Origin of the sequence: Burkholderia sp. AcTa6-5 (assembly GCF_017815075.1) — a bacterium.
GTDB classification, from domain to species: Bacteria; Pseudomonadota; Gammaproteobacteria; order Burkholderiales; family Burkholderiaceae; genus Burkholderia; species Burkholderia sola.
Window position 1 is genome coordinate 168140 of the sequence record NZ_JAGIQE010000014.1, and the last position, 47496, is coordinate 215635.

Below are 47496 nucleotides of genomic sequence, written 5' to 3' on the forward strand. Positions count from 1 at the left end.
TGCGCGGTGCCCGCCACCTTCAAGGGCCGCGTGATCGGCGTCGAGGCCGGCACGAACTTCTCGGCGTTCCTCGATGCCCGCTTCAAGCAGGATGCGCAGATCAAGGCGTTCGACAAGTTCGACAATGCGCTCGCGGATCTGGTGTCCGGTCGCGTCGACTACGTGCAGGAAGGCAAGGGGCTGTTCACGGCGTTCCTCGCGTCGCGCGACGGCAAGGACTTCGAGGTCAAGGCCACGTGCGCGGACAATCCGGTGTTGGGGCTCGGCATCGGCGCGGGTGTGCGGCATGGCGATGCGCTGCGCGGCAAGCTGTCGACCGCGATCGCGCAACTGCAGCAGGACGGCACGTGGGATGCGATCACCGCCCGCTATCCGAACCTGAAAGGCACGATCGAGAAGGGTCGCTGAGCGCATGGCCGGCGACGATTCGCTGCTCGCGTTGCTCGCATTCGGCGACGGCGGTTATGGCCGCGTGTTCGCGGGCGCGTTCGCGCTGACATTCGGCGTCGCGGCGGCATCGTTCTGCACCGGCGTGCTGCTCGGCATCGCCGGCGCGCTCGGCAAGCTGTCGCGATACGCGGCGCTCGTGTGGCTGGCGCGCCTCTACACGACGCTCGTGCGCGCGCTGCCCGAGCTGTTGTGCCTGCTGCTCGCGTTCTACGCGGTCGCACCGGCCATCGAGAACGCGCTGCGCGGCAGCGGCATCGTGTCCGGCGACTTCGCGTTCGATCCGTTCGTCGTCGCCGCGCTGTCGCTCGGTTTCATCCAGGGTGCGTATCTCGCCGACATCTTCCGCGCGGCGCTCGTCAACGTGCCGGTCGGTGAGATCGAAGCAGCGCACGCGTACGGGATGACGCCCTGGCAGACGTTCGCGCGCATCCGGCTCCCCGCCGCCGCGCGGCTCGCGCTGCCGGGCGTCGGCAACGTGTGGCTGAACGCGACCAAGGACGCGTCGTTCATCAGCGTGCTCGGTTCGTTCACGGATCTGCTGAAGGCGAGCCAGCTCGCGGCCGGTGCGACGCGGCACTACGTCTTCTTCTATCTGGTCACGGCCGCACTGTTCCTGCTGCTGAGCATCACGTCGACCGGCATTTTCGCGGCGCTCGAACGGTATGCGAATCGCGGCACGAGGCGCGCGACGACATGATCTTCTCGCTGCCTTTTCTGCTCGACACGGTGATGCCGAAGCTGCTCGCCGCGGTGCCGACCACGCTCGCGCTGACGTTTTTGTCGGGCGCGGCCAGCGTGCTGCTGGGCGTGCCGCTCGCGCTCGCCGCCGGTGCACGCCATCCGCCGCTGCGCTGGTCCGCGCGCGGCTGGCTCATGCTGATCCGCGGCACGCCGCTGCTCGTTCAGCTCTATCTGCTGTACTACGGATTCGGGCAGATCGTTCCGCGCGAATGGATGCGCGACAGCTGGGCGTCGCCGCTGCTGCGCGACGCGTTCTGGTACGCGATCGTCGCGTTGAGCGTGAACGAGAGCGCGTACGTCGCGACGATCCTGCGCGGCGCGATCGCCGGCGTGCCGGCCGGCGAGATCGAGGCCGGCCATGCCTACGGGATGACGCGCATGCAGGTGCTGCGCCGCATCGTCGGGCCGCGTGCATGGCGGCTTGCGCTGCCTGCGCTCACCGGCGAGGCAATCCTGCTGCTGAAATCGACCGTCCTCGCGTCGACCGTGACCGTGTTCGACGTAATGGGCACGGCCAATACGCTGCGCTTCGAGACGTTGCGCGTGTACGAACCGCTGGCCGGCGCGGCGATCGTCTATGTCGTGCTGGTCGCGCTGCTGACCATTCCCGCCGCCCGTCTCGAGAAGCGCATCAATCGCTACCTGACGCGCACGCCCGACGACCGCGTGTCCGCACCGCGCGGCCGCGCGTCGTCGGCCGCGTGGGCGGCACCCAACTGATTTCTTGCCTGGTACCGATTTCGACGATGTCCGATCCTCGCCCCTTGCTGTTTTCCCTGTACGAACAAGCCAGTGTCGGCTGCGGCGGCGCGCCGAGCCTGTGGACCCATCCCGCCGACGAGCGGCTGCGCGCGAATACGCTCCCGTTCTGGTCGAACCTCGCGCGCACGGCCGAGCAGGCCGATCTCGACATGCTGTTCTTCGCGGACGTGCTCGGCCTGTACGACGTCTATGGCGGGTCGGCCGACGCCGCGGTGCAGTGGGCGGTCGAGGCGCCCGCGAACGATCCGATGATGCTGATTCCGGCGCTCGTCGCGCAGACCGAGCGGCTCGCGTTCGGCGTGACGGCGAGCACGACGTACGAGCATCCGTTCGCGCTCGCGCGCCGCTTCAGCACGCTCGATCATCTGAGCAACGGCCGGATCGGCTGGAACATCGTGACGTCCTACCTGACGAGCGCGGCGCGCAACTTCGGGCTCGACCGGATGATCGGCCATGACGAACGCTATGCGCGCGCGGAGGAATTTCTCGACGTCGTCTACAAACTGTGGGAAGGAAGCTGGGCGGACGACGCGGTCGTCGCCGACAAGCACGCGCCGCGCTATGCGCGTGGCGACCGCGTGCGGCCAATCGCGCATGAAGGCAGGCATTACCGCGTGCAGGGGCCGCACGTCTGTGCGCCGTCGCCGCAGCGCTCGCCCGTACTGATCCAGGCCGGCTGGTCGGGGCGCGGGCGCGAGTTCGCGGCGAAGCACGCGGAAGTGGTGTTCGTCGCGAAGTCGAATCCGCACGAGATTCGCGCGGGCCTCGACGAGATTCGCCGGCGCGCGGCCGAGCGCGGCCGCGCGGCGGACGACGTGAAGTCGCTGACGGTGCTGCGGATCGTGACCGCGCGCTCGTCGGGCGACGCGAAGGAGAAATATCACACGCTGCAGCAGCACTATCACCAGCACGCGCAGCTCGTCAGCTATGCAGGCGACACCGGCATCGACATCGACCGCTATGCGGACGACGAACCGCTGACGACGCAGACGGAAGGGCTGACGTCCTACGTGGTGCGGCCGGATGGCAGCGGCAAGCCGCTCACCGCCGGCGACGTGCGGCGCAAGTTCGCGAGCGTCACGCGCGGCACCGACCTGATCCTCGTCGGCTCCCCCGACGAAGTCGCGGACCAGCTCGCCGAGCATGCGCGGCAGTCGACGACGAGCGGCTACATGCTCAATCCGCTGATCAGCCCGGGCACGCTCGACGATTTCGCCGAACTGATCGTGCCGGAACTGAAAAAGCGCGGCCTGTACCGGACGTCGCCGGCGGGCGGCACCTTCCGTTCCCGGCTGAGCGGGCGCGACCGCCTGCCGGACACGGCCCATGGCGCGTCGTTCCGGTTTCCCGTGCCTGAAGCGGGCTGACCAGCCGATCGATACCGGGCGATCCTCAGCGGAGTTGCATGACATGACCGATGACGTACTGTTCCTGCTGCAACCGCATCGTGCCGACCGGAACCGTCCGGCATGAATCGCGCGACGAACGAAACCGTGGACGCGACGCGGCGCGAAGATCGCCCCCGTCGATCGGCGTTGCCGCCCGTCCTGAGCGCCACGGGCATCGCGAAGCGTTTCGACGCGACCGTCGCACTGTCGGCGCTCGACCTGTCGATCGGCGCCGGCGAAGTCGTCGCGTTGATGGGCGCGAACGGCGCGGGCAAGTCGACCTTCGTCAAGATCCTGAGCGGTGCGCTGCACGCGGACGGCGGCACGCTGACGCTGCGCGGCGAACCGTATCGGCCGGCGTCGCCGCACGCGGCCAAGCGGCTCGGTGTCGCGACCGTGCACCAGTCGGTGGCCGATGCAGTCGTGCCGACGCTGTCGATCGCGGACAACCTGCTGCTCGACCGGCTGTGCGATCCGGCGTCGCCGTGGCGCGTGCCGCCGGCAGCTCGCCGCGACGCGGCACGATCGCTCGCCGCGCGGGTCGGGCTCGACGTCGACCTGGCGGCGCCGCTCGCCGCGCTGTCGCTGGCCGACCAGCAACGTGTGACGCTGGCGCGTGCGCTGGCCGGGCAACCGTCGTTGCTGATTCTCGACGAGCCGACCGCGAGCCTGTCCGCGGCGGAGGCCGAGCGGCTGTTCGTGCTGGCGGACGCGTTGCGCCGCGATGGCGTCGCCATCCTGCTGGTATCGCATCGGCTCGGCGATTTGCGCCGCATCGCCGATCGCGCGGCGATCGTCCGCGACGGCCGGATCGTCGCCGATCTGGCCGCGCCGATCGATTTCGACGCCGCGGTGGAAACGATGATCGGGCGGCCCTTGCCGCGTGCGCGTGCAGCAGCGCCGGAGCGTGCCGGGCGGGTCGAATCCGCAGGCGTGGTCGGCTCAGGCTTCAGCGCGCGGCAGGTCCGGCTGACGCCGACCGGCACGCCGTTCGACCTCGACGTGCGGCGCGGCGAGATCGTCGCGATCGCGGGCCCCGTCGGCGGCGGCAAATCGCGCTTCGCGCGGACGATCTTCGGCGCGGTGCGGGCGGCGGCCGGCGAGATGACGCTCGACGGCCGGCCGTGGCGGCCACGTTCGCCGGCGGACGCGATTCGCGCCGGCGTATTCCTGGCCGGCGAGGACCGCTGGCGCACGTCGCTGTTCCCCGACAGCGTCCCGTTCGCATCGATCGCGGGCACGATCGGCTTTCCGTTCCTGTCGCGCTGGTTCGCGAGCGGCGCGGTGCGCCGAGCGCGCGAACGCACGGCCGCCGCGGCGGCGATCGCGCGGTTCGGCATTCGCTGCGAGGGGCCCGACGATCGCGTCGCGCACCTGTCCGGCGGCAACCAGCAGAAGGTCGTGCTCGCGCGCTGGCACGCCGAACCGGCGCGGCTGTTGCTGCTCGACGAGCCGTTCCAGGGCATCGATGCGGGCGCGCGCGCCGATATCGTCGATACGCTGCGGCGTCATGCGCATGAGCGCGCGACGATCGTGTTCGTCAGCGATCTCGAGGAAGCCGCCGAGATCGCCGATCGTATCGTGCGGTTCGATCGCGCGACGCTCGATTGCCAGCCTCCGACTTCTTCCATCGTGCGTGCCTGCTCATGAAACCCGTGACTTCTTCCGCTGACCGTCATGCGGCATCCGTCCAACGTTCGTCGCGCCCCTGGCCGGTCCGTCTCCGCGATGCGCTCGAACGGACCGGCATCCTGCTCGTGCTGGCGATCCTCGCGGTCGTGTTCGCGCGCAAGGAGCCCGCGTTCCTGAACCTCGACAATCTGTTCAGCATCCTGCAGGCGGTGTCGATCGTCGCGTTGCTCGGCATCGGCGTGACGGTCACGCTCGCGGCCGGCGGTTTCGACCTGTCGGTCGGCAGCATGGCCGCGACCGCGCAGATGGCCGCGAGCTACGTGCTGGTCGTCTGGCACGGCAGCGCGTGGGCTGCCGTGATCGCCTGCGTCGCGCTTGGCGTGGCCGCCGGCTTGTTCAACGGCTTGCTGATCACGCGGCTGCGCGTGCCCGACCAGCTCGCGACGCTCGGCACGCTGTTCCTGCTGGCCGGCCTGCAGTTGATTCCGACCGGCGGCCGTTCGCTCGCGACCGGCTCCGTGCTGCCGGACGGCACCGACGCCACCGGCGTGTTCCCCAACGCGTTCCTCGCGCTCGGCCGCCTGCGCGTGTTCGACGTCGTACCGTTGCCGGTGCTGCTGCTGGCGGCCGTGACGGTGCTGGCCTGCATCACGATGGAAGCGACGCGCTGGGGCCGCGTGATCTACGCGATCGGCGGCAACGAAACGGCCGCGCGGCTGGCCGGTGCGCCGGCCGCGCGCTACCGTGTCGCCGCGTACGTCGTGTCGGGCGCGATCGCGTCGCTGGGCGGCGTGCTGATCGCCGCGCGAGTTGGCCGCGGCGACGTGAGTGCGGGCCACTCGCTGCTGCTCGACGCGGTGGCGGCCGCGCTGATCGGTTACGCGGTGTGGGGCGCGAAGCGGCCCAACGTGTTCGGCACGGTCGTCGGCGCGGTGTTCGTCGGCGTGTTGCTCAACGGGCTGACGATGCTGAACGCTCCCTACTATATGCAGGACTTCATCAAGGGCGTGCTCCTCGTGCTCGCCCTCGCGTTTACGTTCGGCATCGGTCGCCGTACGGATGCCCGGGCGTGACGGTGAGGGCGTCAAGACTCGGTTCCTGCGTCCAAGGGGTCGAAGAATCTTCAAGCTGGACCGTTTGTTATCCAAAGTAATATCGATTGCCGAATCGGTCGGTTTGAGTTCGCGTGCCGTGCTGATAGATTGAGCCGATATCGTCCTGTACGGAGACAGACACGCCATGCGCTCGTTGCTTCGCCGAAAGTCGCGCCTCGAACCGAAACTCGGAGCACTCGTATTGGGCGCCGCACTCGCGCTCGGTATGCCCGCGGCACACGCCGGCCCGCTCAAGGGCGCGCCCGCACCGTTCGACAAGGGCGGCGTGAAGATCGCGCTCGTCAACTACCTGTCGACCGGCGATTTCTTCCAGGCCTACGAAGCCGGCGCGCAGAAGCAGGCACGCGCGCTCGGCGTCGATCTGCGCATCTACGAAGGGCGGCAGGACGCGGCCGAACAGCGCGAGCAGATTCAGCAGGCAATCAACATCGGCGTGTCCGCGATCATCGTCAATCACGGCTTGCCGGAATCGTTGAAGGACGTCGTTCAGCGTGCGCTCGACAAAGGCATCAAGGTCGTCGCGTTCGACGTCGATCTCGCCAATCCGAAGGTGCCGCAGATCGAGCAGAACGATCGCGACCTCGCGAACCTGCTGCTCGATCAGGCGGTGAAGGACAACGGCGACGCGTTCTCGGCAGGGTATGTGTACGTGGCCGGATTCGCGCCGCTCGACCGGCGCGATGCCGCGTGGCGCGATTTCAAGCGCGCGCACCCGCAGGTTCGGGAAAAGGCGCGCTGGGGCACCGTCGACAATCCGATCGCGCAGTCGGTCGCGAACCAGGCGGCGGCCGTGTATCGCGCGAATCCGGACATTCGCGTCGTGTTCGCGCCGTACGACGAATTCGCGCGCGGCGCGAAGCTCGCGGCCGACGAGGCCCGGCTGTCGTCGAAGCTGCGCATCTACAGCGCGGACGTGTCGACGGCCGACATCGAGGCCATCCGCGCGCCGAACAGCGCATGGGTCGCGACGGCCGCGACCAATCCGGCGGTCGTCGGCGCGGTGTCGGTGCGGGCCGCGGCGCTGCTGGTCGCCGGGCAAAACCCGGGCGCGCGCATCGCGGTCAAGCCGACGCTGATCACGCGCGACGATCTCGTGAAGAACGACATTCATACCGTGGCCGAACTCGGCGCGAAGTTCCCGGCGTTCCGCACGAGCGACGCGGCGACGGCCGCGTGGATTCCGGCGATCGACTGATCGCTTCGGCGCGCAGCGAACCGATCCGTCGCGTGCGTGCCGCCTGCCCATGACTTGACCATGACGACCCTGAACGACTATCTCGCGCAAAAGCGCGATGCGTGGCACGCGAAGCAGCAGGCCGCTCGCAACGATCCCGATTTCAAGGCGACGCCGCTGAAAGCGACCGTGCGCGCGCTCGGCCGCAGCGGCGTGCGCGAGATCCGGATTCGCGATTTCCAGGTGATCAGCGACAGCCCGCCCGATTTCGCGGGCTACAACCTCGGGCCTGCATCGCCGGAGCTGCAGCTTGGCGTGCTCGGCAGTTGCCTCACGCACATCACGTTGATCCAGGCCGCGGAGCGGGGCTTGAAGATCGACGCAATCGAAGTCGAAGTCACCGGCGACCAGCATCCGCTCGCGCAGCAACCGGGGTTCGAACAGGTGCCGGTATTCCCGCACAACATCCGCTATACGCTGGACATCGTGTCGCCGGAGCCGCCGGAAGCCATTCGTGCATTGCATCAGGCGGTCGAGGAGGTGTGCCCGATCTTCAACCTGCTGAGGCTGCCGCAGCACATCGACGGGGAATTGCGGCATACCGGCGCGTGATGCGATGACGCATTGCTGCTCGGCCAAGTTTGGAAATGAAATAGACGTATTGTGATAAGAATACTTATCCTGATAGTCGTAATGCGAATGCATGACGTTGACGAATTCGCGCCGCCACGCGCCCGACGAGGGCGGTCACGACGCTAGTTGCGCGGTTCCTTCGTCACGTCATGACGATAGGCGCGCGGCGAGCAGCCCACGATGCGTTTGAACGCATGGCCGAACGCGCTATCCGAGTCGTAGCCGAGCCGCTGCGCAATCGCCGAGATCGACGCGTTCGATCTGCGCAGTTCGCGCATCGCCAGCTGGATCCGCCAGCGCAGCACGTATTCGAGCGGCCCGAACCCGAGCCGCCGCTTGAAATGCAGCGCGAACGTCGAACGCGACACGTGGCAGCAGGCCGCCAGCGCGTCGACGGTCCAGCGCCGCTCGGGCGCGGCGTGAATCGCGGCCAGCGCCGCGCTGACGCGCGCATCCGCGAACCCGGCCAGCCACCCGACATCGCTGTTCGCGCCGGCGTCCACATAGCGCCGCAGGATCTGCACCAGCATCATGTGGCCGAGATGCCGAACCATCAGCGACCCGCCCGGCGACGCCGCGCCGAATTCCCGTGCGAGCTGCTGCAGCGACCAGCGCAGCACCACCGCCGGTTCGGAATCGCCGCTGACGACGACCACGGGCGGCAGGCTGCCGAGCAGCAGCGGCATGCCTTCCTCGTACGCGAAGCGGCCGCCGATCAGAAAGCAGTCGGCCGGTTCGCCGTAGTGCGCGATACCGCGTTCGAGATGCCGGTACACGTCGGCGGCCGGCACCGGCGCGACCGACGGATCACTCGCCAGCGAAAATGCCCGCGGCGCGGCGAGCAGGAAGCAGTCCCCCGTGCGCAGCCGGACAGGCGGCCCCGCACCGTCCACGGTCAGCCAGCAACTGCCTTCGACCACCGCGTTGAACTTGATCCCGTCGGGCGGCGGAAGGTCGACCGCCCACGGGCCGCCGGCCCGCAGGCCGGTGAAAAACGAGTCGCGCGTTTCCAGCAGCGACAGCACTTCCGATAGCGGGTCCACGCGCAATCCCCGGACGATCTCGACGAAAAACCGGATTCTATTGCATTCACAGTCCGGATGTGCGGCCGGAGAATGATCTCGTGCAGTGACGCGGCCGACGGGCGGCCGCGCGCATCGAGCATCATTCCAGGAGCTTTCGATGACGAGTAGGCAGCATCCCCTTCATTCCGGATTCGACGCGGGATCGACGGCGACCGACGTACTGGCCGGCCTCGACCTGCACGGCAAGACCGCCATCGTCACGGGCGGCCATTCGGGTCTCGGCCTCGAAACCACGCGGGCACTGGTGCAGGCCGGTGCGCACGTTGTCGTCGGCGCACGGAGCGCCGCGGCCGCGCGCGAAGCGACGCGCGGCATCGCCGGCGTGGAGATCGCGACGCTCGAGCTCGCGGACCCCGCGAGCGTGGCCGCATTCGCCGCGCGGTTCGTCGACGCGCGTCGCGACGTGCATGTCGTCATCAACAGCGCGGGCATCATGGCGTGCCCGGAAACTCGCTTGGGCGACGGCCGGGAAGCGCAGATGGCCGTCAATCACCTCGGTCACTACGCGCTCGTCAACCGGCTGTGGCCGGCGCTCGCGCACGGCGACGGTGCGCGCGTGGTTGCGGTGTCGTCGCTCGGGCACCGGCTGTCGCCGATCCGCTGGGACGATATCGATTTCGCGCGCGGTTACGACAAATGGCTCGCGTACGGGCAGTCGAAAACCGCCAACGCGTTGTTCGCGGTGCAGCTCGACGGGCTCGGCGCGCCGTTCGGGGTTCGCGCGTATTCGCTGCATCCGGGCAAGATCGCGACGCCGCTGCAGCGTCATCTGACGCGCGCGGAAATGATGGCGCAGGGCTGGGTCGACGAGCACGGCGTGCCGATCGATCCGACCTTCAAAACGCCTGCGCAGGGCGCGGCAACCCAGGTATGGGCGGCGACGTCGCCGCGCATTGCCGATCTCGGCGGCGTCTATTGCGAGGATTGCGACGTCGCGATGGTGACGCGCGGCAACGAGGAATCGGGCGTGCGGCCGCATGCGATCGATCCGGAGGACGCGGCGCGGCTGTGGGCGTGGTCCGCCGCGGCGACGGGCGTCGATGCCTTTGCCGTGCGCCGTTGACGCCCACGCATTCGCCGGGCCGGGCGCCGCGCGGGTATCGGCGGCGATTCGATACTCGCGCGCGGCAGTCTATCCGCGCGTCTGTCGCAGCGCGCGCCCCATTTCCGCGATCGGCATCGCGACGATCGAATTCAGCAACCGCATTTCCCCGGCGTCCGGATGCGCGATCTTTCGCACTTCATCGAGCGTCTGCTCGACGTGACGATCGAGCGGTTCGAGAAAGCGCTGCAGTTCGCTGGCGGCCGCTTTCTCCCTGAGCCCGAGCGCCTGGCCGAACGCGACGAGTGCATCCACGCCGATATCGGCGAATCGCGTCGCATTCCCGAGCGGCATCGTCAGCTCGCAGTGCGGCCAGTGATCGCCGCGATGGTCGGGCCGGTGCGTCGGCGTGTGATAAACGACCGTGCTGACGATGTCGTAGAACGGCGCGAGCCGGTAGCCGCGCGCGTCGACGAAGAACGACAGGTTCTTCAGGTGCGCGTCGGCATTGCCGACCACCACGTTGAACACGGTCCAGCGGAACACCGACAGACGCGTGAGCGCGCGCGTGCTGGTGCGGTCGATCGCGCGGGCCAGTTCCTGTGCATTCGCCCGCTGGTACTTGAAACCGCGGTCGTAGTTGAGCAGTTGCATCGCGTCGATCGTATGCACGCGCCCGGCCGGTTCCGACGCGACGTCGCGGTCGAACCGGTCGATCACGTAGCAGGCGGACGGCGCGCGCAGGAAATGCACGTCGGGCACGTCGAGCCCCATCTTTTTCGCGAGCCGCATGCAGAAGAACTCGTTGATCGCCGAATGCGGATAGCCGGCCGCGCGCATGTCGGGTTTGAGCAGGTGCATCGACGGTTCGCTGCCGACCGGCTCGAACAGCGCGTAGTCGGGCGCGTTGCCGCGCAGCACCAGCAGCAGCTTCTGCTGCGCGCCGGCCGCCGACATGCGCTTGGGCGCTCCTGCTCGCCGTCGGCCAGCAGCGTCAGCGCGCCGGCCGATTCGCGGCCGAAGTACGCGAGCAGGCCCCACGCGTCGGCGGCATCGACCTTCGCCTCGCGCGCGAGCGACGTGCGCATGCCTTCCTCGGGCAGCAGGTTGTCGAAGAACCACTGGACCGGGCGATCGGTCGACGTGTCGGTGAACACGTCTGCGCGCAGCGCAAACGCCGGCGACAGCGGATACGCGGCCGGCGACGCGAGCCACTGCGGGGCGTACGCGAACGACCAGATTCCCTTGTCGTCGGTCAGCGTGCCCATGCGCACGCCGTTCGCGGACGCGATCAGCGTTCTAGCCGCCATAGCTGCTCCTGCGGCGTTGCGCGGCCTTCAGCGCGGTGGCTTCGGAGATCTCGATCGACGACTCCGCGTACAGCCGCACGCCGAGCTCGCTCAGCAGCAGCATGACCTTGCCGATTTGCGCGGTCGGTTTGCCGGCTTCCACCTGGCTGATGAATTTCGGCGACAGCCCGGTCGCGTTCGCGAGTTCGTCCCGCGTGAATCCCTGCTGGATTCGCGCCGCGCGAATGAAGTGGGCGAGCGCGCCGATCGTGTCGACGGATTGGGACTCCGACATGACGTTCTCCGTGCTTCGTATCTGATCGGGAACAGTATTGCATAACTCGCGGGGTTGGGCAGCAGTTCGTATTCGTACGGGAACGAACGGATGATCCCGACGGCTCGGATGCCATTTCGTTCCCAATCGGGAACGAAATATCGGGAAAAGGGGCGTAGGACCAGTATTCGTATCCGATCGGATGCGAAGAGAAGGGACGTGGGCGCCTTCGCATGCGCGTCCGACCGGCCACGCCGGATCGTGCGCGCGGCGGATGGCTGCAGGGGCCGCCGGCTTGCCGCCGTCCCGTGCGCGGAGTGGCGACGCGCGATCGTTCCGCGAAGAACGTCCGGACACCGTAGCCGCGGTGGCAAGGTGTGCGCAGCACGCGCCTTTCTACAATTTCCTCCGACGTACTACACGCGTCGCCCCCTCGGGAAAGCAGGCCCGATCCTTGCGCCGCGCTGGCGTCGTCGGCGGCGTTCGCGCCCCGACGCACGCCGATTTGCATGGGAGGGCGCATGGAACCGATGCCGGTCGTACTGCAGTGGCACGACGTTCTGGTCAGGATCGCGCTGGCGCTCGTCGCGGGTGGGTTGATCGGCGTCGATCGCAGCGAATCCGGCAAGACGGCCGGCCTGCGCACGACGATCCTCGTCTGCCTCGCCGCGTGCCTGTCGATGCTGCAGGTCAATGCGCTGCTGCTGCAGGCGGGCAAACCGGAGGGCGCGTTCTCGGTGCTCGACCTGATGCGGCTGCCGCTCGGCATCCTGACCGGGATGGGCTTCATCGGCGGCGGCGCGATTCTTCATCGCGACGGCCTGGTGTCCGGCGTCACCACGGCCGCGACGTTGTGGTTCGTGACGGTCATCGGGCTGTGCATCGGCGGCGGCCAGTTGTCGCTCGGTGCGGTCGGGCTCGTCCTCGCGCTGCTGGTCGTGTGGCCGCTGCGGTTCGTCGAGCAGCGCTTGCGGCGCGTCAGGACCGCGCTCATCACGGTCGAGTATCCGGTGGGCTCGGCTGCGCGCGAACAACTGGCCGCGAAGCTGCGCGACGCGGGATTCACGTGCCGGACAAAAAGCTTTTGCGAAACGGCCGCACGCGCGGTGCGAGAGGAGGAATTATTCGTGCAGTGGCGCGAAGCGACCGGCGCCGACGTGATGCTGAAGCAACTGATGCGGATCGTCGAGTCGGCCGGCCTGACGTCGGTCCGTTGCTCGACGGAGAACTGACGCGCGCGGCCGCCGGAACGCGCGATGCTCGTGCAGCAGGCCGCCGTGGGCGGTTTATCAAGGAGCGAAACATGACACGTGTATCGGAAGTGATGACACGCGACGCCGCGACCGTCGGTCCGACGCAGAGCCTGCGCGAGGCGGCCAAACTGATGAGCGACCTCGACGTCGGTGCGCTGCCCGTCTGCGACGGCACGCGGCTGATCGGCATGCTGACGGACCGGGACATCGTCGTGCGCGCGGTGTCGATGGGCGTGCCGCCGAACGAGTCGATCGAGGGCGTCGTCAGCGGGCCCGCGAACTGGTGTTACGAGGACGACGACATTTCGGCGGTGCAAAAGAAGATGGAAGACGCGCAGATTCGCCGCGTGCCGGTGGTCGACCGGCAGAAGCGGCTGGTCGGCATCGTCGCGCTGGGCGATCTGGCGACCGCCGCGGACGGCGCGATGTCGTCGACGCTCGGCGCGGTATCGGCGCCGTCGCGCCCGGATCGGTGATCGCCATTGCAGACAAGGAGAACGACATGAACGAAGACAGGGAAACGCAGATCCGCGAGCGTGCGTACCGGCTGTGGCAGGCGGACGGCGCGCCCGACGGCCGGGCCGACGAATACTGGCAGCGGGCCGAGCAGCAACTCGATGCCGAGGGCGGCAGCGCGGACGGAAGCGGCGAGCAGGCGGTGGACTCGCCGGTCGATCAGTCCGCGAAGCGCCGCATTCCGGGCGAGCCGCTGCAGGACGTCGATGCGGTGCCGACCGGCGAGGTCGAGCACGAAAGGCGACGCACGCGGTGAAGCGCGGGTAATCGCAAGCCGGAAGGAGAACGAAGATGACGGCGCACGCAGGAGAGAAAGCGGAAAAAACCGGTGACTTTCGATGCGAGAAATGCCACCGGTCGACGCACGTGCAGGCGGGACACCCGATCCCGAAGTGCCCGCACTGCGGTAACGGCACGTACGGCGAGCGTACGCGCGAGCCGGGCAACAAGTAGGCAGGGCGCACGTCGCATCGCGCGTGCCGCGTTGCGTTTTCGCATCGACGCTGCCACGCGCGTTGGGGAGGCTGCGCCGGATGACGCGCCACGTGTAATTTCTTTGGCGGATTCATTCGCTTGGGGTGCGACCGGGCAGTCCGACGACGGCATGTCGCTTGCTGGAAGCGTTGTGGGCCGCCGTGCCACCCATCGCGGCGCGGTGCGGCGCAACGTATTCAGCATCCGCACGGGGAGAAATTCATGACCCGTGACAGTGAACGACAGGACAGCGCGTCGCCCGACGCGGCACGCGAGGCCGCCGACGTACCGAACCGGCGCAACCCGACACCCGGCGGCGAATCGACCGCGCGCCCCGGCATGGGGCGTCGGTCGGTGCGGGGCAGCCATAGTTGGCTGCGCGGCGCGGGGTGCCGCGGCAGGATGCGGGCGGAACCTCCATTGCCACCAGTCGGACGATTCCACGCCCGATCGTCGACGTATGCGCGAGCAGCGATCTTTATCGCCGCAGCAGATAAACGTATCCGAATCGCTTCGTTGACGCACGCCGGCACGGCCTCGTAGATTCGCGTTTTGACCGAATCAGGGCCGTGCCGTGACGACTCCCACCCTCCGCGACGCCGCAACGCTTTCCGCCGGGCATCCCGCCCTGCGGCCGGACGGCGCGGCGCAGCATTTCGACATCGTGCCGTTCGACGCGCCGCTCGGCGCCGAGGTGATCGGCGTCGACCTGTCGCAACCGCTCGACGCCGACGATTTCGCGCGCATCCATCGCGCGCACCTCGATCACCACGTATTGGTGTTTCGCGACCAGCGCATCACGCCGGACGAGCACATCGCGTTCAGCCGCCGCTTCGGCCCGCTGCAGATCCACGTGCTGCACCAGTTCGCGCTGGCCGGCCATCCGGAAGTGCTGATCGTGTCGAACATCGTCGAGAACGGCAAGCCGGTCGGGCTCGGCGATGCCGGCCATTTCTGGCATTCCGACCTGTCGTACAAGGAAAAGCCGAGCCTCGGCTCGCTGCTGCACGCGCAGGAACTGCCGGCCGAAGGCGGCGACACGCTGTTCGCGAACATGCATCTCGCGTGGGACACGCTGCCGGCCCATCTGCGCCGCGCGGTCGAGGGGCGGCGCGCCGAGCATACGTATCTTGCGCGCTACGCGGAATTGCAGGCGCGCAGCCCGTGGCGGCCGAACCTGTCGCCCGAACAGATCGCGCAGGTCGCGGCGGTCGTGCATCCGGTCGTGCGCACGCATCCGGAAACCGGCCGCAAGGCGCTGTTCGTCAGCGAGCATTTCACGACGCGCATCGTCGGGCTGCCCGACGACGAAAGCCGCGCGCTGCTCGACGAACTGTTCGCGCACAGCGTGCGCGCCGAGCACCTGTATCGGCACGCGTGGCGCGACCACGATCTGGTGTTCTGGGACAACCGTTCGCTGATGCATCTCGCCGCCGGTACGCCCGACCACCTGCGCCGCAAGCTGTACCGCACGACGATCGAAGGCGACGCGCCTTTCTGAGCCGCGCGCCGCGTCATTCATTTCCGCCTCATCCCGACCGGAGTTCCGATGTCGTTTTCGTTATTGCCGGCGCGTCGCGCGCTGGCGGCCACGCTCACCGCCGCGCTCGCCTTCGCGGGCGCACTCATCCCGCAAGCCGCGCATGCGGAGGGCCGCATCCGCATCGCCGAGCAGTTCGGCGTCGTCTACCTGATGCTGAACGTCGCGCGCGACCAGCAACTGATCGAGAAGGAAGGGCGCAAGGCCGGCCTCGACATCAAGGTCGACTGGGTGCGGCTGTCGGGCGGCGCGGCCGTGAACGACGCGCTGCTGTCCGGCGCGGTCGACGTCGCAGGCGCGGGCGTCGGCCCGCTGTTGACCGTGTGGGACCGCACGCGCGGCCGGCAGAACGTGAAGGGCGTCGCGTCGCTCGGCAATTTTCCGTACTACCTCGTGAGCAGCAACCCGAACGTGAAGACGATCGCCGACCTGAGCGCGAAGGACCGCATCGCGGTGCCGGCGGTCGGCGTGTCGGTGCAGTCGCGCGTGCTGCAGTACGCGGCCGCGAAGCAGTGGGGCGACAAGCAATTCGACAAGCTCGACGCGCTCACGCAGGCGATTCCGCATCCGGACGCGACGGCCGCGATTCTCGCGAACAGCAACGTGATCACCGGCCACTTCGGCAATCCGCCGTTCCAGGAGCAGGAACTGGCTGGCAACCCGAACGCGCACATCGTGCTGAATTCGTATGACGTGCTCGGCGGCCCGAGCTCCGCGACGGTGCTGTATGCGACCGAGAAATTCCGCGACGACAACCCGAAGACCTATCGCGCGTTCGTTGCCGCGCTCGCCGACGCCGCCCGGCAGATCGCGGCCGATCCCGAGCGCGCGGCCGATACCTATATCCGCGTGAACGGGTCGAAGATCGATCGTGCGCTGCTGCTGAAGATCCTGCGCAATCCGCAGGTGCAGTTCAAGACCGCGCCGCAGAACACGCTGCCGCTCGCGCAGTTCATGCATCGCACCGGCGCGATTCGCAACGAACCGAAGTCGTGGCGCGACTACTTCTTCGACGATCCGGCGACGGCGGGCGGCAGCTGAGCAGCGCCGATGTTCGGGCGCCGCGATCGACGCTTATGCGTCGGTGCGGTTTCGATATGCGCAATCGATGGTTGGTCCGCACGGCGCCTGGCCGTATGTTGATGGTTTTCCCGCAAGAGATTCGATCGTGAACGCCACTTCTCCCCGAACCTGGTTGCCGCCGTATGCGGCACGTGGCGGCGCGTCGCCGGCCGCGCCGGCCGTGGCCGATACGCGTGCCGACGATCGCCCGGCCGCGAACGCCGCGCAGGCCGGCACGCACAGCGAACGTCTGCTGGCGATCGACCAGGTCAGCCTCGAATACCGCAGCGGCGCGCGGATCGTTCGTGCGACGCATCAGGTGAGCTTCGACGTGTACGGCAGCGACCGCTTCGTGCTGCTCGGCCCATCGGGCTGCGGGAAGTCGACGCTGCTGAAGGCGATCGCCGGCTTCATCGAGCCCGTCGCGGGTTCGATCGCGCTCGACGGCCGGCCGGTGCGCGGGCCGGGGCCCGACCGCATCGTCGTGTTCCAGGAATTCGATCAGTTGCCGCCGTGGAAGACGGTCGTCGAGAACGTCGCGTTTCCGTTGCGCGCCGCCGCGAAGCTGTCGCGCGCCGAAGCACGCGAGCGCGCGCTGCACTATCTCGACAAGGTCGGCCTCGGCACGTTTGCCGACGCCTATCCGCATACGTTGTCGGGCGGCATGAAACAGCGCGTCGCGATTGCGCGGGCGCTGGCGATGCAGCCACGCGTGCTGCTGATGGACGAGCCGTTCGCCGCGCTCGATGCGCTCACGCGCCGCAAGATGCAGGCGGAACTGCTGCGGCTGTGGGATGAATTCCGCTTCACGCTGCTGTTCGTCACGCACTCGATCGAGGAGGCGCTCGTGGTCGGCAACCGGATTCTGCTGCTGTCGCCGCACCCGGGCCGCGTGCGCGCGGAACTCAACAGTCACGAGCATTCGCTCGACAACGTCGATACCGGCGACTTCCGCGACAACGTCGCACGGATCCATCGCCTGCTGTTCGACACCGACGCACCGCACGTACCGACGACGGAGGACGCCGCATCATGAGTACGATCGATCCGGCCGTGCCGCCGCTGCCGCCCGTGCGTGCCGAATATACGCGCACGCTCGACACGCTGCCCGACGCCGCGCGCGCGGCACCGGCGCCGGCGCCGCTGCCGCGCCGCATCGCCGGTGCCGCATGGTTTCGCCGCAGCGTCATCGCGCTCGCGCTGATCGCCGCATGGGAGATCGTCGCGCGCATCGTCGCGAACGATCTGCTCGTGCCGACCTTCGGCGCGACGCTGGCCGCGTTCGTGCAGGGCATCGAGTCGGGCGAACTGCTCGTGAAGACCGGCATCTCGATGTCGGTGCTGCTGCGCGGCTATGCGCTGGGCGTGCTGCTGGCGTTCGCGCTGACGTCGCTCGCGGTATCGACGCGCATCGGCCGCGATCTGCTGACGATGCTCACGTCGATGTTCAATCCGCTGCCGTCGATCGCGTTGCTGCCGATCGCGCTGCTGTGGTTCGGGCTCGGCACCGGCAGCCTGCTGTTCGTGCTCGTGCACGCGGTGCTGTGGCCGCTCGCGCTGAGCATCTATACCGGCTTCGTCGGCGTGCCCGCCACGCTCAAAATGGCCGGGCGCAACTACGGGCTCACGGGCCTGCGCCAGATCGCGCTGATCCTCGTGCCGGCCGCGCTGCCGTCGATCCTGTCGGGGCTGCGCGTCGGCTGGGCCTTCGCGTGGCGCACGCTGATCGCCGCCGAGCTCGTGTTCGGCGCGAGCGCGGGGCAGGGCGGCCTCGGCTGGTACATCTTCCAGAACCGCAACGAGCTGTATACGGACCGCGTGTTCGCCGGTCTCGCGGCCGTCATCGTGATCGGGCTGCTGGTCGAGAACCTCGTGTTCGATACGCTCGAGCGCGTGACCGTGCGGCGCTGGGGCATTCAGCACTGACGGCGTCCGTACGCGATCAATCCCGGCGCGGGCATAACGTAAGCTGAAATCGGCTTTTTACGCGCGGCGGGGGCGTCCCTATACTTGCGGACACCGTGTCGCGCGCTGCCGCGACACGCCCCGATCTCCCCGAACAAGGACCTGCCGAATGACTGCCCGTGATGCCGTCGATCCGCGCGACGCATTGCGCGACGCGCTTGCCGCGCTGCCCGATCTCGCGACCGCGATCGGCCAGGACGCCGCGCAACGCGAGGCGCGTCGCGAACTGCCGTTCGAAGGCTTCGCGATCTTCCGGCGCTCGACGCTGGGTGCGCTGCGGATTCCGGTCGCACGCGGCGGCCTCGGCGGCACGCTGGTCGACCTGTTCGAGTCGATCGCGACGCTTGCGGCCGCCGATTCGAATCTCGCGCACGCGCTGCGCATCCACTACGACCAGACCGAGACGCTGCGGCTGTCGCCGCGCACGGCGTTCAACGACGTGCAACTCGAGCGCGTGCTCAGCGGCGCGATCTTCGGCGGCGCGTCGACCGAGCGCGGTACGTCGCGCCCGGGCGAGAACACGACCGTGCTGCGCCGCGACGGCGACCACTACCGCGTGACGGGCCGCAAATACTATTCGACGGGCACCGCGTTTGCCGATTTTGCGCGCATCAACGTGGAGAACGAGCAGGGCGACGCGCTCGCGGTGATCATTCCCGTCGCGCGCGATGGCCTGCAGGTGCTCGACGACTGGGACGGGATGGGCCAGCGCATGACCGCGAGCGGCAGCCTGTTGCTGAACGACGTGCAGGTGTTCGCGGACGAAGTGGCCCCGCGGGACGGGTCGACGCTCGTCGGCCGTCATTGCGGCGCGCTGCGGCAGCTTCATCTCGTCGCGACGGGCGCCGGCATCGTGCGCAACGTGGTGGCCGATGCACGCCGCTACGTGCTCGAGCACGGCCGGCCCGCGCTGCACAGCCCCGCGCCGACCGCGCGCGACGATCATTTTGTTCAGCAGATCGTCGGCGAGCTGTCCGCGCATAGTCACGCGATCGACGCGCTCGTACGAGAAAACGCACGCGCGCTCGACCGCTCCGCCGACGCGATCGAAGCAGGCGCGGCCGATGCGGATGCGCTCGTGCTCGACAGTGCGCTCGCGACCGCGCGCACGCAGCTGATCGTCAGCAAGCTCGCGCTGCATGCGGCCGAGCGGCTGTTCGAAGTGGGCGGCGCATCGGCGACGGCGCGCGAGCACAACTTCGATCGCCACTGGCGCAACCTGCGCACGATCTTCAGCCACAACCCGTTGTTGCACAAGGCGCGCGTGATCGGCGACTACGTATTGAACGGCGTGACGACGCACCTGACCGAAGGGCGCGTGTTCTGACGACGGCAGGCGACTGCTGCTGCGCCGTCGTCAACGCCGCAAGCCGGCTTCGCGCAGCAGCGGCAGCACGCGCTCGCCGAAGAAGTCGAGATCGGGCTTGAAGTCGTAGAAACTCAACTGGATACCGTCGATACCCGCGCGGTGCAGCCGTACGATGGTATCGGCGACTTCTTCCGGCGAGCCGGTGATCGAGATGTTGCCGCCGATCGCGCGCGCGGCGGCTTGCGCCCGCTGCTCGAACCCACCGCGCCACGCATGTGCGTCGCTGTCGAAGCGGTGGAAGCTGCCTTCGTCCGCATGCGCGACGATCGCGTCGCGGTACGCGCGCGCTTCGGCCGCGGTTTCGCGGCAGATCACGAGCGGATTGAGCAGCGTGCGGATCGTGCGGCCGCGCGCGGCGGCGGCCGCCTTCACGCGTGCGGTATGCGCGGGCAGCGCGTCGATCGCGCGTTCGGCGTCGGGGCCGGCCGGGCTCGTGACGAACACGATGTCCGAATAGCGTGCGGCGAACGCGATGCCCGCATCGGAACCCGTCGCGTTGATCAGCAGCGGGCGACCGTAGCGCGGCTTCGGCGTCACGAATGCGCCGCCCAGTCGCCAGCTCGACAGTTCGGGCGTGTAGCTGAAATTATCCGGTTGCGCCCACAACTGCTGGACCGCGTCGAGGAATTCCGCGGCCATCTCGTAGCGCCGGTCGTGTTCGATCCGGTTCCAGCCGAACATCTCGTGTTCGATCGCGCGGTGGCCGGTCACCACGTTGATGCCCCAGCGCCCGCGCGAGATGTGGTCGAGCGTCGCGGTGAACTTCGCGAAATGCAGCGGATGCCACGGCCCGTAGAGTACGTGGCTCGTCGCGACGAGGATGATCCGCTCGGTGCGTGCGGTCAGCGCGGCCAGCGTCATGAACGAGTCGAGCGCGTGGCCGTCGAACACGCCGCCGTAGCCGCCTTTCGGCAGCCACTGCGACAGCGCGAACACGAGATCGAAGCCGAGCGCTTCGGCGCGGGCCACGAGTTCGGCGTTGTAGTCGAACGTCCAGTCGGTCGAGCGCGGCAGCGTCGACGCGCTCCAGCCGCCGGCCTGGATCGGCAGGAACAGCCCGAGCATCAGCGGCTGCGCGAGCGTGCGCGACACGGGGCTGTCGGGGAAATCCGCCGGCGAACGAACGTCGACGAACGGCGACGGCGCGAGCGGGGCGGTGACGGAGCGATCGCTCATCACGGGGTCCTTGCTGAAAGGGGCGACGCACTGCGCGCGGGTGGGCTGCTCGATGCGGCTGATGCGGCGGCAAGCGAAGCGACGCGCGTCATAGCTGGCCCGGCCGCGGGTCCGGCACGAAGCCGTCGCGGTTCGGCATCTGCACGCGCGGCAGCGTACGTGCGTCGAGCCGGGCGTCGCCGGGCACGATGCCGTTCAGGTGGAGGACGTACGCGGTGACCGCATAGACGTCGTCCGTGCTCAGCGATTGCGGCGCGTTGTACGGCATCGCCCGGCGAATGTAGTCGAACAGCGTCGTCGCGTACGGCCAGTAGCTGCCGACCGTCTTCTTGGGTTTCGCGCTCGCGAGCGAGCCGCTGCCGCCGACGAGCGGATCGCCGACGCCACCTTCGCCGCCGGCGCCGTGACACATCGCGCATTTGTAGGCGAACACGTGGCCGCCGCGTGCGACCGTGCCCGCGCCGGGCGGCAAGCCGCTGCCGTCCGGCGCGACGTCGATGTCCCACGCGGCGAGCGCCGCGCGATCGATCGGCTGGCCCAGGCCGAAGCCCCCGCCGAACGCGCTCGTCGTCATTGCGCAGGTTGCCAGCAGGCAAGCGAGCGGCTTACGCATTGCGCACCTCGCCGTCCGTGCCGACGCGCCAGTTCTGGATGCCGTTGTAGTGGTACTGCGAGTTCCGGCCGCGCGCGGCGACGAGCGCGTCACGGGTCGGTTGCACGTAGCCGGTCTCGTCGGTCGCGCGGCTTTGCAGGTCGGCCGGCTCGCCGCGCCACACCCAGTCGGCCTCGAAGCGCGTCAATGCGCGGTCGCGTACGTCGCCGGCGAGCCGGGCGGGCCGCCACGTGCGGCCGCCGTCGGTCGATACGTCGACGGCGCGAATCCGGCCGCGGCCCGACCACGCGTAGCCGCTGATCGGGTAATAGCCTTGCGCGGCGAGCCGATGGCCGGCCGACGGCCGCGTGATGACCGACTTCGCGTCCATCTCGAACACGAACTGGCGCGCGCAGCCGTTGGGCAGCAGATTCGTGTATTTCGACGTTTCCTCGCGCGTCATCTCCGGCGCCCGCACCAGCTTCAGCCGTCGCAGCCACTTGATGTTCGTGTTGCCTTCGAAACCCGGCACGATCAGCCGCACCGGGTAGCCGTTCTCCGGGCGCAGCCGTTCGCCGTTCTGCGCATAGACGACCAGCGCGCGCTCGAGAATCCGGTCGAGCGGCAGGCTGCGCGTCATCGCCGCGCCGTCCGCGCCTTCGGCAAGCAGCCAGCGTGCATCGGCGTCGACGCCCGTTTCATCGAGCAGCGTCGACAGCCGGACGCCGGTCCATTCGCAGCACGACAGCAACCCGTGCGTGAACTGAACCGGCAGCCCGCTCGGGCCGTTCCATTCGCTGCCCGTGTTGCCCGAGCATTCGAGGAAGTGGATCCGCGATTCGGACGGAAAACGCAGCAGGTCGTCGATCGTGAAGACGCGCGGCGCGCGCACGAGGCCGTGCACGACGACGCGATGGCGCTGCGCATCGATGTCCGGCACGCCCGCGTGATGACGCTCGTAGACGAGCCCGTTCGGCGTGATGTCGCCGAACAGGTCGGCGAGCGGCGTCATCGACGAGCCGGAACCGGGCAGCGCAGGCGCGCGGGCGCTGCGGCGAATCACGTCGCGTTCATGCTCCCCTGGCAGGCCGTACGGCGGCGACAGCAGCGGCGCACCGGGCGTGCGCGTCCACGGCGGCACGTCGAGCGGCTGGCTTGCGAGCGCGCCGCCGGCGGGCAGCATCGCGGCAGCCCAGCCGCCGGCGAGCTGGCGCAGCGCCGCGCGCCGGCCGCTGCGCGGCGCACGGGGAGAAAAACGGGAATCGGTCATGGTCGAACGCGTGTTGCGCGCGGGAATCGCGCGCAGGGAAACGATCATTCTCGGCAACCGGGCGCGGCGCGGCAAACAACGATTCCCGCTTTGCTTATCGCGCCTGTCGTGCTTGTTGCGCCACGCCCGATGCGCGTGCCGTCAGAACTTCACGCGCAGCCCGCTGACGAACGCGAGCTGACGATTCGTCGACGACGCGCTGCCGATGTTCGAGATCGCCGCGATCTTGCGGTAGCCGCCCGACGTCGAGGTGCTCGCATCGCCGGCCGCGAGCTGGTAGATGCCCGACACGTAGATATCGGTGCGCTTCGACAACGCATAGTCGAACCCGAGCGTGAACTGGTGCCAGCGCGGCTTCAGCGTCTGGCCGCTCGTGCCCGGCAGGCCGCTCGCGCGCCCGTCGGTGAACGTATAGACCCCGATCAGCGTGGCCGCAGGCGTGAGCTGGTAGCGTGCGTTCACGTCGTAGTTGTTGAACTTGCGCGACGAACCGTCGAGATAATTGAGCTGCGTGTGGCTCCACGCGAAGCCGAGCGTCGCGCGGCCGAGCACGTAGTTCGCGCCTGCCGCGCCGATCTGCTGCTTCAGTACGCCGCCGTTCAGCCCGTAGAAGAACGCGCCGCTGTAGTCGTTGCCGGTGGTCGAGGTCGCGCCGCCCACCGCGCCGCTCGTATTCGATGCTGCATTCGGGTGATTGAACCGCACATAGCCGCCGCCGATCGACAGCGGGCCGTTCACGTAGTTCGCCGATGCGCCCCACGCGCTGTTGTTCGAGAATCCGGTGCCTGCGCCGCCATTGGCCTGGTTGCTGAACGCATAGAGCAGGTCGGCCGTGAAGCCGGCGATTGCGTCGCTGCGGAACTTCACCGCGTTGTTCAGCCGGAAGCTCTGGTTCAGGTTGTCGTTGTCGCCCACGTGCGTGGCCGGCGACCAGAAACCGGCCCCCGAGTACGGCGCGACGAGATCGGTGATCGGCTCGTACTGACGACCGAACGTCAACGTGCCGAGCCCTTTCTTGCCGAGGCCCACGTACGCGGACCGGCCGAACAGCCGGCCGCCCTGGCCGAGCCCGCCGTCGCTCGGCCGGAACCCGCTTTCCAGCGTGAAGACCGCCTGCAGGCCGCCGCCGAGATCCTCCGCGCCTTTCAGGCCCCAGCGGCTGCCGCTCAGCTTGCCGCTCGTCTGCTGGACGTTGCTCGCGCCGCCCTGGTTGTTCGTATACGCGATGCCGGCGTCGACGACCCCGTACAACGTCACCGAACTCTGCGCATGCGCGCCGACCGAACCGATCGAAACCAAACCCAGCACTACCGTTTTTTTGATCATGACCAACCTCTGTTTTTTGTCAGTACGTTTGCGAGGATCACGATGCTATTGACGACGGACGCGCCGATGAACGGCCGATCCGTGGTTTGTAAATCGCTGCGCGGCCGATTTGTAATGTGCATTGCCGTCGGCCCGGCAGGTGTGCCGCGATTGCGTCCGGCACGCCTGTTGCGGCGAACGCATCGTGCGGACCGCGAACGTCGTCCGCCGAAAACCCGTGGACGCGGTCATATCGATCGATGAAATCGTTCGATATCCGTAGTGCTCGTCGTTCGCATGACGATGCGTTTATGCAACGGCCCACTGGGCGAAGACGGGCCGATGCGCTATGCGCGTTCGCATATCGATTCCGCAAAACGTTGGTAGGGCCGGGCGAGGCGCGACGGTAGAGTCTGGCATCCGGCCGCTGGCCGGCATGCGTCGGGAACGGCAGCGCGCACGGATACGCGCGCTTACCGATGGGACGCCCAACGAGAAAGGAGCCATTCGACATGAGTCGCGATGTACTGTTTCTGCTGGAACCGGGCTTTGCCGATCCGAAGCATCCGGGCCAGCGATTCGTCTGTCCGCATGGACTGCCGATCGAAGGGCTGCTCGCGAGCGCGCCCGATCGCGCCGCGCGTCTCGACGTGAAGCGCGTCGGCTTCGAGCGGCCGCGGCCCGCGGTGATCGACGCGCTCGACGATGCGCACCAGGGCCTGCCGGTGCTCGTGCTGGGCCGCGACCAGCCCGCGCCGGACGACGCGCAGACGCTCGGCGACGTGCGCTTCGTCACCGATGCGCGCCGCATCCTCGAACTGCTGGCCGAGCGCCACGGCTTTCCGGCGCTGCATTGACGCGGCGGTTTCGCTTTCCATCCGGTTCCATCCGATCGAACAGGAGCATCCGATGTCGTCAATGTCGGCGGTACGTCGCCGCCTGCTGCTCGCCGGCGCCGCAGTCGCGGCGCATCCATTGGCCGCGTTCGCCGCGCCGGCCGCCGATGCCGATCTGGCCGACACGACGTTGCGCGTCGCGACCTACAAGGGCGGCTGGCGCGCGCTGCTGCAGGCGGCCGGGCTCGACAACACGCCGTACCGGATCGACTGGCGCGAACTGAACAACGGCGTGCTGCATATCGAGGCGCTCAACGCGGATGCGCTCGATATCGGTTCGGGTAGCGAAATTCCCGCCGTGTTCGCCGCGCGGCAGAAAGCCAATGTGAAGTTCATCTCGCGCGTGCGCGAAGACCTGAACAACCAGGTCACGCTCGCGCGCAAGGACACGCCGATCCGCAGCATCGCGGATTTGAAGGGCAAGCGTGTCGGCTACGTGCGCGCGACGACGTCGCACTATTTCCTGTATCGACAGCTGGCGGAAGCCGGCCTGAGCTTCGACGACATCCAGCCGATCAACCTGTCGCCGACCGACGGGTTGTCCGCGTACGATCGCGGCGACATCGACGCATGGGCGATCTACGGCTACAACGGCCAGCTTGCGCGCAACCGCTACGGCGCCCGCGTACTGAAGACGGGGAAGGGCTATCTGTCGGGCAATTTTCCGGTGTATGCGAATCCGCGCACGCTCGACGATGTGCGTCGCCGCGCGGCGACCGGCGATTTGCTGCTGCGGTTCCGACGTGCGTATGCGTGGGCGAACGGGCATTTCCGCGACTATGCGCTCGCGCAGAATCACGAGACGCGTGTGCCGGTTGTGGATCTCGTCTCGATGTTCGATCAGCGCAGCGAAGACTACGCGCTGCTGCCGGTGACGCCCGACGTGATCGCGCAGCATCAGCAGGTCGCGGACGTGTTTGCGCGCATCGGCGTGCTGGACGGGCCGGCGCGTGTCGCGCCGTTGTGGGATACGTCGTTCAATCCGGTGGCGGCGGCGGGGGGCTGACCGCAAGAACACACAGTTCACCGACCGCCTGCACATGCAGGCGATCGGTCGGCACTTCCCGTCATTCACCCCGGCGCCGCGTGATCACGACCGAATCGCTTTCCTCCGAAGCGAAGTCCCGTCACGCGACCTCTGGCGTTCGACGTATCCACACAAGCGCCGTCAATTCACCCCGACAGCACTCCACGCGCGCGCGACCGTCGCGCTTTCCGCCGAGTTCGCGCCGTACAGGTCGTTGGCCGCCTGGATCGACGCACGCCGCGCGTTCGGGTAGCTCGAATTGGCGTTCAGGTACACGGTGAGCGTCCGGTACCAGATCTTGCCGGCCTTGTCGCGACCCAGCCCGCTGAACGTCGTGTCGCCGTTGCAGACCAGTTGCGCTCTCGACAGGCCGGTGTCGGTCGACGGCACCGACGGCCCTTCCGACAGCAGGTAGAAGAAGCGGTTGCCGACTCCCGACGTGAAATGCGGATCGTGGCGCGGATTCGACCACGAGAAGCCGCCGGACGGGTAGCAGCTGAACGACCGGCCGTCGAGATCCTGCTTGTACATCTTGCGCAGGCCGCCGCTCACCACGCGCGCGCCGATCACGTAGTTGCCGGGATCGTTCGGGTTGTTCGCGTAGAACTTCACGAGCGTGCCGAAAATGTCGGACGTCGCCTCGTTCAGGCCGCCCGCGTCACCCGAATAGTTCAGGTTGGCGGTGGCCTCGGTCACGCCGTGACTCATCTCGTGCCCGGCGACGTCGACCGACACCACGGGCTTCGGCAGGCGCGTGCCCGGCTCGCCGTCTCCGTACGCCATCACGCGCGACGACAGCCATGCCGCGTTCGCGCCGGTCGTGCCGCTGCCGGTATTGAACACCACGTGCGCGTAGCTTCTCACGCCGCGACCGTCGTTGAAGATGCCGTTGCGATTGTGCGTGGTCTTGTAGTAGTCCCAAGTCAACGCGAGCCCGTAGTCGATGTCTGCCGCGACGGTCTGCCGATCGGTGGTCGTGTTGTTGCCCCACACGTTCGTGCTGCTCGTGAAGATCGGCAGGTCGGTCGCTTGCTCGACCTCGTCCGAGCTCAGGCCGCGACCATCGTAGACCGAGCCGCCGCCGCGGCCCGGATCGAGCATCCGGTATGCGTTCGTGCCGGTCTGGTCCGTCGTGAGCGTCAGGTTGCCGTAGTACAGCGAGCGGCCGGTGCCGGTCGCGGCGGCGGTCTTGATCAGGTCCTGTGCGTCGAGCACGGCGCCGGTGCGGGCGTCGACGTAGTACAGCACGGCGTCGCCGTGCGTGTCGGTCGACTTGCCGTAGACGCGTACCGCATAGGCCAGCGTCGGCGTGACGTCGCGGGCGAACACGACGAGTTCCGGCTCGTCGACGCGGCGCACGTCCGAGTTGAAGCGCGCGGCCGCGATGTGTCTGGCCCGCGTCGCACCGACGTCGGGTGCGTTGCGTACCACGGCGCGGTTCCCGACCTTGCCGATCGTGCCGGCGAGGTTGATCGGTGCGAGCTGCGTTACGCTGGCTTGCTTCAACTGCCCGTTGCTCGAGTGGACGACCACGTCGCCGCCTATCACGGGCAGGCCCGCGTGGAAGCGATCGAAGCGCACGTGCTCGGTGCCGTCGGGATCGACGATCACGTCACGCACCTGGAACTGGTCGCCGTCGGTTGGGGCGCCTGCTTGTGGCCCCGCGAACTTCAACGTGCGTGCCGTGCCGCTGGCCGCCACGCTGAAGGCGGTCGGGTTCTGCTGGATCAGTTGCAGCGCCTTGTCGACCGCGGCCGGCTGGTCGCCGGCCTGGGCAAAAGCGCTGAGACTCGCGACGGTAATCGCGGTGATGGGCAGCAGTCGAGACAGTTTCTTCATGTAATTCCCCAAGTTATGAGTGGGTTTGTTCGAGGAATGCATCAAGTGATGACTTTTAAACAAGACATGTCGCGAACAGCAGGGGGATGCTAGGAGGTCGTTTTTATAATTACAAGATATTTTCTTTATGATTAATTTCTCATGTCGTTGCCGTTAACCAAGTCGGGATTTGGTGAGGAATATGAAATGATCGTGTCGGGTGAGCTGGACGCAACGGGGCGGCGTATCGGTGGCGGATGGCGGCGACGGATGACGATCCCCGGACTGGGGCAGGGCATGTAAGGCGGACAGAGTGGTGCGAGGTCGAATTGAAGGCGCGATCTGAATTCGTTTATTAAATATTGATTTCGACTGTTGCTGATTCGAATGTGATCTGGCCTCGAAATGACCCGAAGAAGTCAGGCATGTCAAGTTTTTAGAAGGCCAGCAATTGGAATTCGCGGGATTTTTCCATTAGCATGGTCGGAGCGACATTGCGACACCATTTATTGAAAATTTCATGCATGAAATTCAATGTTGTTGCACACTGGGGGGCACCATGCATCAATCGGGCTTGTCATCTGCAAAAGACAAGGTGCACGCACATAGCACCTCGGCCAACAGTCGTACGCTAGCCTCAATTCAAGCGGGTATCGAAGATTTAGTACAAAAACTCGTCGGGCGTCGCCCTACGGGGCTGGCCGACAGCCTCGCCGACCTTGGGTTAGACTCCATCGGACGCCTCAGCCTCGCTTCGCAAATCGAAACTATTTTTGCCGTTTCGCTTCCGTCGACCCTACTGCAAAATGCGACGTCGCTTGCCGACGTGGCAGCGTTGGTCTTGCAACAGACCTCAATTGCAACGGATCGCCCGCTGCCTACTCGATACGTCGCGCTGCGTGAATGGACCGTACCTGCACCGGTTTTCTGTATCGGTGGGGCAGGCGGTAGCGTCGGATATCTTGGCCAGCTCGATGCCGCGCTCGGTTCCGGACGCCCGTTCGTGGCTCTCCAAGCGCCCGGTATTGACCGAGACGACGCTCCGCTTGGCTCCATCGAGGAACTTGCGACCTGGTATTTGCGGACACTACGTGCACTTCAGCCAGTTGGACCTTATCTGTTGGCAGGGCATTCGTTCGGTGGAGTGGTCGCGTACGAAATGGCCCAGCAACTCACTGCCTGCGGTGAAATCGTCGCCGCATTGTTATTGATCGATACCCCTTGGGTCGAATACAACGGCCCCGCAAGCTGCCCGGAATCGGACTTGATACGCTACGAGCTCGAGACGCTCCGAAAGCGTCTTGGAGAGCCGACCATGAATTGGCCGGCAATTGGGGTTGTCCGGCTCGCCGCAGTCTATCAAACCAACATTCGTGCTTTGGAGCGCTACGAACCCAAACACTACGGTGGCCCCGTGACGGTGTTCCGAGCACAAGATGGATTTCCGCCGGACGCAATGCATCCGGCACGTCATCTACATCTCACCTTCAACACATCATTGCCCGGCTGGAATACCGTGTGTCCGGATTTACGTGTCATCGAGGTACCCGGCGATCATTTTACTGTCGTTCTCGAGCCCAATGTGCAGGTTCTCGCCAGGTCGATGCATCATGTCCTCGAAATTCAGGCGACGTTCAAGATTGCGCTCGACCGATTGCGGCCGATACATCGTCCTGCGCCATCTGATCGGGCGTTTGAATCAAAACCCAATCCTGTTCTTCGAGTTTACCATCCGGATTTCATCCGCGACCCGTATCCGTTCTTGCATCAGTTGCGCGCACTGAATCCAGTCCACTATGACCAGAGTTCAGGCTGGTGGCTTACAAGATATGATGATGTGGTTTCGGCGTTAAAGGATCGGCGGCTGTCTGCCGATCCGGCCAAACTGGCTGCGATTAATTCGCATAGCGGAACGCCTACCTGGTGCGCTCATCAACAAATGCAGCCGCTTGCCAAAGTTTATAATAGCTTCATGCTGTTTCAAGATCCGCCTCGCCACGAACTGCTGCGTCGATTATTCATGCCGGCATTGGCAGTCAATCGGTGGGAATCTTACATCGACACCCTCGTCAATGAATTGCTGGATGCGATCCGCAACCGACCCGTCGCCGATCTGGTGCAGGATTTCGCACAGCCATTGACAGTCCGCGTCGCAAGCGCCGTGCTGGGCTTACCCTCCGAGGACGCGGACCAACTGCTAGCATGGGGCAGGGATCTCGCGTTGGGCCTGGACCTGGCTGTCACACCGGAAGAAATGCAGCGCGTCAACCGCAGCGCCGAAGCATGGCTGGACTATCTTCAACAAACAATGACGTCGTGGCACAACGATAGGAGGGCCGCCCCAGAGTGGTTAACCACCGTGCTTGATCCTGACGAACTCGCCGCCGCCTATGCGATGGTGTTCATGGCTGCGTTCGAAACGACACTCAGCATGGTTGGCAACAGTGCCCTCGCACTTTCCGCGCATCCGACGCAACTCGAACACTTGAGGAAGACACCGGCACTGGTCGACAACGCAGTGGAGGAGCTACTCCGATTTGACGGTGCCATCCGGTGTGGGCTTCGTTGTGCGACGGAGGATTTCGAAATCGGTGAGCGCCCAATCGCACAGGGCGACCTCGTGCTGCTCATGTTCTGCGCCGCCAACCGTGATCCGGCGCGCTTTCCGCACCCCGATCGCTTGGACTTCACGCGCCCCAATGCACGTCATCATGTTGCATTTTCGCATGGACTACATTACTGCCTGGGCGCCCAGCTCGCCCGGCTCGAATTACGTTCCGTCGTGCGAGCGCTTTCTCAAAGACCTTACTCCGTCGTGTCAACCTCGGATGGCCCCGCTTGGCGGCATAGTGCCGTGTTTCGGACGCTAACCCAATTGTCGGTTGCGTGGCACAAGTCAAGCGCGAGCGCGGCCGAATGAGATCGCCAGGACTCGCGGCGATTGCGAAGCGGGATGATCGTCAGCCTGGCACGGTTCGCGAGTGACTTGGGGCGTGTAGGGGACGCTTCAGAAAACGGAAAATAATGCACGTTTAGCCCGAGCTACTGATGGGGCGAGCCGGTGAGTCAAGTCGAAGGCGGCGCGGGCAGCGTACGTGCTGGTCCCAGGGGCGCCGCCGACTAGTTGTGGTCGTCGGGTACGAATGGAATGACGCCCTGGCGGAAAGCGGGTGCTCGACGCGGCCGAGGCTGGCCTGATCGTGCTGCCGGAACATGATTACCAGGTGCTGCGTCGCTGGGGCGACGATCAGTACGGGTTTTGACACCATCGAAGCCCAGAGGGCTGTCACGAGGGCCATAGTGGCGACCCGCCCTTCATAAAATCGGCGGTCCTCATGGCTTGCGTATTTCGAGCATTCTGATTTATTCGCCCCCCCGACTCGATAAATTCGAGATAAGCGTGCGCGACGCCCGGTTAGAATCGCCGCGTCTACCTATGAGCACGGTACCGATTGACAGATCGGCGTGACCATCTGAAAAGCGTATGGCCATCGAACCCGAGGATCTTCTACCGCATTTTGAGCGTGAGTTGGGTCTGCTGCGCCGCTCGACGCGCGCATTTGCCGAGCTTTACCCCAAAATCGCAGCTCGCCTTGCAATGTCCGGTGAGCACTCGGATGATCCACATGTCGAACGGCTGCTGCAATCGTTCGCGTTGATGTGCGCTCGGCACGACATCCGACTCGAAGATGAGGTGCCGGAGTTTACTCACGCGTTGATTGACTCAATCCACGGAGCGTTCCTGCGGCCGTTTCCGTCTTGTGCAATGGCCCAATTCCACGTGGATCGAGCCAGCAAGCAAGCCGAGCCGCGGCTTGTTCCACGCGGCACGCAACTGGTGGCGCCGAATAGCCGTCAGGTGTTCCGCACCGCCGCCGACGTCACGTTGGTGCCGTTGACGGTCTCCGGTGTACGTTACGCGACGTCGACCGTCGCGCCGATGCAAACCACACTGCCGCCCGACACGACGGGGATTTTGTCTTTCACCCTTGAGTTTACATCGCCGTCAACCCAGTTCTCGGATGCTCCGGACATGCTGCGGCTGCACTTGGCGGGGGAGAGGGAGGTGGTGGCCGCGCTCGCCGACGGCGTGCTGTTGCACGCCACGCGTGCCTTTGTTGAATTGGACGGCAACGGGCGCTGGCGTCGGGTGGACATGCCGCTGGCGGCCGCAGGTTTCGACGATGCCGACGCGCTGCTTCCGCCGCCTCGCCACAACACGATTGCTCCGTTTCATCTGCTGATGGAGTACGGCGCGTTTCCCGCGCGCTTTGACAACCTCGATCTGAATTTGGCGCGGTTGAAACGGTTGGCGGTTGGCGCGCGCCGGATCACTTTGCATTTGGCCCTTGCCGGCATCCATCCGGACTCACGTCGCGCTCAACGGCTGGGCGCGGCGTCGGCCGACAATCTCCGGCTTTTTTGCACACCAGTAGTCAACTTGTTCTCGAGCAATGCGGAGCCGATCGAAACGAAGGCCGGGCAAGCGTACTATCCGCTGAAACCGTTTTCGCTCAAGACCGCAGCCACGAGCGAGGTGTGGTCAGTTGATCAGGTTCGCATAACGACCGCCCGGGGCACCGCGATTTTGCCGCCTTTCGAATCGCTGCAGCACGCGTTTGACGCAGCGCCAGGCCTGTATTGGGTTGTTTTGCGCGACGAAGCCCGGCGCGCGCCGAGGCAGCCGTCCGAGCCCGCCAAGCCGGGACAGGAAGCGCTGCGCGGACAGGCAACTGGAGCGCGCGCAGACGGGTTGCGTGGCTTGGAACTCGCACTTGTGAATGCTCGCGGTGAGCCCGTTGATCCGGCCGCTCAGCGCCAACTCGACATCGTGCTGTCTTGCACAAATGGCAACCTGGCGGACATACGCGAACACCAGTTGGCCGTGCGTGACGGGGACTCCGGCGACGAAATCGAGCTATTGGCGCAGCCCAGCGCGAGTCCCGCGCCGGTTCTTCGCCGCGGCGAGCTGTGGGAATTGCTGTCGTGGCTGGTTCCGCAGGCAGTGCGGCTGAACGCCGAAGGCCTCAATGAATTCAAGCAGCTGTGCACCCGCTTCGGCAAGTTTGCCCCCGACGCCGGGCGGCGTTTCGACGCGCTCGTATCCCTGTCGACTGAACGGGCGCGGCGCTGGATGCCAGGCAAGCCGGCTTCAGCGTTCGTCCAAGGATTGGAGATCCGGCTCGTGATTGACGAGCCGCGTTTCGTCCAATTCAGTCTCGCCGGATTGGGGCGCGTGATGGATCGACTATTTTCCCCGTACGTTCCTGTCACCAGCTTCGTGCAAATCGTCTTGGTCTCGGCGGAGACCGGTGCGGTATTGCGACGCGGTAAACCCTGCGCCGGCACCCAACCACTTATTTGATTGGCGGGTGGAAAGGGTATCGCCAGGGAAATTGCAAAGGAATTTCAGGTATCTTTCGCTGGCAAACGTTTTGTCCTACAGTAGCGGGGCCTCAAGTTGGTGAGCCAATTGGGGACAGAACCTGAGACGAAAATAAAGGGAATTCAAATGAGTTTCGCCCCGAATGGCGGTATTCCGGCTGGTTCCGGCGGGAATCTGTTCGGCTCGCTGAGCGCGCTCGGCGGCCTTGCCGGGCCGGTTGCGTCCACGGTAGCAGGCCAGATTGGCCCGCTCGCCGGCGTCGCAAGTCATATCGACACCGTGCAACGCGCCGTCCAGCTCGCGCAGACCGGTTTCTCGCTGATGAACAAGACGCCGGCCGCGATTGCGGACGCGCTCAACAATGCGGCCGGCGGCGTTGCTCGACTGACTCAGCTAAATCGATACGTGACCATCGATTCGCCGCTCGGTCCGGACGTGCTGCTGGTCAGCACCGCGGTTATCGACGAACACGTCAATCGGTTGCCGGAGATCCACCTGGATTTGCTGTCACACCAGCATGATCTGGTGCCCGACCAACTGATCGGGCAACCGATCAAGGTCCGATTCGACCAGAGCGCACGGCAGTCCACGCTTGAGCGCATCGTGTCGTCAGGCGCCACCGACAGCATCCGTTACTTCGACGGCTATGTCACGTCGTTCGATCGGGCGGGCAATCCGGGCAAGGTGACGCAATATCAAATGACCGTGGCGCCGTGGTTCTGGTTTCTGACGCGCTCGACCGACTGCCGGATTTTCCAGAACAAGACCGCGCAGGATATCCTCACCGAGATTTTCCAGGATCACGGGTTCACCGATTTCGAATTCGACATCCGGACTGCGCAGAAGCCGCTCGAATATATCGTGATGTATCAGGAGTCGTATTACAACTTCTGCGCGCGGCTGATGGAGCAGGAAGGCCTGATCTGGACGCACCGCTACGAAAAGGAAAAGCACTTCCTTGTCGTTGGCGATACGAATTTCGTTTTCCGTCCGATCGACGGGCTGGCCAATTTGCCGTATGCCGCTACTGCGGCGAGTGAAGACAACGGCATCGACCAGTTGCATGAAGGTCGGCGCTTCGGCGTCGGCAAGATCGCCTTTCGCGACTTCAATCACCAGAACCCATCGTCGCCGCTGATGCTGGTGCAGGCCGAGCCGGAGAATCTCCGGCATGCGGGGCTCGAGACAACGGAGCGTTTCGAACACCAGTCGTTGTTCGATCACGGCGATGACGGCGACCGTTACGCTCGCATTGCGATGCAAGCAGAAGAAGCAAGCGCGCATCGGTATACGGGCAGCGGCTATGCGTGGCGGATGACCACTGCAGGCAGCGTGACGGTGATGAACCATCCGGTCATGGCCAACAATCAGGAATACGCCATCCTGCATGTTCGTCACGAGGCCGTGAACGATTACACGGAACACAACGCAAAGCTGCCGTACCGCAATACATTTTCTCTGCTCCCGAAGAAGTTTCCGTATCGTTCACCCAGAAATACGCCGAAGCCCGTCATTCATGGCACGCAGTCGGCAATCGTGGTCGGCCCAAAGGGCGAAGAAATTCACACGAACGGCAGTGCCGTGAAGGTGCACTTCCTGTGGGATCGCCGCGGCAAGTTGGACGGCTCGGATTCGATGTGGATCCGCGTGTCCCAACCGTGGGCGGGTGACGGGTGGGGGGCGGCCGCCATCCCGCGGATCAATCAGGAGGTCCTGGTCGCGTTTAATCAAGGGGATCCCGACAATCCGGTCATTGTGGGCCGCGTCTACAACGGCCAGCAGGGCAACCCTTATCACGGTGCTGCCGGACAGACGATGGGGATCAAGAGCCAGACCCACAAGGGCGCGGGCTCAAACGAATTGCGATTCTCCGACGTGAACGGCGCACAAGAAGTCTTTCTGCACGCGCAGAAGGATATGAACACGGTCATCAAGGATTCGGAAACGCACACGGTCGAAGCCGGCGGTCGCACGGTGTCGCTGCTCAAGGGCAGCGAGACGAAGCAGATCGCGCAGGGCGGACTGAAGGAAACCATCGCGTTGACGCGCGACACCACGGCGAACGTGATCAATACGAAGGCCATCGCGAGCAAGGCCGGGCCCGGCATGCAAAGCCATCAGGCGAGCGACGGCATCGAGCATCGTGTCGGCGATGGCGTCGTGACAATGACGCCGGACAGCATCAAGCTGACCTTCGGTCCGTCAACGATCGTCATCAACGCGAACGGGATCTATCTCGACGGGCCGGTCATCCACCTGAATCGCGGCAGTGCGCAATCCGCGGAACAGGCGCTCGCGCTCGAGTGGGCGGCAGAGCAGGCGACGATCGCGAAGGGGCTGGCGAGCCCCGACCCGGCGACGCGCGCGGCGGCGGCCAAGCTGGCGAGCTCGCTGAAGGCGCAGCAACTTGCGAAACTCGCGGATCACGTGTATCACCCGAACGATCCGCCGCCGACCGGGTGGAAGATGGCGACCAACGATCCGGAAGCATTGAAGGCGTTCGGCCTCAAGCCGAGCGATTTCGAGAAAAGCGGTAGCAACTTCGGGTCGCAGATGTATATCCCGGATCCGAATGTCTTCGGCGACAGCATGAAGCCGACGGTAGCGTTCAAGGGCACCCAGCAGCTCTTCGGCGAAGACATGAGCAACAACATGGCGCAAGGGCTCGGCGCCGATGCGCCGTATTACCGCAATGCGGTCACGATCGGCAAGAACATCGAGACCACGGGCGCGTCGGCCGGCGTCGATTTCACCGGGCATTCGCTCGGCGGTGGCCTGGCGTCCGCTGCAGCCGAGGCCAGCGGCGGTTCGGCTGTGACCTTCAATGCTGCAGGCCTCAATCCGGAGACCGTCGCGCAATACGGCGGGACCGCCCAGCCGGCCAACATCACGGCCTACCGCGTCGACGGCGATATCCTGACCGGCCTCCAGGAAGGCCGCCTCGGACCGATCAGCGACGGTACGGCGGCGTTGATGCCCAAGGCGGTTGGCAGCCCCGTCACGCTCGACGGTGAAAGCGTGACCACGGTCGGCCGTCACCTGATGGGTGACGTGACGAACGGGATCAACCAGCAGGTCGCGAAGGATCAGCTCGACCTGGTCTCCCAACTGAATTCATCTCACTGATGCGATACAAGAAAGCGATAACCGCCGGCGCGATTGCCGCACTCGTTGGAGTGTCCTCGCCGCTCTGGTGGCCCACTCAAGCCCAAGGGACGAACATGACTGGCTTCAAGCGTTACGCACCGGAAGATTTCTTTTCGGGGCAGCAACTCACGTTGGCTCAGGCCATTCATGACGGCGATCTCACCCGCGTTCAGCAGCTCGCGCCCAAGACCGATCTGAATGCTCCGGGCGCGAAGAATACGACGCTGCTGTCGTATGCAGTTCAGGAAATCGTTCCGGTCAAGAACGACGCGTCTAATCCGCGCTTCCAGATCATTTCGGTGCTCGTGAAGAACGGCGCGGACCCCAAGGCACCGGTTGGCAGTAGCGGCGGATCGGTCGTCGATGTCGCATTGCGGGCCGATACGCCCAATCTGCTGCGCGTGTTGTTGAACAGCGGGCTCGATCCCAACTGGCTTTACAACGGCGACACGCCGATGATCTTCGCGGTTGCAGAGAACCGGCTGCTGCCCCAGCTGAAGCTGCTGGTCGAGCACAAGGCGAACGTGAATGCTCGCGATTCGCTCGGAAAGACGGCGCTCTTCGAGGCGACGATGATTCAGCAGTGGGATGTCGTCGATTACCTGCTCGCGCACGGCGCGGATCCGAAGATTGCCAGCCAACTCGGCGTGTCGTACGGATGGGTGCTGCAGAACGAGTTGAAGAACCATACGGTTGCGGACTCGCCGGCGCGTACGCGTATCGAAGAGATTCGTCGCAAGATCGTCACGGCCGGCGCGCCGTGGCCGCCGCTCGATCCGAAGGCGCAGCGCGCAGCGATGCGCGCTCGCGGCGAGAAGGTCGTGACGCCGGCCGGCCAGACAGATTGAACGCACGCGCGACCGTTGAAGTGTCGTGCAATGGATTCGGGAAATGACGAACGTTCTTGATTCGACGCCGCGTGTCAGGCGAGAGGCGGTCCTCGGTGTATCGGGGGTACTGTACGTCCTCTCGCTGACGATGCCGGCGATGCATTTCGAGAAAGAAGCGTCGCTCAGCGGGATGTCGGTTCTCGCCCAGGGCTGGTGGGGACTGTTCATGCTCAATCCAGCATGGCTCGCCAATCCGCTCTACATAGTTGCGGCCATCCAGCTCGCTCGGAGCCGATATATGCGCGCGAGCCAGCTTTCGGCCGCTGCGTTCGCGTGTGCGCTCTGTTCACTGTTCACGACAAAGTGGTACTTCAACGAAGCAGACGCGACGCCGATATCCGGCTACGGCGTTGCATTTTATGTGTGGCTCGTCGCGCATATCGTATTGCTTGCGGGCAGCTTGCGCTTGCGCCGGGAAAGCATCGTCGCGTTGCCGGGAAAATGAGTGTCGGCGCGTGTGGGCGCTGATTTAAACCCATTCGAACAACTACACATCACGAGAGAACTAGCATGACGGATTCCGAAAACCGTATCCGGATTCACGAAGGCAGCATCGTTCTGCCGGACGGTTTCGAGGATCGCACGACCAACCTATTCGTGCCGGCCGATACGGCTGCGCAGCCGAACCTCAGTGTCGCACGCGACTGGCTCAAGGACGGAGAGACCCTTGCGCCGTATATCGATCGGCAGATCGCGCTGCTCAAATCGAGGCTGCAGGGACACCGGGTGCTTTCGCGTCAGGCAGAACGGCTTGGGCCAGAAACTGAAGGCATGCCTGGGGAGCGCATTGACGCTGCCTATCGGAACGGTCCCAAGACCGTTTTTCAACGGCAAGGCGCATTCATCGTTGCCCCGGGACGCGTGCTGATCTTTACCGCGTCGAGCGCGAAGAGCTTCGGCGAAACGCTCGACGCATTGTGGCGCAACTGGCTCGACGGCTACCGTCCGGCAGAACAAGAGTCGGCATAACAACAGCAAAGGACCATCATCGTGTACGAAGCCGCACGAGTCACTGATCCGATCGATCACACCAGCGCACTTGCGGGCTTTCTGGTCGGAGCCGTGCTGGGCATCGCCCTGATCGCCGCAGTGGCGTTCGCCACGTTCACATGCGGATTCGGCGTGGCGTTGCTGGCCGGCATGATGGCCGGTATCGGAGCGCAGGCTCTCCTATCAATAGGGGAGTCGATCGGGAAGATGTTCAGCTCGCAATCCGGCAACATCATTACCGGTTCGCCGGACGTCTACGTCAACTCCCTTTCGGCGGCCTATGCGACGCTGAGCGGCGTGGCTTGCAGCAAGCACAATCCCATTCCGCTTGTCGCACAAGGATCGACGAACATCTTCATCAACGGGCGGCCCGCGGCGCGGAAGGACGACAAGATCACCTGCGGCGCGACGATCGGCGACGGTTCTCACGACACGTTCTTTCACGGCGGCACGCAGACATACCTGCCGGTCGACGACGAAGTGCCGCCGTGGCTGCGAACGGCGACGGAATGGGCATTCGTGCTGGCGGGTCTGGTCGGCGGCTTGGGTGGGTTGTTGAAGCAGGCTGGCGGCCTGTCGCGTGCGGTCCTGCCGTGCGCTGCGAAGTTCATCGGCGGGTACGTGCTCGGGGAGGCTTTCGGGCGGTACGTTGCGGGGCCGGCGATCAACAAGGCGCTCGGCGGGATGTTCGGCAACCCGGTCGACGTCACGACCGGAAGAAAGATCTTGTTGGCCGAATCGGAAACGGACTTCGTGATCCCGAGCCCGATGCCGGTCGCGATCAAGCGGTTCTATTCGAGCAGCATCGACTATGCGGGGACGCTTGGCCGTGGCTGGGTAGCGCCGTGGGAGCTTCGTCTGCATGCCCGCGACGGGCGGCTTTGGTACACCGACGCGCAAGGGCGCGAGAGCGGATTTCCGTTGCTGCGTGCCGGGCAAGCCGCCTTCAGCGAAGCGGAGCAACGGTATCTGACCTGTACGCCCGACGGCCGCTACATCCTGCATGACATCGGTGAGACGTATTACGACTTCGGCCGATACGATCCGGACTCCGGCCGCATCGCATGGGTGCGCCGCATCGAGGATCAGGCTGGGCAGTGGTGCCAGTTCGAGCGCGATAGCCGCGGCCGCGTCACCGAGATTCTGACGTGCGGCGGATTGAATGCCGTTCTCGATTACGAGCAGGAACACGGGCGGCTTGGCGCGGTCACGCTCGTTCATGGCGATGAGCGCCGGCTGGCCGTCGCTTATGGATACGATCAGAACGGCCAGTTGGCGTCGGTGACGGATGCAAATGGCGCGGTCGTGCGCCAGTTCGTATATACCAACGGCCTGATGGCGAGTCATGTCAACGCACTGGGTTTCACGTCCAGTTATGTGTGGTCGACGATCGAAGGGCAGCCGCGGGTCGTCGCATCGCGCACCAGCGAGGGCGAGGACTGGTCGTTCGAATACGACGTCGACGGCCGGCAGACGCGCGTCCGGCACGCCGATGGTCGCACCGCGCACTGGCGCTTCGACGCACAGTTTCAGATTGTCGAGTACACCGACTTCGACGAGGGACTCTACCGGATCAAGTACAACGACGCCGGCATGCCGGTGATGCTGATGCTGCCCGGTGAGCGCACGGCCGAGTTCGAGTACGACGACGCGGGCCGGATCGTCGCCGAGACTGATCCGCTTGGCCGCACGACACGCACTCGCTATGACGGCAACAGCATGCGGCCCGTGGAGATTGTCGGGCCTGACGGTGGTGCCTGGCGTGCAGAATACGATCCGCAGGGTCGGCTGCTGGTGAGTCAGGATCCGCTTGGCCGCGAAAACCGCTACGAGTATCCGAAAGGGCTGACCTCGCTCCCGCTCGCGCACATTGATGCACTGGGGGGGCGTAAGACTCTGGAGTGGAATAGGCTCGGCGAGCTCGTCGCGCGCACTGACTGTTCCGGCAAAGCGACGCGAACCACTTTTGATCCGTTCGGTCTGCCGGTTATGCGTGAGAACGCGCTTGGTCAGCGCATCACGTACGATGTGCGTCCGACCGGCGAGCCGCTCCGCATTACCTATCCCGACGGAAGTTCGGAGACCTTCGAATACGATGCAGCCGGGCTTATGGTTCGGCACGTTGGCCTCGGCGGAAGGGTCCGACAGTCGCTGCGCAATGCGCGTGGCCAGGTCGTCGAGATAAGCGATCCAGCAGGGCGCCGAACCCGTTATCGGTACGATGCCGACGGGCGGCTTCGAGAGCTACTGCAGGACCGCGCATGCTATGCGTTCACGTACAGTGCCGGCGGTCGGCTCTTGACCGAGACGCGACCGGATGGCGTGGAACGGCGGTTCGGGTACGGGGACGCTGGCGAATTGCTCACGCTTGACATCGTAGGGGCCTCGGTCAATGGCGCTAATGCGAACCGCCCAATTCGCACTATTCGCTTTGAGCGCGACCGGATGGGCAATCTGAAGGTCCAGCATACGCCGACCGAGGTAACCCGCTTTGAGCGCGACAAGGGCGACCGGACGGTGAAGGTTGAGCGTACGCCAACTCCAGCCGGTATTGCGCTTGGCATCACTCCTGACGTCGTGAGCTTCGAATACGACAAAGCGGGTCGCCTTATGGCCGAGCACGGCGTGAACGGCACAGTCGAATATGTGCTCGATGCGCTCGACAACGTGACAACGCTAGCGCTGCCGCACGACCAGACCTTGCAGATCCTGCGGTATGGTTCAGGCCACGTTCACCAGATCCGTTGTGGCGATCAGGTGGTGAGTGACTTCGAGCGTGACGATTTGCATCGTGAAGTGATGCGCACGCAGGGGCGGTTGACTCAGCGTTCCGCATACGATCCGCTTGGTCGGAAAGTCTGGCAGTCGGCAGGATTCCAACCCGAAGCGCTCGGTCGTGGGCGCGGGCACTTGTGGCGGAATTATGGGTACGACGCCGCTGGCGAGCTCATCGAGATGAGCGACGGCCTCCGTGGCAGTACGCAGTACAACTACGATCCTGCCGGGCAGCTGACCCGGCGGGTGAACACGATGGATCGGCAAGTTGAAGAATTCGCGTGGGACGGCGCCGGCAATCTGCTTGACGATGCGCAGCGCAGTAGCCGGGGGTACGTCGAAGGCAATCGCCTGCTCATGTGGCAAGATCTCCGTTTCGAGTACGATTCGTTTGGCAATCTGACGACGAAGCTGCGCGGAGCGAACCAGACCCAGCGGTTCACCTACGACGGGCAGAACCGACTGATCGCAGTCCGAACGCACGACGCGCGTGGCACAGTCGAATCTCGGTTCGAATACGACCCGATCGGGAGGCGGATTGCGAAGACGGATACCAGTTACGACCTGCGTGGCGTAAAACTGCGCAGCGAGACGAAGCGGTTCGTATGGGAGGGGCTACGGCTCGCCCAAGAGGTGCGCGAGACTGGCGTGAGCAGTTACATATACAGTCCAGATGCGTCGTACTCTCCAGCGGCACGCGTTGATGCGGTTATCGCGAATGCACTGGCGGCGGCAGCGATCGACACGGCGAAACTGGCGTCGCGGATATACCACTTCCATACGGATCTGGTGGGCGCCCCATTGGAAGTTACAGACGAAGCTGGAGAGCTAGCGTGGGCGGGACAATATACGGCGTGGGGCAAGGTCAAGCCGAACAGTCGAGAACTGACTTCGGCACGCACGGACCAGCCGCTCCGCTATGCCGGACAATATGCCGATGAAAGCACAGGCCTTCACTATAATACTTTCAGGTTCTACGACCCTGATGTAGGCCGGTTCATTAACCACGATCCGATCGGGCTGCTGGGTGGCGACAATTTGTATGCGTATGCCCCCAATCCTACAGGATGGATCGATCCGTGGGGCTGGTTTGGTGAGAAGCCGTTGAACTCTCCGGATGTGACGAAATGGCTTGAAAAAGGTGGTACCGTTCACGTCGAGGTGGAGTCGGGGACGTGGGTATATACCAACGCAAAAGGTACGGTTGTCCGTTATCCAAATGGTTATCCTGATTTCAAGCCGTATGAGGTCAGATCTGTAGACGTTGAGGGGCTGAAAGGAAATCACAGTAGGGCGCCAACAGGGGACTTTGGATTGGCGGATGCAAAGGCGGGAAGCCCCGCCGACTACACGAAAAATACTTGGCACCACCACGAGAACATGGTAACGATGCAGGAAATTCCGAAGGATATTCACAGTGAGTTCACCCATAGGGGTGGTGTCTCTAATTTGAAGAATCAATCGTCGTGTTAAGGAGGTAAGGTGCCAGTTCTGTATGGAGCAAAACCTGCACAGCCGCTCCTCGGTAAATTGGAGGCGGAACTCGGATTCGTTCTTCCGGCGGATTACAAGGATTTTTTGAAGAAGTGGAACGGCATATTCATTGGTGGCGCCGACTATCTCGATTTTGATTTTCCCGGTGTCGATAATGGAATAATTTCATTTGCTTCGCTTTTTGGAGTCGGAACAAGTAACGAGAATTTTGATTTAATCGAGCAAAACGAACGTGTCAGAGGTGAGGTCGATTTTCTAAACGATTTCTTTGTTATTGGAGATGATCCAGGGGGTAATTACTACGCGCTGGCGCGATTCGATAACGTTGAAAAGGTCCTATATTGGGATAGAACGCATCTGCATGCGGATGACACAGCGAAGCCGGATATTGCAGAGGTGTCAGAATGTGGCAACCTCTACAATGTAGCCGATGGATTCTCGGCATTTCTGAATATGATCGTCGCCGGAACACGGCAAATGCAGTTCGTCGCGGTCGACGACTGGCCGGGCTAAAATATGGATGTCATCGTCGCTGAGATCTCGCACTAGGGCGGTATTTTCAATGATTAAGGGTTGAAGGCGATGAATGACGATTTTGAACAAGCGCGAACGGCATTGCGATCATTCATATTGGAAATGAATCGGTGGGAAAAGGATTTTTACGAGAAAAAGCATAGTGCTCTGAAAAGTGGTGGCGATGTTTCTGGTATTGATGACCGTGCACGAAAAGATCTTTCTGCTATCTTGGAGAAATGGGCGTTCCAAGAAAAGGCAAACCAAGGTCGTTTGATTGACTTGGGTTGTTCGGATCCGCCGACATACGATCCTGAAACTGATGTTGAAGATAGCGTCGAATCCACAGACGGAGAGGTGGTTTTCACCATTCGCCAGACATCGGGAATGTTGACGATATCCCGATTCACGATGAAAGAAAAAGCGGGTAAATGGATGGTGAAGAAAAAAGAGTTTCTTAATTTTAACGACAAATGGCAGCGCTCAGTTCTCTAACAACGTCGTTCGCCCCGTTTCTCTGATTGGGCGTTGTCAAGCCGGACGGAATGGGGCACCCTTTGGTTCCGCGCAGAAAGGTAAATAGTATCGGTCCGGATGTCGTGGGTGCTGAGAGTAACACGCCGACATTTTTTCTTGAGCCGGGGGGGGCGGGATGCACGAGGAGCTGCACCGCGCCATAATAGCTGATGGATTCTCGGTATTTATGGAATTTGGATGTGGGGCGGTGCGTGAGTAACGTTTACGGTTTGAGGCAGGATGAAGCATTTCAGCCTCTCGTTCAAGTCGATGATGACCGTGAAATCGCATATGACAAGAGCGTAGCTATACGAGCAACCGCTCTATGTGGGCGAGGGTTTGGCCAAGACTATGACCCCGTTAAGCTTACGTGGGGTACTTCGCGCAGAAAAAAGACCAGCGACGTTCATACGATGCTATCTCCGTTTCTTCTGTTTAGTGAGAGGGCGCTTGATGTATTGGCGCCGGTACTTCATGACAGCGGGGAGATATTGCTGGTCGAGGCGCCGATAAAAGACATGTTCGGATTTCATGTAACCCGGGTGATCGAGAGTGCTGTCGATATGGACGCATCAAAATTCAAAGTCTACCCTCGGGCGACGGTTTTTAATAAAATATTTCTTCTGAAGAGTCGCATTGAAGGGGTTGATATATTTCGCCTAAAAGAAAGTCCTGCTACAGTATTTGTATCCGAGCGTTTTAGGGAGCTTGTAGAGCAAAATGAATTAAAAGGGTTCGATTTCGGAGAGGTCATTTCGCAATCTGAGAAGTAGGATTTCGCAACTGCCGGTGATTGGTCAGAGAATGGCCCGGGTGGTCTCGATTTCACGAGAGTAACGTGTGAGAATCATACATCGGGGTGGTCGACTTCTAGGCCTCTATGCGCGGGTACGCCAACGAAAGGAATTTAGCGGAGCTGCAACGTTGTCACTCGATCAGTTGAAGCGAATGCGAGAGGCTCTTCGTCCATACGGACTGAAGTTGCTGGAATCGGAATGGAAAGGCTGGCACGCGCAGTATCGATTTCGATGTCGCAAGGGACACGAATCAAGCCGATGCGGCTCCTATCTGTTCTACACGATGGTCCAGTGTCCGGCATGTCGCGTTGACGAGGTCCTTCGTCAGATCCATCAACTCGCGCGCCACGCCGGCGGCCGCTGTCTTTCGGAGCAGTACGCGGGCCGAGGCACACGACTCCAGTTTGTATGTAAGGCAGGGCACGTTTTCGAGAAGACGGTCGAGAATCTGCGAAAAGGCTCTTGGTGCGTGCTCTGCGCGAGGGCGCAGCATTCGAGGCGCATGGCCGATCCGGATGGGATGACGCGTATGCGAGCCGCGGCGAGAGCGAGAGGCGGCAAGTGTTTGTCGGCCGGCTACACGAAACTGACAGAGCGCTATCGTTTCCGGTGTGCTCTTGGACACGAATGGGAGACTTCCGGTACCGAGATCGTGCGGGGTGCATGGTGTCGCATTTGTTCGGACCGAGAGAAGGTGCACGCATATCGTCACAAGGACGGCCTGCCACGGTTACGTGAACGAGCGAAGAGCCACGGTGGGGTTTGTCTCTCGAAGGTCTACGAGGGCAGCAAGGCCTACTACAGATTCCGGTGTGGTGCTGATCACGAATGGGAAACCCAAGGCGCGAGAATCTTTCGTGGTGCTTGGTGCCCGGAGTGTCAGCGGGAGGCAATGCGCTTTGGTATCGAGCGCATGCGGCAGCGGGCGAGGGAGCTCGGCGGCCGGTGCTTGTCTGAAACATACCGAAACGCGGCGACTCGGCTGGAATGGGAGTGCGAATACGGCCATCGTTGGGAGGCTGCTCCTGCGGCAGTTGTACGGGGGCATTGGTGCCCAGTGTGTAGCCGCGACGCGTCGAGGCTTGGGCTTGATCTGATGAAGAACATTGCGCTTGAGCGTGGTGGGAAGTATATCTCAGCGACTTATGTGAATAGCGCAACCAGACTTGAGTGGGAATGTGCCCGAGGCCATCGATGGCTCGCCACACCGAATACGATTCGACGTGGCCACTGGTGTGCTCGGTGTTATTTCATCAGTATCACGACAACCGAAGAGACTCGCCGCAAGCGGCGACATGAAGCGGTCGGGAGGTGAGCTTTTCAACCGGATGCGCGACGCGCCGGCGCGTTTCAGCTCCGTGAGATTGTCTTTGGCGGACAATGACGCTATAGGATATGAACCGTTGCTCAATCGCTCATGACGTACTGTTTTGTTATGCTCTGGTGTGATCGCATGGAATCAGAGACGAACGATGCTCATTCGAGAACAAGGGCGCCTCATCAAGTTGCTTCGGGTCGAGCCTCCAAAGCGGCCTTCCATCAGGGCGCGGGCGCGCGAATGTGTCATCGGTACGTTTCGTGCCGATGAACCTGTCCCGACTCGTCTGCTTGACGCTTTGTCCCGCGACGAGCGGAAGCTGCTCGAGCGATGGCTCGAAGCCTATCGGGAAAGCAAGGCGCGCGATCAAGTGCGCCCCGTGCTGGCCAGCGCATCCGAACAGCTCGAGAGGCTCGTTGGTGCGCTCGAAGTGGCGGCCGACACTTTGTCGAGCGCCGAAGCAGATCAGATTTGGGCGCAGCTTCATGCGATTGCGCGCACGTTGAAGAGAGCGGGGCATCCGCGGCCGCGAGCAGCACGTCGGCCGCCGGCGCCACTGCCAGGGCAGCAGGACTTCTTTGGTGAATTCGACGAGCTCGAGCGGCTGGCCGAACAATGAACATGCGCCGCTTGATTTTCTCTATGCGAGGCGGACGGGCAGAGGTTGGCGCACCGGTCGTCGTCTACAACAACGACATCTGGCTCGATGTGCTTTCGCCGATCGCTTGGCCGGTTTCCTTGGCGGCCCGGTTCCGCCGAGCTGCGGATTGCGCATGCCCGTTTGGCACTTCAATTTCGGTGATCTGCTGATACTTACGTGCCCAGTCGGCCCCGAGTACATCGGCGGAGAACACGACACCCGGCGCAATCTGAACAAGCTGGCTCATCGGCAGGTCTTCCTAAGCGGACTGAACGTCGAAGTGCGCAGCGGCGTAGCGCGCGCTGCAGTTCCACACTTCGACGCCGTCACGCGTGAACGTAGCCCATCCATCTTTCACGATCATCTCTGCACACGGAAATACGTCGCGATGTCCGTTTGCCGTTGCCGCGACGATCGTACGCTCCCGACACGTTGTCCAGTATTTCCCGTCGGACAGAGGCGGGACATCGGGATCACGTGTCAACTCGGCTCACTGTTCGATCAAAAAGCGACTGCGATTCTTGGCCTGCGCAATCCAATGCGGCGCTTTACCGCGGCCGCTCCACGTCGCGCCGGTCTTCGGATCACGATACTTCGGCGCAATCGGGGCACGAGGGCTCGATGCAACGGCGCGACGTCGACCGAAAAGTTGTTCGGGCGTGATCCCGTATTCGGCAATCTGTTCGCGGATGGAGGAAATGATGGCGTCCAGCTCTGCAAGCCGCGCTTCTTCCGCTTGCCGTGCCAGTGCGTCTGCCTGTGCTTTAAGTTCGAGATAAGTAGACATATTTGGAGCAGGATTCCGTTGTTGGAAAGTGGTGCGGGAAGCAACGCGCACAGCTTCAACGCATTGTTGCGGCTTGTCAAATCGCCGCTACGGCGCAGGTGGAAATACGGTCGGCCGACATCATTGGCCAATGAGCACTGCAAGCGCTTGGAGGCATACCGGAAAGCCAAACAATACAGTGGGGATCGCTATGAACACGGCAATGACTATCGTGAGCGGATCTGATTTTTTGACCCCGATCGCTCCCGTGATCAGGAAAACGATAGTCGCGACGACTGTGACGACAACCTTGATAGTGAGTGATGTCATTTTTCCAATCGTAAGCGTCATTTCGTGGCCGCATGGACAGAGCTGCAGCCGGTGTCCAAAGTGATGTCCGTTACTTCAAGTGATGG

General features: G+C 64.3%; 42 protein-coding genes and 1 pseudogene (1 of these 43 running past the window's edge). 31 read left to right on the top strand and 12 right to left on the bottom strand.

Going from position 1 to position 47496, the window contains the following annotated elements; translation table 11 throughout:
* The 8 genes from J8I33_RS20150 to J8I33_RS20185 form a co-directional block, all read left to right on the top strand.
* Nucleotides 1-408 carry the 3' portion of a transporter substrate-binding domain-containing protein gene (locus tag J8I33_RS20150; protein WP_209938921.1) on the top strand. It extends 396 nt beyond the left edge of the window, so only the last 408 of its 804 coding nucleotides appear in the window; its start codon lies beyond the left edge, outside the window; its stop codon occupies nucleotides 406-408.
* Nucleotides 409-412: 4 nt separating this feature from the next.
* The gene (locus J8I33_RS20155; protein ID WP_209924399.1) at nucleotides 413-1147 is read left to right on the top strand and encodes an ABC transporter permease subunit; all 735 of its coding nucleotides are present in this window, start codon (nucleotides 413-415) and stop codon (nucleotides 1145-1147) included.
* A complete protein-coding gene (locus J8I33_RS20160; RefSeq protein ID WP_209938924.1) occupies nucleotides 1144-1911 on the top strand; it encodes an ABC transporter permease subunit in 768 nt (255 codons plus the stop codon). Before J8I33_RS20155 ends, J8I33_RS20160 begins: the two co-directional genes overlap by 4 nt.
* 26 nt (nucleotides 1912-1937) lie before the next feature.
* Complete coding sequence (locus J8I33_RS20165; protein WP_050017820.1) at nucleotides 1938-3320, top strand: NtaA/DmoA family FMN-dependent monooxygenase; 1383 nt, start codon at nucleotides 1938-1940, stop codon at nucleotides 3318-3320.
* 102 nt (nucleotides 3321-3422) lie between these two features.
* Nucleotides 3423-4991 (top strand): sugar ABC transporter ATP-binding protein, encoded by a 1569-nt coding sequence (locus J8I33_RS20170; protein ID WP_209938926.1) that lies wholly within the window; start codon nucleotides 3423-3425, stop codon nucleotides 4989-4991.
* Nucleotides 4988-6046 carry an ABC transporter permease gene (locus J8I33_RS20175; protein ID WP_209938928.1) on the top strand — a complete coding sequence of 353 codons (1059 nt, stop codon included), beginning with the start codon at nucleotides 4988-4990 and terminating at the stop codon, nucleotides 6044-6046. Before J8I33_RS20170 ends, J8I33_RS20175 begins: the two co-directional genes overlap by 4 nt.
* Nucleotides 6047-6212: 166 nt before the next feature.
* Nucleotides 6213-7283: a substrate-binding domain-containing protein gene (locus tag J8I33_RS20180; RefSeq protein WP_124593653.1), complete on the top strand. Its 1071-nt coding sequence runs from the start codon at nucleotides 6213-6215 to the stop codon at nucleotides 7281-7283.
* Between the two features lie 60 nt (nucleotides 7284-7343).
* Nucleotides 7344-7874 carry an OsmC family protein gene (locus tag J8I33_RS20185; protein ID WP_124630969.1) on the top strand — a complete coding sequence of 177 codons (531 nt, stop codon included), beginning with the start codon at nucleotides 7344-7346 and terminating at the stop codon, nucleotides 7872-7874.
* Nucleotides 7875-8017: 143 nt separating this feature from the next.
* On the opposite strand, the gene J8I33_RS20190 is transcribed toward J8I33_RS20185, so the two are convergent.
* Nucleotides 8018-8938 carry an AraC family transcriptional regulator gene (locus J8I33_RS20190; protein ID WP_209938930.1) on the bottom strand — a complete coding sequence of 307 codons (921 nt, stop codon included), beginning with the start codon at nucleotides 8936-8938 and terminating at the stop codon, nucleotides 8018-8020.
* 139 nt (nucleotides 8939-9077) lie between these two features.
* Between J8I33_RS20190 and J8I33_RS20195 the strand changes: the two genes are divergently transcribed.
* Nucleotides 9078-10043, top strand: coding sequence for an SDR family NAD(P)-dependent oxidoreductase (locus J8I33_RS20195; protein WP_209938978.1), 966 nt, complete (start codon nucleotides 9078-9080; stop codon nucleotides 10041-10043).
* A 69-nt stretch (nucleotides 10044-10112) separates the two neighbouring features.
* Here J8I33_RS20195 and J8I33_RS20200 read toward each other — a convergent pair.
* Together J8I33_RS20200 and J8I33_RS20205 are read right to left on the bottom strand one after the other, a co-directional pair.
* Nucleotides 10113-11332 (bottom strand): annotated as a pseudogene (locus J8I33_RS20200) (HipA domain-containing protein).
* Nucleotides 11322-11606: a helix-turn-helix transcriptional regulator gene (locus tag J8I33_RS20205; RefSeq protein ID WP_050017827.1), complete on the bottom strand. Its 285-nt coding sequence runs from the start codon at nucleotides 11604-11606 to the stop codon at nucleotides 11322-11324. Before J8I33_RS20205 ends, J8I33_RS20200 begins: the two are co-directional and overlap by 11 nt.
* A gap of 500 nt (nucleotides 11607-12106) precedes the next feature.
* Here J8I33_RS20205 and J8I33_RS20210 point away from each other — a divergent pair, with 500 nt between their 5' ends.
* The 9 genes from J8I33_RS20210 (at nucleotide 12107) to J8I33_RS20250 (ending at nucleotide 19722) form a co-directional block, all read left to right on the top strand.
* Nucleotides 12107-12817 (top strand): MgtC/SapB family protein, encoded by a 711-nt coding sequence (locus tag J8I33_RS20210; protein WP_050017828.1) that lies wholly within the window; start codon nucleotides 12107-12109, stop codon nucleotides 12815-12817.
* A 71-nt stretch (nucleotides 12818-12888) separates the two neighbouring features.
* Nucleotides 12889-13314 (top strand): CBS domain-containing protein, encoded by a 426-nt coding sequence (locus J8I33_RS20215; protein ID WP_124679658.1) that lies wholly within the window; start codon nucleotides 12889-12891, stop codon nucleotides 13312-13314.
* A gap of 26 nt (nucleotides 13315-13340) precedes the next feature.
* The gene (locus tag J8I33_RS20220; protein ID WP_209924396.1) at nucleotides 13341-13610 is read left to right on the top strand and encodes a DUF2934 domain-containing protein; all 270 of its coding nucleotides are present in this window, start codon (nucleotides 13341-13343) and stop codon (nucleotides 13608-13610) included.
* A 35-nt stretch (nucleotides 13611-13645) separates the two neighbouring features.
* Entirely contained in the window at nucleotides 13646-13807 is a 162-nt protein-coding gene (locus J8I33_RS20225; protein WP_069616909.1) for an alpha helical protein, read from the top strand.
* A 649-nt stretch (nucleotides 13808-14456) separates the two neighbouring features.
* A complete protein-coding gene (locus tag J8I33_RS20230; RefSeq protein WP_239469038.1) occupies nucleotides 14457-15329 on the top strand; it encodes a TauD/TfdA family dioxygenase in 873 nt (290 codons plus the stop codon).
* A 48-nt stretch (nucleotides 15330-15377) separates the two neighbouring features.
* Nucleotides 15378-16409, top strand: coding sequence for an ABC transporter substrate-binding protein (locus tag J8I33_RS20235; RefSeq protein ID WP_124638156.1), 1032 nt, complete (start codon nucleotides 15378-15380; stop codon nucleotides 16407-16409).
* 67 nt (nucleotides 16410-16476) lie between these two features.
* A complete protein-coding gene (locus tag J8I33_RS20240) occupies nucleotides 16477-17466 on the top strand; it encodes an ABC transporter ATP-binding protein (RefSeq protein ID WP_209938936.1) in 990 nt (329 codons plus the stop codon).
* Nucleotides 17463-18356, top strand: a complete 894-nt coding sequence (locus J8I33_RS20245; protein WP_209938938.1) for an ABC transporter permease — start codon at nucleotides 17463-17465, stop codon at nucleotides 18354-18356. Before J8I33_RS20240 ends, J8I33_RS20245 begins: the two co-directional genes overlap by 4 nt.
* 148 nt (nucleotides 18357-18504) lie before the next feature.
* Nucleotides 18505-19722, top strand: coding sequence for an acyl-CoA dehydrogenase family protein (locus J8I33_RS20250; RefSeq protein WP_089490389.1), 1218 nt, complete (start codon nucleotides 18505-18507; stop codon nucleotides 19720-19722).
* Nucleotides 19723-19752: 30 nt separating this feature from the next.
* On the opposite strand, the gene J8I33_RS20255 is transcribed toward J8I33_RS20250, so the two are convergent.
* The 4 genes from J8I33_RS20255 to J8I33_RS20270 form a co-directional block, all read right to left on the bottom strand.
* Nucleotides 19753-20940: an LLM class flavin-dependent oxidoreductase gene (locus tag J8I33_RS20255; RefSeq protein WP_209938940.1), complete on the bottom strand. Its 1188-nt coding sequence runs from the start codon at nucleotides 20938-20940 to the stop codon at nucleotides 19753-19755.
* Nucleotides 20941-21028: 88 nt separating this feature from the next.
* A complete protein-coding gene (locus J8I33_RS20260; protein ID WP_209938941.1) occupies nucleotides 21029-21553 on the bottom strand; it encodes a cytochrome c in 525 nt (174 codons plus the stop codon).
* Nucleotides 21546-22802 (bottom strand): sulfite dehydrogenase, encoded by a 1257-nt coding sequence (gene soxC / locus J8I33_RS20265; RefSeq protein ID WP_209938943.1) that lies wholly within the window; start codon nucleotides 22800-22802, stop codon nucleotides 21546-21548. Before soxC ends, J8I33_RS20260 begins: the two co-directional genes overlap by 8 nt.
* Before the next feature lie 141 nt (nucleotides 22803-22943).
* Nucleotides 22944-24128 (bottom strand): porin, encoded by a 1185-nt coding sequence (locus tag J8I33_RS20270; protein WP_209938945.1) that lies wholly within the window; start codon nucleotides 24126-24128, stop codon nucleotides 22944-22946.
* 491 nt (nucleotides 24129-24619) lie between these two features.
* Here J8I33_RS20270 and J8I33_RS20275 point away from each other — a divergent pair, with 491 nt between their 5' ends.
* Both J8I33_RS20275 and J8I33_RS20280 read left to right on the top strand, forming a co-directional pair.
* Entirely contained in the window at nucleotides 24620-24964 is a 345-nt protein-coding gene (locus J8I33_RS20275; protein ID WP_209938947.1) for a DUF3088 domain-containing protein, read from the top strand.
* Between the two features lie 52 nt (nucleotides 24965-25016).
* Complete coding sequence (locus J8I33_RS20280) at nucleotides 25017-26009, top strand: ABC transporter substrate-binding protein (protein ID WP_209924390.1); 993 nt, start codon at nucleotides 25017-25019, stop codon at nucleotides 26007-26009.
* A 162-nt stretch (nucleotides 26010-26171) separates the two neighbouring features.
* On the opposite strand, the gene J8I33_RS20285 is transcribed toward J8I33_RS20280, so the two are convergent.
* Nucleotides 26172-27869, bottom strand: a complete 1698-nt coding sequence (locus J8I33_RS20285; protein WP_124555829.1) for a M4 family metallopeptidase — start codon at nucleotides 27867-27869, stop codon at nucleotides 26172-26174.
* A 499-nt stretch (nucleotides 27870-28368) separates the two neighbouring features.
* Here J8I33_RS20285 and J8I33_RS20290 point away from each other — a divergent pair, with 499 nt between their 5' ends.
* From J8I33_RS20290 to J8I33_RS20340, 11 genes are all read left to right on the top strand, one after another.
* Entirely contained in the window at nucleotides 28369-30768 is a 2400-nt protein-coding gene (locus J8I33_RS20290) for a cytochrome P450 (protein ID WP_209938960.1), read from the top strand.
* Nucleotides 30769-31332: 564 nt separating this feature from the next.
* Nucleotides 31333-33213, top strand: a complete 1881-nt coding sequence (tssF, locus tag J8I33_RS20295; protein WP_209938964.1) for a type VI secretion system baseplate subunit TssF — start codon at nucleotides 31333-31335, stop codon at nucleotides 33211-33213.
* A 147-nt stretch (nucleotides 33214-33360) separates the two neighbouring features.
* Nucleotides 33361-36360 carry a type VI secretion system tip protein TssI/VgrG gene (tssI, locus tag J8I33_RS20300; protein WP_209938965.1) on the top strand — a complete coding sequence of 1000 codons (3000 nt, stop codon included), beginning with the start codon at nucleotides 33361-33363 and terminating at the stop codon, nucleotides 36358-36360.
* On the top strand, nucleotides 36360-37229 hold the full coding sequence (locus J8I33_RS20305) for an ankyrin repeat domain-containing protein (RefSeq protein ID WP_209938966.1): 870 nt from the start codon (nucleotides 36360-36362) through the stop codon (nucleotides 37227-37229). Before tssI ends, J8I33_RS20305 begins: the two co-directional genes overlap by 1 nt.
* 43 nt (nucleotides 37230-37272) lie before the next feature.
* Nucleotides 37273-37716 (top strand): hypothetical protein, encoded by a 444-nt coding sequence (locus J8I33_RS20310; protein ID WP_209938967.1) that lies wholly within the window; start codon nucleotides 37273-37275, stop codon nucleotides 37714-37716.
* Nucleotides 37717-37781: 65 nt separating this feature from the next.
* Complete coding sequence (locus J8I33_RS20315) at nucleotides 37782-38240, top strand: DUF1795 domain-containing protein (RefSeq protein ID WP_209938968.1); 459 nt, start codon at nucleotides 37782-37784, stop codon at nucleotides 38238-38240.
* Nucleotides 38241-38261: 21 nt separating this feature from the next.
* Nucleotides 38262-42509: an RHS repeat-associated core domain-containing protein gene (locus tag J8I33_RS20320; RefSeq protein WP_209938969.1), complete on the top strand. Its 4248-nt coding sequence runs from the start codon at nucleotides 38262-38264 to the stop codon at nucleotides 42507-42509.
* 9 nt (nucleotides 42510-42518) lie between these two features.
* Entirely contained in the window at nucleotides 42519-43043 is a 525-nt protein-coding gene (locus J8I33_RS20325) for an SMI1/KNR4 family protein (RefSeq protein WP_209938970.1), read from the top strand.
* Nucleotides 43044-43112: 69 nt separating this feature from the next.
* A complete protein-coding gene (locus J8I33_RS20330) occupies nucleotides 43113-43538 on the top strand; it encodes an NTF2 fold immunity protein (RefSeq protein ID WP_245172258.1) in 426 nt (141 codons plus the stop codon).
* A gap of 233 nt (nucleotides 43539-43771) precedes the next feature.
* A complete protein-coding gene (locus J8I33_RS20335; protein WP_348636021.1) occupies nucleotides 43772-44332 on the top strand; it encodes a DUF1629 domain-containing protein in 561 nt (186 codons plus the stop codon).
* Between the two features lie 1496 nt (nucleotides 44333-45828).
* The gene (locus J8I33_RS20340) at nucleotides 45829-46293 is read left to right on the top strand and encodes a hypothetical protein (RefSeq protein WP_175768841.1); all 465 of its coding nucleotides are present in this window, start codon (nucleotides 45829-45831) and stop codon (nucleotides 46291-46293) included.
* 64 nt (nucleotides 46294-46357) lie between these two features.
* On the opposite strand, the gene J8I33_RS20345 is transcribed toward J8I33_RS20340, so the two are convergent.
* The 4 genes from J8I33_RS20345 to J8I33_RS20355 all read right to left on the bottom strand — a co-directional run bounded on the left by J8I33_RS20345 (nucleotide 46358) and on the right by J8I33_RS20355 (nucleotide 47410).
* Complete coding sequence (locus tag J8I33_RS20345; protein ID WP_209938973.1) at nucleotides 46358-46561, bottom strand: hypothetical protein; 204 nt, start codon at nucleotides 46559-46561, stop codon at nucleotides 46358-46360.
* A gap of 12 nt (nucleotides 46562-46573) precedes the next feature.
* Nucleotides 46574-46798, bottom strand: a complete 225-nt coding sequence (locus J8I33_RS34540; protein WP_245172246.1) for a hypothetical protein — start codon at nucleotides 46796-46798, stop codon at nucleotides 46574-46576.
* Nucleotides 46799-46804: 6 nt separating this feature from the next.
* Complete coding sequence (locus J8I33_RS20350; protein ID WP_209938974.1) at nucleotides 46805-47101, bottom strand: H-NS histone family protein; 297 nt, start codon at nucleotides 47099-47101, stop codon at nucleotides 46805-46807.
* A 120-nt stretch (nucleotides 47102-47221) separates the two neighbouring features.
* Nucleotides 47222-47410 carry a hypothetical protein gene (locus tag J8I33_RS20355; RefSeq protein WP_133670438.1) on the bottom strand — a complete coding sequence of 63 codons (189 nt, stop codon included), beginning with the start codon at nucleotides 47408-47410 and terminating at the stop codon, nucleotides 47222-47224.
* Nucleotides 47411-47496: the final 86 nt, after the last annotated feature.

Excerpts from the sequence above, each read along its gene's own strand:
- J8I33_RS20155 (WP_209924399.1), top strand. The coding sequence starts at position 413 with ATGGCCGGCGACGATTCGCTGCTCGCGTTGCTCGCATTCGGCGACGGC.
- J8I33_RS20160 (WP_209938924.1), top strand. The coding sequence starts at position 1,144 with ATGATCTTCTCGCTGCCTTTTCTGCTCGACACGGTGATGCCGAAGCTG.
- J8I33_RS20165 (WP_050017820.1), top strand. The coding sequence starts at position 1,938 with ATGTCCGATCCTCGCCCCTTGCTGTTTTCCCTGTACGAACAAGCCAGT.
- J8I33_RS20170 (WP_209938926.1), top strand. The coding sequence starts at position 3,423 with ATGAATCGCGCGACGAACGAAACCGTGGACGCGACGCGGCGCGAAGAT.
- J8I33_RS20175 (WP_209938928.1), top strand. The coding sequence starts at position 4,988 with ATGAAACCCGTGACTTCTTCCGCTGACCGTCATGCGGCATCCGTCCAA.
- J8I33_RS20180 (WP_124593653.1), top strand. The coding sequence starts at position 6,213 with ATGCGCTCGTTGCTTCGCCGAAAGTCGCGCCTCGAACCGAAACTCGGA.
- J8I33_RS20185 (WP_124630969.1), top strand. The coding sequence starts at position 7,344 with ATGACGACCCTGAACGACTATCTCGCGCAAAAGCGCGATGCGTGGCAC.
- J8I33_RS20195 (WP_209938978.1), top strand. The coding sequence starts at position 9,078 with ATGACGAGTAGGCAGCATCCCCTTCATTCCGGATTCGACGCGGGATCG.
- J8I33_RS20205 (WP_050017827.1), bottom strand. The coding sequence starts at position 11,606 with ATGTCGGAGTCCCAATCCGTCGACACGATCGGCGCGCTCGCCCACTTC.
- J8I33_RS20210 (WP_050017828.1), top strand. The coding sequence starts at position 12,107 with ATGGAACCGATGCCGGTCGTACTGCAGTGGCACGACGTTCTGGTCAGG.
- J8I33_RS20215 (WP_124679658.1), top strand. The coding sequence starts at position 12,889 with ATGACACGTGTATCGGAAGTGATGACACGCGACGCCGCGACCGTCGGT.
- J8I33_RS20220 (WP_209924396.1), top strand. The coding sequence starts at position 13,341 with ATGAACGAAGACAGGGAAACGCAGATCCGCGAGCGTGCGTACCGGCTG.
- J8I33_RS20225 (WP_069616909.1), top strand. The coding sequence starts at position 13,646 with ATGACGGCGCACGCAGGAGAGAAAGCGGAAAAAACCGGTGACTTTCGA.
- J8I33_RS20235 (WP_124638156.1), top strand. The coding sequence starts at position 15,378 with ATGTCGTTTTCGTTATTGCCGGCGCGTCGCGCGCTGGCGGCCACGCTC.
- J8I33_RS20240 (WP_209938936.1), top strand. The coding sequence starts at position 16,477 with ATGGTTGGTCCGCACGGCGCCTGGCCGTATGTTGATGGTTTTCCCGCA.
- J8I33_RS20245 (WP_209938938.1), top strand. The coding sequence starts at position 17,463 with ATGAGTACGATCGATCCGGCCGTGCCGCCGCTGCCGCCCGTGCGTGCC.
- J8I33_RS20250 (WP_089490389.1), top strand. The coding sequence starts at position 18,505 with ATGACTGCCCGTGATGCCGTCGATCCGCGCGACGCATTGCGCGACGCG.
- J8I33_RS20255 (WP_209938940.1), bottom strand. The coding sequence starts at position 20,940 with ATGAGCGATCGCTCCGTCACCGCCCCGCTCGCGCCGTCGCCGTTCGTC.
- J8I33_RS20260 (WP_209938941.1), bottom strand. The coding sequence starts at position 21,553 with ATGCGTAAGCCGCTCGCTTGCCTGCTGGCAACCTGCGCAATGACGACG.
- soxC (WP_209938943.1), bottom strand. The coding sequence starts at position 22,802 with ATGACCGATTCCCGTTTTTCTCCCCGTGCGCCGCGCAGCGGCCGGCGC.
- J8I33_RS20270 (WP_209938945.1), bottom strand. The coding sequence starts at position 24,128 with ATGATCAAAAAAACGGTAGTGCTGGGTTTGGTTTCGATCGGTTCGGTC.
- J8I33_RS20275 (WP_209938947.1), top strand. The coding sequence starts at position 24,620 with ATGAGTCGCGATGTACTGTTTCTGCTGGAACCGGGCTTTGCCGATCCG.
- J8I33_RS20280 (WP_209924390.1), top strand. The coding sequence starts at position 25,017 with ATGTCGTCAATGTCGGCGGTACGTCGCCGCCTGCTGCTCGCCGGCGCC.
- J8I33_RS20285 (WP_124555829.1), bottom strand. The coding sequence starts at position 27,869 with ATGAAGAAACTGTCTCGACTGCTGCCCATCACCGCGATTACCGTCGCG.
- J8I33_RS20290 (WP_209938960.1), top strand. The coding sequence starts at position 28,369 with ATGCATGAAATTCAATGTTGTTGCACACTGGGGGGCACCATGCATCAA.
- tssF (WP_209938964.1), top strand. The coding sequence starts at position 31,333 with ATGGCCATCGAACCCGAGGATCTTCTACCGCATTTTGAGCGTGAGTTG.
- tssI (WP_209938965.1), top strand. The coding sequence starts at position 33,361 with ATGAGTTTCGCCCCGAATGGCGGTATTCCGGCTGGTTCCGGCGGGAAT.
- J8I33_RS20305 (WP_209938966.1), top strand. The coding sequence starts at position 36,360 with ATGCGATACAAGAAAGCGATAACCGCCGGCGCGATTGCCGCACTCGTT.
- J8I33_RS20310 (WP_209938967.1), top strand. The coding sequence starts at position 37,273 with ATGACGAACGTTCTTGATTCGACGCCGCGTGTCAGGCGAGAGGCGGTC.
- J8I33_RS20315 (WP_209938968.1), top strand. The coding sequence starts at position 37,782 with ATGACGGATTCCGAAAACCGTATCCGGATTCACGAAGGCAGCATCGTT.
- J8I33_RS20330 (WP_245172258.1), top strand. The coding sequence starts at position 43,113 with ATGAATGACGATTTTGAACAAGCGCGAACGGCATTGCGATCATTCATA.
- J8I33_RS20340 (WP_175768841.1), top strand. The coding sequence starts at position 45,829 with ATGCTCATTCGAGAACAAGGGCGCCTCATCAAGTTGCTTCGGGTCGAG.
- J8I33_RS20345 (WP_209938973.1), bottom strand. The coding sequence starts at position 46,561 with ATGAGCCAGCTTGTTCAGATTGCGCCGGGTGTCGTGTTCTCCGCCGAT.
- J8I33_RS20350 (WP_209938974.1), bottom strand. The coding sequence starts at position 47,101 with ATGTCTACTTATCTCGAACTTAAAGCACAGGCAGACGCACTGGCACGG.
- J8I33_RS20355 (WP_133670438.1), bottom strand. The coding sequence starts at position 47,410 with ATGACATCACTCACTATCAAGGTTGTCGTCACAGTCGTCGCGACTATC.